General features: G+C 43.4%; 39 protein-coding genes and 1 riboswitch (2 of these 40 only partly in view). Of the genes, 14 read left to right on the top strand and 25 right to left on the bottom strand.

Going from position 1 to position 57,671, the window contains the following annotated elements; genetic code table 11:
• A protein-coding gene (locus B0I21_RS09805) for a TonB-dependent receptor (RefSeq protein WP_133640289.1) crosses the window boundary here: on the top strand, positions 1-1,608 show its 3' portion. The gene continues 1,071 nt to the left of window position 1, outside the view; only the last 1,608 of its 2,679 coding nucleotides appear in the window; its start codon lies off the left edge, out of view; the stop codon is at positions 1,606-1,608.
• On the top strand, positions 1,601-2,461 hold the full coding sequence (locus tag B0I21_RS09800; protein WP_133640288.1) for a GLPGLI family protein: 861 nt from the start codon (positions 1,601-1,603) through the stop codon (positions 2,459-2,461). Before B0I21_RS09805 ends, B0I21_RS09800 begins: the two co-directional genes overlap by 8 nt.
• Before the next feature lie 83 nt (positions 2,462-2,544).
• Here B0I21_RS09800 and B0I21_RS09795 read toward each other — a convergent pair whose 3' ends face one another.
• Entirely contained in the window at positions 2,545-2,907 is a 363-nt protein-coding gene (locus B0I21_RS09795) for an MmcQ/YjbR family DNA-binding protein (RefSeq protein ID WP_133640287.1), read from the bottom strand.
• Between the two features lie 192 nt (positions 2,908-3,099).
• On the opposite strand from B0I21_RS09795, the gene B0I21_RS09790 reads away from it, so the two are divergent.
• The 3 genes from B0I21_RS09790 (at position 3,100) to B0I21_RS09780 (ending at position 5,304) form a co-directional block, all read left to right on the top strand.
• Complete coding sequence (locus tag B0I21_RS09790; RefSeq protein WP_133640286.1) at positions 3,100-3,585, top strand: DUF4822 domain-containing protein; 486 nt, start codon at positions 3,100-3,102, stop codon at positions 3,583-3,585.
• Positions 3,586-3,667: 82 nt separating this feature from the next.
• A complete protein-coding gene (locus B0I21_RS09785; RefSeq protein ID WP_133640285.1) occupies positions 3,668-4,516 on the top strand; it encodes a helix-turn-helix domain-containing protein in 849 nt (282 codons plus the stop codon).
• A gap of 83 nt (positions 4,517-4,599) precedes the next feature.
• The gene (locus B0I21_RS09780) at positions 4,600-5,304 is read left to right on the top strand and encodes an ankyrin repeat domain-containing protein (RefSeq protein WP_243836010.1); all 705 of its coding nucleotides are present in this window, start codon (positions 4,600-4,602) and stop codon (positions 5,302-5,304) included.
• A 94-nt stretch (positions 5,305-5,398) separates the two neighbouring features.
• Here the strand turns inward: B0I21_RS09780 and B0I21_RS09775 are convergent, their stop codons facing one another.
• The gene (locus tag B0I21_RS09775) at positions 5,399-5,950 is read right to left on the bottom strand and encodes a thioredoxin family protein (RefSeq protein WP_133640284.1); all 552 of its coding nucleotides are present in this window, start codon (positions 5,948-5,950) and stop codon (positions 5,399-5,401) included.
• Positions 5,951-6,172: 222 nt separating this feature from the next.
• Here B0I21_RS09775 and dnaK point away from each other — a divergent pair, with 222 nt between their 5' ends.
• Complete coding sequence (gene dnaK, locus B0I21_RS09770) at positions 6,173-8,080, top strand: molecular chaperone DnaK (protein ID WP_133640283.1); 1,908 nt, start codon at positions 6,173-6,175, stop codon at positions 8,078-8,080.
• A gap of 65 nt (positions 8,081-8,145) precedes the next feature.
• Here the strand turns inward: dnaK and B0I21_RS09765 are convergent, their stop codons facing one another.
• From B0I21_RS09765 to B0I21_RS09755, 3 genes are all read right to left on the bottom strand, one after another.
• The gene (locus B0I21_RS09765) at positions 8,146-8,823 is read right to left on the bottom strand and encodes a TIGR02117 family protein (RefSeq protein ID WP_133640391.1); all 678 of its coding nucleotides are present in this window, start codon (positions 8,821-8,823) and stop codon (positions 8,146-8,148) included.
• Positions 8,824-8,927: 104 nt separating this feature from the next.
• Positions 8,928-9,842 (bottom strand): nucleotidyltransferase family protein, encoded by a 915-nt coding sequence (locus tag B0I21_RS09760; RefSeq protein ID WP_133640282.1) that lies wholly within the window; start codon positions 9,840-9,842, stop codon positions 8,928-8,930.
• A 58-nt stretch (positions 9,843-9,900) separates the two neighbouring features.
• A complete protein-coding gene (locus B0I21_RS09755) occupies positions 9,901-11,451 on the bottom strand; it encodes a helicase HerA-like domain-containing protein (RefSeq protein ID WP_133640281.1) in 1,551 nt (516 codons plus the stop codon).
• 142 nt (positions 11,452-11,593) lie between these two features.
• Between B0I21_RS09755 and B0I21_RS09750 the strand changes: the two genes are divergently transcribed.
• The 3 genes from B0I21_RS09750 to B0I21_RS09740 all read left to right on the top strand — a co-directional run bounded on the left by B0I21_RS09750 (position 11,594) and on the right by B0I21_RS09740 (position 14,315).
• Complete coding sequence (locus tag B0I21_RS09750) at positions 11,594-11,959, top strand: hypothetical protein (RefSeq protein ID WP_243836009.1); 366 nt, start codon at positions 11,594-11,596, stop codon at positions 11,957-11,959.
• Positions 11,960-12,063: 104 nt separating this feature from the next.
• Positions 12,064-13,599 carry a SulP family inorganic anion transporter gene (locus B0I21_RS09745; RefSeq protein WP_133640280.1) on the top strand — a complete coding sequence of 512 codons (1,536 nt, stop codon included), beginning with the start codon at positions 12,064-12,066 and terminating at the stop codon, positions 13,597-13,599.
• A gap of 68 nt (positions 13,600-13,667) precedes the next feature.
• Positions 13,668-14,315, top strand: coding sequence for a carbonic anhydrase (locus B0I21_RS09740; RefSeq protein ID WP_133640279.1), 648 nt, complete (start codon positions 13,668-13,670; stop codon positions 14,313-14,315).
• A gap of 85 nt (positions 14,316-14,400) precedes the next feature.
• Here B0I21_RS09740 and B0I21_RS09735 read toward each other — a convergent pair whose 3' ends face one another.
• Entirely contained in the window at positions 14,401-15,678 is a 1,278-nt protein-coding gene (locus B0I21_RS09735) for an FAD-dependent oxidoreductase (RefSeq protein WP_166637830.1), read from the bottom strand.
• Positions 15,679-15,907: 229 nt separating this feature from the next.
• Here B0I21_RS09735 and B0I21_RS09730 point away from each other — a divergent pair, with 229 nt between their 5' ends.
• Entirely contained in the window at positions 15,908-17,578 is a 1,671-nt protein-coding gene (locus B0I21_RS09730; protein WP_133640277.1) for a glutamine--tRNA ligase/YqeY domain fusion protein, read from the top strand.
• Positions 17,579-17,674: 96 nt separating this feature from the next.
• On the opposite strand, the gene B0I21_RS09725 is transcribed toward B0I21_RS09730, so the two are convergent.
• The 5 genes from B0I21_RS09725 to B0I21_RS09705 all read right to left on the bottom strand — a co-directional run bounded on the left by B0I21_RS09725 (position 17,675) and on the right by B0I21_RS09705 (position 26,482).
• The gene (locus B0I21_RS09725) at positions 17,675-20,686 is read right to left on the bottom strand and encodes a glycosyltransferase family 117 protein (protein ID WP_133640276.1); all 3,012 of its coding nucleotides are present in this window, start codon (positions 20,684-20,686) and stop codon (positions 17,675-17,677) included.
• A gap of 211 nt (positions 20,687-20,897) precedes the next feature.
• A complete protein-coding gene (locus tag B0I21_RS09720; protein ID WP_133640275.1) occupies positions 20,898-21,854 on the bottom strand; it encodes a methylenetetrahydrofolate reductase in 957 nt (318 codons plus the stop codon).
• A 46-nt stretch (positions 21,855-21,900) separates the two neighbouring features.
• A riboswitch (SAM riboswitch) is annotated at positions 21,901-22,004 on the bottom strand.
• Positions 22,005-22,199: 195 nt separating this feature from the next.
• Positions 22,200-22,736 carry a ribosome maturation factor RimM gene (gene rimM, locus B0I21_RS09715; protein ID WP_133640274.1) on the bottom strand — a complete coding sequence of 179 codons (537 nt, stop codon included), beginning with the start codon at positions 22,734-22,736 and terminating at the stop codon, positions 22,200-22,202.
• An 87-nt stretch (positions 22,737-22,823) separates the two neighbouring features.
• Positions 22,824-23,354 (bottom strand): 30S ribosomal protein S16, encoded by a 531-nt coding sequence (locus B0I21_RS09710; RefSeq protein ID WP_133640273.1) that lies wholly within the window; start codon positions 23,352-23,354, stop codon positions 22,824-22,826.
• Positions 23,355-23,590: 236 nt separating this feature from the next.
• Positions 23,591-26,482 carry a hypothetical protein gene (locus B0I21_RS09705; RefSeq protein ID WP_133640272.1) on the bottom strand — a complete coding sequence of 964 codons (2,892 nt, stop codon included), beginning with the start codon at positions 26,480-26,482 and terminating at the stop codon, positions 23,591-23,593.
• 152 nt (positions 26,483-26,634) lie between these two features.
• Between B0I21_RS09705 and B0I21_RS09700 the strand changes: the two genes are divergently transcribed.
• A complete protein-coding gene (locus B0I21_RS09700; RefSeq protein ID WP_133640271.1) occupies positions 26,635-30,084 on the top strand; it encodes a UvrD-helicase domain-containing protein in 3,450 nt (1,149 codons plus the stop codon).
• A gap of 69 nt (positions 30,085-30,153) precedes the next feature.
• Positions 30,154-33,042 (top strand): PD-(D/E)XK nuclease family protein, encoded by a 2,889-nt coding sequence (locus B0I21_RS09695; protein WP_133640270.1) that lies wholly within the window; start codon positions 30,154-30,156, stop codon positions 33,040-33,042.
• A gap of 234 nt (positions 33,043-33,276) precedes the next feature.
• Here B0I21_RS09695 and hpt read toward each other — a convergent pair whose 3' ends face one another.
• Both hpt and B0I21_RS09685 read right to left on the bottom strand, forming a co-directional pair.
• Positions 33,277-33,828, bottom strand: coding sequence for a hypoxanthine phosphoribosyltransferase (gene hpt, locus B0I21_RS09690; protein ID WP_133640269.1), 552 nt, complete (start codon positions 33,826-33,828; stop codon positions 33,277-33,279).
• Position 33,829: 1 nt separating this feature from the next.
• Entirely contained in the window at positions 33,830-35,908 is a 2,079-nt protein-coding gene (locus tag B0I21_RS09685) for a transglycosylase domain-containing protein (protein WP_243836008.1), read from the bottom strand.
• A gap of 276 nt (positions 35,909-36,184) precedes the next feature.
• On the opposite strand from B0I21_RS09685, the gene B0I21_RS09680 reads away from it, so the two are divergent.
• Positions 36,185-37,246 (top strand): Mrp/NBP35 family ATP-binding protein, encoded by a 1,062-nt coding sequence (locus B0I21_RS09680; RefSeq protein ID WP_133640268.1) that lies wholly within the window; start codon positions 36,185-36,187, stop codon positions 37,244-37,246.
• A gap of 1,547 nt (positions 37,247-38,793) precedes the next feature.
• On the opposite strand, the gene B0I21_RS09675 is transcribed toward B0I21_RS09680, so the two are convergent.
• On the bottom strand, positions 38,794-39,954 hold the full coding sequence (locus B0I21_RS09675) for a glycoside hydrolase family 130 protein (protein ID WP_133640267.1): 1,161 nt from the start codon (positions 39,952-39,954) through the stop codon (positions 38,794-38,796).
• A gap of 122 nt (positions 39,955-40,076) precedes the next feature.
• Here B0I21_RS09675 and B0I21_RS09670 point away from each other — a divergent pair, with 122 nt between their 5' ends.
• Complete coding sequence (locus tag B0I21_RS09670; RefSeq protein WP_133640266.1) at positions 40,077-40,271, top strand: hypothetical protein; 195 nt, start codon at positions 40,077-40,079, stop codon at positions 40,269-40,271.
• Positions 40,272-40,663: 392 nt separating this feature from the next.
• On the opposite strand, the gene B0I21_RS09665 is transcribed toward B0I21_RS09670, so the two are convergent.
• The 11 genes from B0I21_RS09665 to B0I21_RS09615 all read right to left on the bottom strand — a co-directional run.
• The gene (locus B0I21_RS09665; RefSeq protein WP_133640265.1) at positions 40,664-40,888 is read right to left on the bottom strand and encodes a PLDc N-terminal domain-containing protein; all 225 of its coding nucleotides are present in this window, start codon (positions 40,886-40,888) and stop codon (positions 40,664-40,666) included.
• A gap of 150 nt (positions 40,889-41,038) precedes the next feature.
• Positions 41,039-42,385: a DUF4302 domain-containing protein gene (locus B0I21_RS09660; RefSeq protein WP_133640264.1), complete on the bottom strand. Its 1,347-nt coding sequence runs from the start codon at positions 42,383-42,385 to the stop codon at positions 41,039-41,041.
• A gap of 6 nt (positions 42,386-42,391) precedes the next feature.
• Positions 42,392-43,807 (bottom strand): substrate import-associated zinc metallohydrolase lipoprotein, encoded by a 1,416-nt coding sequence (locus B0I21_RS09655; protein WP_166637829.1) that lies wholly within the window; start codon positions 43,805-43,807, stop codon positions 42,392-42,394.
• Positions 43,808-43,817: 10 nt separating this feature from the next.
• Positions 43,818-45,299 (bottom strand): RagB/SusD family nutrient uptake outer membrane protein, encoded by a 1,482-nt coding sequence (locus B0I21_RS09650; RefSeq protein ID WP_133640262.1) that lies wholly within the window; start codon positions 45,297-45,299, stop codon positions 43,818-43,820.
• Between the two features lie 12 nt (positions 45,300-45,311).
• On the bottom strand, positions 45,312-48,941 hold the full coding sequence (locus tag B0I21_RS09645) for a SusC/RagA family TonB-linked outer membrane protein (RefSeq protein WP_208292314.1): 3,630 nt from the start codon (positions 48,939-48,941) through the stop codon (positions 45,312-45,314).
• A 193-nt stretch (positions 48,942-49,134) separates the two neighbouring features.
• Entirely contained in the window at positions 49,135-50,280 is a 1,146-nt protein-coding gene (locus B0I21_RS09640; protein ID WP_133640261.1) for a FecR family protein, read from the bottom strand.
• Positions 50,281-50,338: 58 nt separating this feature from the next.
• Positions 50,339-50,875 carry an RNA polymerase sigma factor gene (locus tag B0I21_RS09635; protein ID WP_133640260.1) on the bottom strand — a complete coding sequence of 179 codons (537 nt, stop codon included), beginning with the start codon at positions 50,873-50,875 and terminating at the stop codon, positions 50,339-50,341.
• Between the two features lie 254 nt (positions 50,876-51,129).
• Positions 51,130-52,215, bottom strand: a complete 1,086-nt coding sequence (locus B0I21_RS09630) for a phytase (protein WP_133640259.1) — start codon at positions 52,213-52,215, stop codon at positions 51,130-51,132.
• Between the two features lie 56 nt (positions 52,216-52,271).
• On the bottom strand, positions 52,272-55,079 hold the full coding sequence (locus tag B0I21_RS09625) for a TonB-dependent receptor (protein ID WP_133640258.1): 2,808 nt from the start codon (positions 55,077-55,079) through the stop codon (positions 52,272-52,274).
• A gap of 582 nt (positions 55,080-55,661) precedes the next feature.
• Positions 55,662-57,251 carry a hypothetical protein gene (locus tag B0I21_RS09620; protein WP_133640257.1) on the bottom strand — a complete coding sequence of 530 codons (1,590 nt, stop codon included), beginning with the start codon at positions 57,249-57,251 and terminating at the stop codon, positions 55,662-55,664.
• Positions 57,252-57,382: 131 nt separating this feature from the next.
• Positions 57,383-57,671: the end of a RagB/SusD family nutrient uptake outer membrane protein gene (locus tag B0I21_RS09615; RefSeq protein WP_133640256.1), read on the bottom strand. 1,121 nt of this gene lie beyond the right edge of the window; the window shows 289 of its 1,410 coding nt (coding positions 1,122-1,410); the start codon falls outside the window, past its right edge; the stop codon is at positions 57,383-57,385.

Raw genomic sequence — 57,671 nt, 5'->3', positions numbered from 1 at the left:
CAAGTAAAATACAAATTGGATTCTGTCAGCAATCTTAATGTGCAGCTAAACGGTAATACCGGCACGACCAGTTCTGCCAACACATCAAACAGCACAACCTTCAGAAATGAAAATAGAAAAGCGAATGATTTCAGCAGAGATAACAGCAGAAGCTCCGAAAAAGATGGGATGGACTTACGCCTAGACTACCGCCGGCGCTTGAACAAATCTGGCCGTAGCATGAATATCCACCTCAACACCAATATCGACAACACAAAAGGTACCAACTTGATCGACGAGACAACGAATTACTACGATAGCTTAGGGCAATACGAACGTTCGGTTATTGTGGATCAAACCCGGATTACCGATAATAAAAACAACAGGCTCAGCGGATCGTTAAACATCAACGAACCGATTACGAAAGACCTTTATCTTACTTTTGGCTATTCTTTCAGTACCGCTAAACAATCCGCGCTAATCAATGCTTACACCAATATGCCTAACGGGCAAGAGCCAATCCGTGACACGCTTTATTCGCAGGATCAACAAAGCCTCGCCCGCAACAATGGGCTAGATATCAACCTGAACTACAACCGCGACAAAATCAACATTAATTTCTCCAACAAGACCATCTACAAATACCAGGAGCTGACCGACAGCTATAGACAAATCGCGTTGAACCGTAACTTTTGGCAAAACAATCTTCAGGCGAATGTGTCCTACCGAATAAGTAACAGCCAGCATGTAACGTTGGGTTACCAAAACAATACGAATGTACCGAGCTTTGCACAGCTGCAGCCTTTGCAACCACCAACAAATGACCTCTATAGGCAGCTGGGAAATCCTGATTTGAAAAGAGAGACGAACAACGCCATCAACGTGAATTTCAGCAAATTCAGTTTGCTAAAGGCCTCCTCATTAAACATCAACGCGAATGCCAACATCGTTAATAGTGCTATTGTGAATAAGTCTATAATTGACTCGTTAGGCCGCACTACCGCTACCTATGTGAACATCCAGGACAACAGCAACTGGAATGCCCGCGTCAATATCAATTACGGCAAGCCTATCCTGAATGGTCTTGTGCAATTTGGGCCGTTTGCATCCTTATTTTACGATAACAATTATCAGTTTATCAACGGTGACTTGAACCGAAATAACACGGCGAATGCAACTATCGGGATCAACGCCAATAAACAAAGTTCCAAACATGTTGATTTCAATGTAAACATTGGCTTAGGGCTCAATCAGGAAGCAAATTCGATACAGCCACAATTTGACAATACCGCATTCCGTTCCTCGACAAATGCCGACCTCAAATATTTCCTTCCCTATAAATTCAGCCTCACGCAGGTTATTTTCTACAGTTACACCGGTAAAACAAAAGTATTCCCGCAGCCCATTCAACAGTTCTATATGAACCTGGAACTTACCCGCAAATTGCTCAGCAGCGAATCCCTACTGCTTAGTTTGAAAGCATTTGATGTTTTCAATAGCTTTAACAACACCAATCGAACAGTTGGTAACAGCAACTTTTCCGAATCTCAACAACAGACGCTGTCGCAATATCTTATGGTCGGATTGAAGTGGGATTTCAACAAAAATTTAGGCAAGAAAAATGATTAGATTCACCCTCCTATTATTTATGTTCGTTTGCAGCCTCTTCTGTGGGCTGTATGCACAACATGCATACTTCCCAACAAAAGGGATCATCAGCTTTGAGCGGGAAGTGTACCTGCGCGCGCGGATGCGCGAAATGTCTAGCAAATCGAGCGGCCAAAATAGAGGCATGATGATGCGCTATAATAGCAACGTAGATGATATCCCCGAGAAAAATTCATCTTTTTTTACCTTGCAATTTGATCAAACTGCAACCTTGATGAGCGCCGTCGATGAGGAATCGGCCACAAGCACCTCGACGCCGTCGCGCACCCCATCCCGGGGCGGGCGCAGACCCAACAGTGGCCGACCGGAAAGAATGGGCAGATCGGCCATGCGCGGCGGTTCGCCTGATAAAATTTTTTATCAGAATCTGACACAGGGCAGTTCTCTAGTTCAGATGGAGCTTGACGAGAAATATGTATTGGAAGACTCCCTTCAGCGAATCACTTGGCGTTTTACAGATGAATATCGGCAGATAGCGGGTTATGAATGCAGGCGTGTGAATGGTGCCACACCAGATTCTCTTTACATCGTCGCATTCTATACCGATCAGATCCCGGTGTCTGGCGGGCCCGCCCTTGTACATGGATTGCCCGGTATGATTCTTGGATTGGCCATACCGGAGATGCACATCAATTATTGGGCACAAAAAGTAGACTTTGTGACAGACAATGTCCCGCAAAACTGGAAGGATAAAAAGGCAAAGGAAATGAACATGCAGGAGTTGTTTGAATCCTTAGGAAAAAATCGCTTTTTTGGAGGTGGAAATAACCGCAATCAAATGAAAAGGAATCTGCTCGAAAACTTAATCTATTAATGCCTTAGGCACGTATTCCTGCTATAATACGTCCAACGTTATTGGATCAGCCAGAATGCGCACATACCCGCGGCATGGCAACGCTATCGGGACGATATTTGATCTTTGATGGATCTGGTTAACGATTTAAACACCAGATCGTAACTATGATCAATCAATTCTTCTACAGCTGCATCCGACAGCGCTTGATTGCAATGTACAGTATTCCAATGTTTCTTATTCATATGGTAGCCCGGTAACACCGTATGGGGATAATCCGTTCGTAATTCTACTGCGCGATCCGGATCACACTTAACATTAAACGCGAGTTGACTGACCTGATCCAGACCCAGCAACAAAAATACTTTGCCGCCCACTTTAAACACAAGGGTGTCCGGACCAAAAGGCAACTCTTCGGTAACGCCATTTTTAGCTATGCAATATTCACGTAGTTGTTCGATGTTCATTTCCTGGGAATTTGCCTACTAAATTAGCTATTCTAAGCGAATCTTACGATCGGAACCTGAACTTAAAATGTGTAGAAGAAAGGCTTACGCATAAATAGCTCGTATCAATAAAATTTACAACTTTACGCCCGCTTTTCGCAAAACCGAACATACGGATAAAGATATTTTTGTAAGACACATACACTACTAATTATGAATAATTTAAAAAACTTGAGTTTCATCCTCCTATCACTGATCTTCACTACGCTAGTTTTTAGCTGTCGTAAAAACCGTGAGGAGGTCGCCCCTGCCCTCACACCGAGCGAAATATTGGCAAGTACTGCATGGAAGACTACGGGAGCAAGAAATAACGCAGGAGAAAATGTTCCCCTTACTCATCCGAACGTTGCGGGCGCAGTGGGTTATGCTTACTATACCATGAATGGTACATTTGTGATCTATGACCTGAATGATGTACTTCGGATTCAGGGAGATTGGTCTGTATCGGCAGACGGCAGAACACGTACGCTTATTGCCAAAAATCCAGAAACCCAAGATGTGCTATTTACACGGGTTGTCGATATTACCGTCTTGACAAAACAAGAATTCACCTATCGTTTATATCCGAACAATAGTGATCGTACGGTGTATTATGATATTATACATACCCCAACGACCCACACCCGGCCTAACAAGTAACTGCAGCATCAAAATGGCCGCTCTTCAATTTTTGGATCGGCCATTTTTACTGGATTAACGGAATAATTTGTAATTTCCATATATGGTAAAGAAGGAGATCTTCACAACACTGGAACTGAAAGACTTTCAACTTGATTCAAGCTCAGATTACAGCTTACTTTATCATGGTTCGCACGGCAAAAATAAAATTGAGAAAGCGCACAAGCATGACTTTTTTCTGCTCTTCCTTATCGAGAAGGGTAGCGGTGTACATAATATAGATTTTGTTGATCATCCCGTATCCGATTTTCAGATACATATCCTTTTTCCCGATCAGCTTCACAAATGGGAACTGGGAGAAGAAACCTGCGGTTACCAATTGATGATCAGTAAGCGTATATTTGAAACGTTCTCTACTTCCATGCAATTTTCGTTTTTACTGTATCAGGGGTATCCCGTCATTCAACTATCGCAACCGCTCTTTCACGATCTCCTATTTGAGTATGAAAGCTTGAAGCGCGAACTTGCTTTGCTCCCGGTATATTGGGATATCGTATACTCCAAAAGTAAACTCATCACGCAGCTGGTAAACCGTGAAGTAGAACGCAAATTTGAAGCGATTTCTTTATACCGAACGAATCCTATTTTATTACGATATCACGCCCTTATAGATTATCATTTCAAAGAGGAAAAGACGGTTACCTTCTATGCAAGTAAATTAAATATTTCTGCTAATTACTTGAATATTCTTTGCAAGAACAACCTGCAGGTAACGGCTTTGTACTTGATACAGACGCGCACCACCCTCGAAGCAAAACGCTTGTTACACAACACTTGGAAATCGATAAAAGAGATTACATTCGAGCTTGGATTCAAGGACATTGCTTATTTTTCGAACTTCTTTAAAGGCCAAACGGGCGTTTCACCACGTCAATTTCGGGAGCATTTATAATTTTCCCAAGTTCCGGGATAAATATCACATCAATTCAATTTCTTAGGTCCTTATCTTTGATAAAACAGATAACAGACATTCTTATGGATGCTCTATCCAGAAAAGACATTATACCTATGCATTCTTTCTTACTTATCTTTTCGGCAATCTTCTTCAATGCTGGCAACGCCGATAACAAAACAGACGCTTTGCAACTTCGCGAGGCTATTGTTGAGGCGGTTAAAGCAAATCGACTGACAGCCGTAAAATCTCTTTTGAAAAAAAAGGCCAATGTCAATTCCAAAGATAAAAACGGGAAATCTTTGTTATTGATTGCCACACAATCCCTACACGTCGAGATGGCTAGATTACTCGTTGAGAACGGCGCTGACGTCAATTTACAAGATGATATTTTCGATAGCCCATTTCTTTATGCCGGCGCAGCGGGATACACGACGTTAGTGGAGCTTTTTCTTCGACATGGTGCACGTTTTGATGTATACAATCGCTACCACGGCACAGCTTTAATTCCTGCCTGTGAAAGAGGGCATTTGGATGTGGTGAAATTACTCTCGGAAAATCCTAGTTTTCCCATTGACCATGTTAACAGACTTGGATGGACAGCTCTAATGGAGGCCGTTGTCCTTGGTAATGGGAGTCAGGTATATGTCGATATTGTAAATACATTGGTAATAGCGGGTTGCGACGTCAACATCACGGACAAGGATAATATATCCGCTTTGGAGCATGCGCGAGCAAGAGGGTATGCTGCGATTGTCCAGATCCTTGAGCGTGCCGGTTCGCAATAGATAACGATTTACACCTAGCTCTACCTAAAAAGCAGAAATTTTACGCAGCATTGCGAAACATTTCTGCTTTTAGCTGAAGCTATCGCAGCAACGACTAGCTCAATACGTCGATTAATTCGCGCTGAATTTCTTCCCCCTTATCCTCATTATACCACTTTTGCATCGTTTCCTTGATTTCTTCAAAAGTAGTGCCTTCTTGTTTCATGCTCGAGAAGATTGCTTGTAAGGCCTGCGGCCGCGGTCCCCATATTATTTTATCATGGCCCACATCGTTTCGGATAATCAATTTTGGAATAGATTTCCCGCCATCAGTAAGGTAGTCGTCAATCAAAAACGGAGCGGCATCGCGCAATTGAATTTCAAAATCTATATTCGGGTTGTTTTTAACCATTTGGTACAATTGAGCTACCGAGTGGGCAGCATCTCCACACCAAGGTTCGGTGATTACGATCCAATGTTGTTGCTCGGTAATGGAAGCAATGAGATTTTTCATCTCATCATTAGGTTCAAATCGTTTCAGCCAACGGTTCATACGAGACCAATTAAGTTTCGTATAATTGAAATATTCTTCATCACCGTAAGGATCGTAGTCTTGGGGAGATGCAAGAATTTGTTCGAAATAATCTAAGTATTCCTGAAAGGTCATGTCATGTGTGTTACAGCACGAATTTAACAATTAATTTTTGCTAATGAAAAAGGCAGCTAAATTCGGCGCCAGTTATGACGGACTGCTAACGAAAATGACAGTTTGGCAGAACAGCCAGTCATAAAAAACGACATAAATTACGTTTTAATGACGATTTGAAGGTTGGCATAGCTGTTGATAAGAAGATAGCGAGTTAAATTAGTAAATAATAAAAAACAAGATATGTCAAAAATTATAGGAATCGACTTAGGTACTACGAACTCCTGTGTTGCTGTGATGGAAGGTAACGAGCCCGTAGTGATTGCAAACAATGAAGGAAAACGTACAACGCCTTCTATTGTGGCTTTTGTTGAGGGAGGTGAGCGTAAAGTAGGAGATCCTGCGAAGCGTCAAGCAATAACAAACCCGCATAAAACAGTTTATTCTATCAAGCGTTTCATGGGTTTATCATACGATGAATCTGTTAAAGAATCGCAACAAGTTCCTTACAACATTGTTAAGGGAGACAATAACACGCCACGTGTAGAAATTGACGATCGTAAATATACACCGCAAGAAGTATCTGCAATGATCCTTCAGAAGATGAAGAAAACTGCTGAAGATTTCTTGGGTCAAGAAGTGACGGAAGCGGTTATTACGGTACCTGCTTATTTTAACGATGCGCAGCGCCAAGCAACAAAAGAGGCAGGTGAAATTGCCGGTTTAAATGTAAAGCGTATTATCAACGAACCTACAGCTGCTGCTTTAGCATACGGACTTGATAAAGCACACAAAGACATGAAAATCGTTGTATTTGACTGTGGTGGTGGTACGCATGACGTTTCTGTGCTGGAGTTAGGCGATGGTGTATTTGAAGTAAAATCTACGGATGGCGATACGCACTTAGGTGGTGACGACTTTGATAACGTTATCATCAACTGGTTAGCGGAAGAGTTTGCCAACGAGAATGGCGGTTTTGATTTGAAAAAAGATGCTATGGCTTTGCAACGTTTAAAAGAAGCTGCAGAGAAAGCAAAGATTGAGTTATCGAGCACGACATCGACTGAGATCAACCTTCCATATATCACGGCTGATGCCACAGGACCGAAACACTTAGTACGTTCATTGTCACGCGCTAAATTCGAATCGTTAGCGGCCGACTTAATCAAACGCACAATCGATCCTTGTAAATCTGCTTTGAAAAATGCAGGTTACTCCACTTCTGATATCGACGAGATTATATTGGTTGGTGGTTCGACACGGATCCCAGCAATTGTTGACGCCGTGAAAAGCTTCTTCGGGAAAGAGCCTTCAAAAGGTGTTAACCCAGATGAGGTTGTTGCGTTAGGAGCAGCGATCCAAGGTGGTGTATTGACTGGTGAAGTAAAAGATGTATTGTTATTAGATGTTACTCCATTATCCCTAGGTATTGAAACGATGGGTGGGGTGATGACGAAATTGATCGAATCGAATACCACGATCCCAACGAAAAAATCTGAGGTATTCTCGACTGCATCTGACAGCCAACCTTCTGTAGAAATCCACATCTTACAAGGTGAGCGTCCTATGGCCTCGCAAAACCGCACCATTGGTCGTTTTCACTTAGATGGAATTCCTGCTGCCCCTCGTGGTGTACCACAAATTGAGGTAACGTTTGATATTGATGCCAATGGTATTATCAAGGTTTCTGCCAAAGATAAAGCAACCGGCAAAGAGCAAAACATCCGTATTGAGGCATCATCAGGTTTATCTGACGAAGAAATCCAGAAGATGAAACAAGAAGCGGAAGCGAACGCTGAAGCCGATAAAAAAGTCAAAGAAGAAGCCGATAAAATCAACGCTGCTGATGCATTGGTATTCTCTACGGAAAAACAACTTAAAGAATACGGTGATAAAATATCTGCTGATAAAAAGGCGCCTATCGAAGCTGGTTTAGAAAAATTGAAAGCGGCTTACGCAGCTCGCAATTTTGCAGATATCGATACCGCATCTGCTGAGCTACAAAATGCTTGGAATGCGGCATCTGAAGAGATGTATGCTGCTTCTCAGCAAGGGGGCGCACAACAACCGCAAGGTGACGCTGGCCAACCGCAAGATGGCAAGCAAGGTGGTGACGATGTTCAGGATGTGGAATTTGAAGAAGTCAAATAAGCAAGAACATACGCTATAAGAAAAAGCCCGAAGTCGTCTGACTTCGGGCTTTTCTATTGTATCGATTATCTGCGCGGGGGATAATGCCGTAGTATACCTTTATCAAAAACTGTCCATATTCCGGCAGGCATGTTGGCATACTTCAATGCGTTGTTGGTCCAAGTATTACAGGAAAACAGCATGTTATACGCACCCATGGCTTCATAAAAAGCATCATGCTCGTTATATTGAGCTTCTGTAGTGATCAGCATGGCCCGGCCCTGCGCATCTTTTTCTAGACTTTGCATAACATAGTCGATAAGCCGTTGATATTGCGCTTCTGTGATCTTCGTTGCTCGACAATAGGTATCCTCCTCCAACGCTTTGTAATACGTAACATGCAGCGCCGATTCTCCAATCCCTAACCCCGCCACCAGAGCAGTTTTGAGCTTCAGATCTTTCCATTCAGGCGTATGCAAATAAAAGCCCTTGTCGCCCCAACCTATCGCTATCCAATTTTGGATGGTATCTCGTCCTTTGGTATTGGCGTAAGGAAAGACTTCACTCCAGTCCATACCTTTATGCTGTATAGGCAATACGATATCGGTGTGAACGCCATTTGATAGCAGAAAAACCTTTACGCCGTTGTCCGCATATGCCATAGGCGCTCGCGTTGCTGGAATACGGGACAAAAGGAAGTCGGCCGAAAAGTAGAGCACAACAAAAAGAATAATTCCCAACAAAAAATACCCCAATATGCTCATTGTCTTTTTGATTCGTATAGGCATGGTTAAGCAAATAGATGAATAAAAAAGCTGTCTCCCCTACTACGAAGGAAGACAGCTTAACCCCAATATCTTAAAAAACCTTAGAACAATTTTGTTGGATAGGCACCCTGCTCCACCAACTGCGAAATCGACTGTTGTACGTTCTCTTTATCTTCCTTATACGTCACACCAAACCATTTAGATGCTGTCGGTATGACTTTGAAATTTGCCATGCCATGTTTCACCATATAGTCAGGGACGGTAGGAATGAAAAATTCCGATTTAGGATTATCCGCGTTCTTCGCGACGAAGTCGGTAAACATGCTTTCAGCAACGTCAAAAATCTTCGGCGTAAATCCCCAAAAATTCATCGATACCCGCGTTTCAGGATCCAAATCGTGCTGTACGCCATCTTCCTCGTACACGATTTTTCTATGCCCTTCGTCGTCAGTAACATAATATATATTGGTCCGCTCTGTAACCGACTCCATGTGTCCGTCTTCATCTACCTCACAGATCCCACGTGAAACATACCCATGATCGGACATGGTATTGCCTACTTGAAAACCCATAAGCGACATTTTATCGTCAGCTACCTCATTGGTCAGAAACTTTGCCATTTTAACAAAAGAGTCAGTTCCATAAAAATCATCCGCATTGATGACGCAGAATGGCTCGTTGATCTTTTCCTTTGCACTCATCACGGCGTGTGCCGTCCCCCATGGCTTGCTCCGTTCTATGGTTTGCTCTATTCCAAACTTGCTTAAATCATAACTTTGGAAGGCATAGTCGACTTCGATTTTCCCTTGAAGCTTCTCATCAAATACACTGCGCATTTTTTCCAGAAACTCTTCACGAATGATGAACACGATTTTACCAAACCCTGCCTGAATCGCATCATAAATTGAATAATCAATGATGGTTTCACCATGAGGGCCGAAAGAATCGATTTGTTTTAGGGATCCATATCGACTTGCCATACCGGCGGCAAGAATTAACAACGTTGGTTTACTCATTATGTATTTTATTTTAGTAATGATTGCATTGTGACCTTCGCAAAGATAGACATATTATTTACTTCTTCTTAAAGATGGCGCCGAGGATGCCATTTGCGATCTTCCCAAGTAGCTTCACCCCCTCTCTGGCGAGTGTACGGGATGCTTGCGTCTGTGCAGCTTCCAACGGCGTCTGGCGCCTGCTTCTTGCTCTGCCGTTTGCCGTGCCGGATGTTTCCTTCCTGCTTTTTTCCTGCATTTTTTGCGCTTCGAAGGCGCTCATCTTTTCCTCAATAATATCGGCTGCACTGCGGCTGTCTATCGGTACTTGATATTTTGCTGCAACATCCGATTGCTTAATAACATCGGCATAATGCTGCGGTGAACAAGGGCCCATGATGGATCTCGCGGCCACTAGGTGTGTAGCGACGACCTCGGTGGGTATTCCTTTTTCATTTAAAACAGTAACCATGGCCTGTCCTGTTCCGAGCGTCGTCAAAACTTTGTCGATCTCATAAAAAGCAGATCTGGGGTAGGTCTTTACTGTCTTGCGCAGGTTTTCTGCGTCATTGGGGGTGAATGCGCGTAACGCGTGTTGTACACGGTTGCCCAATTGCCCCAAAACAGATTCCGGAATATCTGTTGCGGCTTGCGTGCAAAAGAAAATGCCAATGCCTTTGGAACGTATCAAGCGTACAATTTGCTCCACTTGCCCCAAAAATGCTTTTGATGCACCGTTAAAGAGCAGGTGCGCTTCATCAAAGAAAAATACAAGCTTAGGTTTATCTAAGTCGCCGACTTCCGGTAGCTTTTTAAATAACTGAGCTAATAGGCTAAGGAGGAAGGTAGAATACAGTAAAGGTTGATCTTGAATGTCGGCGATGTTCAAGAGACTTATAACGCCCTTGCCATCGACTTTTTGAAATAGGTCTTGGATATCAAAGGCACGTTCGCCAAATATATGGTCTACGCCTTGCTGTTCGACGGCCACTATCTTACGTAAGATCGTACCAGAGGTTGCTGCGCTAATCTTACCATAATCATCTTTTATCTCGGCAGCTCCAGGGCCTTCTGTTAAATAGGTAAGCAGCTTCTTCAGGTCGTCCAACTTAATCATGGGCCATTGCTGATCATCCGCATATTTAAATACGGCTGCCAGAACCCCTGCTTGCGTATCGTTCAAATCGAGTATACGCGCTAACATAAGGGGTCCGAATTCTCCTACGGTGATACGCATGGGGATGCCCAGCTTACCACTCAGCGAGAAAAACGCTACCGGGAAAGCTGTTGCTTCGAAAGGCACGCCTACGAGGTTTCCGCGCTCAATCAACGCATCGTTGGATACGCCGGGTTCGCTAAGTCCGGAGAGGTCACCTTTTACATCTAGCATAAAAACGGGCACAGCAGCATCAGCAAGCTGCTCGGCGATCAACTGCAGCGTACGCGTTTTACCAGTACCCGTTGCTCCGGCAATCAGGCCGTGTCTATTCATTACCTTGAGCGCTAGGTTCACCCTCGCCGGCGACAATACCTCGCCATTCCATATAGCAGAACCCAACTGTATATATGCCCCTTTCGGACTGTAAGAGGCCGTAACTTTCTTAATAAACTCTTGTTGCGTATCTTCCATCGTTCTAAACCGTAAGCATGTTATTTTTATGGCATCGCCAGCTAACAATCACAGCTAAATATAACGATATATTGATAGTTAATAAAAAAAAGTTGCATTGCCCTTAAAAAGCTATGTATTATCCAAAGAAAAAATTGTATTTTTGATAGAAACAAAAGTAACTATCGTGTTAAACAAGATTACACAAATAACTGCGGCTAAGCTGTGTTTTGCCATCTTCCTGATGAAGATGCTGATCTCGGCTACGCCTGTGTTTGTGGATGTATTGGATAGGGGAACGATATTGCAGGTCGTGCTTCAGCTTGAAATAGAAAACAACGCAAAAGGAAGTAATATCTACGAGGATCTTCACGAAGCGACCTCCAAGTTTTTTAATGCAAGTGCTTCCGACTACCTATTTTCCTTCGCTCAACAGGAAATCAGTGGAAAACAGAAGCATTATTTGAATAATGAAAAATTAATACAGGCTTTTAATCCGTCTGTACCCACACCTCCTCCTAATTGCTAAGCCCGTCCGGGCATCCATAGCCTATCCGCATGGCTGTACGCCGTTTGCGACTTCGAATATGGAACGTAAATTAATACAGGTATAAAGACTTTAAGTTTAATCTTATGTTAGGAACTCGTACGTCGGCCTTTTTGAAATTATCAAAAAGAGACTTAAAATATGATTTCCCATCTAGTGTAGTGGTGTTCCTGGTTGCGCTACCACTGTGTCTGGGAATAGCAATGGCTTCAGGAGCGCCATTGTTTGCCGGTATTATTACCGGAATAATTGGTGGTTTAGTCGTGGCATCCATTAGCAAATCTCCGCTTAGCGTTAGTGGACCCGCTGCCGGATTAACGGTTATTGTTTTAAGTGCCATCGAAAAATTAGGCGCTTATGAAACCTTTTTACTCGCGGTCGTCATCGCGGGCATCATGCAGCTCATATTGGGGATTATCAGGGCCGGTGTTATTGGAAACTACTTTCCGTCAGCCGTTATTCTGGGTATGCTTGCGGCTATTGGCATAACCATTATTTTAAAACAAATTCCGTTGGCCTTTGGCATGACGGAGACACATGCGTTTGAGGTTGAAAATGGGGGCGGTATTGCTGCTTTCAAAGACACCATACTATCCAGCATTAACTGGGGCGCTACGTTCATTTGTTTGCTCTCTTTGGCTACACTGATCTATTGGCCCAAAATAAAAGGTGCTAATAAAATACCAGCCCCTTTGGTTGTTGTGGTGTTGGGTATTGTAGCTGCTGTGCTCTTTCGAGGTGGAGCGATGCAGCTTACCGCGCAGCATTTCGTAGAAATACCCATTGTCAGTTCGTTCCAAGAGTTTTCCGGTCTATTCGTTTTTCCGGATTTTTCACAAGTAGTCAATAAACAGGTTTGGATCGTCGCGCTTACCATTGCGATCATCGCAAGTTTGGAGACACTGTTGAGTATCGAAGCGATTGACAAACTCGACCCCTTGAAGAGAAATACCCCCACGAATCGGGAATTGATTGCGCAGGGAATAGGCAATGTGACGAGCGGCTTTTTAGGCGGTCTGCCTATGACTTCCGTGATTGTGCGCTCGTCGGCAAATGTGCAAGCGGGCGGTCGTACGCGTCAATCAGCTATGCTGCACGGTCTATGGTTACTGGTCGCATTGTTGGCCATTCCTACCGCAATTAATCTTATACCCCTATCCTGTCTAGCGGCTATTCTATTGCATACCGGGTATAAATTAGCAAACCCTACCCTCTTCAAGCAAATGTTTCGGAAAGGGTTGGATCAATTCGTGCCGTTTGCAATCACCGTTGTAGCCATTGTGTTTACAGACCTGTTAATGGGTGTTGGCATCGGGATATTGGTCGCTATATTCTATATTATACGGGCCAATATGCAAAATGCGTTTAAAATGGAGATTCAAGAACAAAACGGAGGAAAAACTGTTATCATGACATTGGCAGAAGAGGTCTCTTTTTTAAATAAAGTGCCTATCCAGCAGATGCTGTACAGCCTCCCAAAGAACGTGGAAGCAATCAAAATCGATGGCCAGCACAGCAAATTTATTGATAAGGATGTGATCGAAGTTTTAAAAGATTTTGAGCTTAACGCGTCAAGCAAAGGCATAGCGATCGAATTGCAGTCAATTACATATAAAAAATAAAAAGAACAGATAAATAAACTATTAACTTGGTTGGTTTTAAAAGACCAGCTACCTTAATTACATCAAACATGGGAAATAAAGAATTAGAATTAGGTTTTCAGCGAATATTAGATGGTAACAAAGGCTGGGTAGATTTTGTAGCAAAAGATACAACCGGAAGATTCGAACAGCTAGCCAAAGGGCAGAACCCCGAAATTCTATGGATCGGTTGCGCGGATAGCCGCGTTCCGGCAAATGAAGTGACCGGTCGCAAGCCTGGTGAAGTTTTTGTGCACCGTAACATCGCAAACATGTGCGTACATTCTGACATGAGCATGTTATCTGTATTAGACTATGCGGTAAACGTGTTGAAAGTAAAGCATATCGTCGTAGCAGGTCACTACGGTTGCGGAGGCGTGGCGGCGTCTTTAAGTCGGAAGCAGTTTGGGATTATTGATAACTGGCTGTGTCACATTAAAGACGTTTATCGTTTACATGCAAAGGAGATCGATGCGCTTGAAAACGAAGAAGATAAAGTGAACCGCCTCATTGAACTGAATGTAAAAGAGCAAGTTTTTAACCTAGGCACCACCTCCATCGTGCAAAATGCATGGAAAAATGGTCAGGATCTTGCCGTACATGGTGTGGTTATCAATATCGGTACCGGCGAACTGGTTAATCTAGAAAACTCCATTACCAGCAACGAGTCATTAGGCGAGGTATTTGCTTTCGTATAAGACAAGCGGAGAGCGACGATAAACGGTGTTATACCCATATCTCAAAAAGATGGTGGGAAACATGGAAATCGTCGCTCTCTTTTCTCTAATTAACGAACGTCCCTTCTTGATTTACAGCTTTGACGTACGGACTTGCATATCGGTCCAGGATAACCGCAAATTGATAACGCGTCACCCGTTTCGTTGTATCGAACTCACCAGCAAACTTCAATTTAGTATGCCATTCCCGCTCGATTGCTTTATCCACTTCATTACCGCGCAATCCTACAAACTTAACGAGCGACAGAAAATCTCCCCAAGTAAAAAATTCGCCTTGATGATCAGCAAACCAAAGTTGACTGCGAGAAAACAGACGGTGTAATATCGGCTGAATCTCTGCATACCGCACATGCGCGTCGCCATTAAATAGGTAGGTACCATTTTCCTTATCGCCTGCTATGATGCCCGACAGACCAAAACGCTGGATAGCATAAAAATGAGGATCGCTTACGGCGATATCCGCATATGGCATGATACGCATTCCATAGTTCATCATTTCAGACTGCAACTTGCGTACATCAATTTTATCGGGGGTAGTTTTAAAGAAAGCGAGGTAAGCGGCCGTAGCGCCGACGGCTTGTCCTATTGCGGCCTTTGCGGCGGTAAAGCGCACGTCATCCCCATAAGCATGTTGCCAGTCATTCATCTGGAAAAGGCCATTTCTTTCTGAAGACAACACATCCGCCAATGTCCATGCGTACAAGGTATCGGCAATGAAGCCAGTAGCGACAGCAGTACGCATATTTGCTGTTTTCATAATCGAAACTGGCGATAATGGATTTTCTTTCGAGCGAACGTGCTGTGGCAGCAGCTTGATCAACTCTTCGCCATTGGACGCATCGACGACGAGAGGCAAATTGTACTTTTGTTTACTTGCCAACGTAATATGCCATCCCTTACTATGCGCTTTAATGTCTTCCACGTTTTGCTTACGGATCACGGTTAAATTGGCGGTTTCTGCTAGACTGCTCGCTATAGCATTCATAAATAAACGCGGATTCATATCGTTCTTCACCTGTTGAGCTAGCGAATCATTCGCGGTGGTGGATTGAGCCATATGCATCAATACATCAAGCCACAGTCCCCCATCAAGGTCAGGCTTCTTTTCCAGCGCTACGCTACGTTTGGAAAAAGCAGGCAATAGCGTATCGGTATCGGCCACCCATAACGTCGGAACGCCAGATTTGGCGGACTGCAAAGCGGCGGTGTAGGCTGAAATCCCTGTACCATATACCAGCAATTGAGGCTTTTTGCTTTTTTGAGCATAGCAGAATGGAAATGGTATAAATAATAAGCCGATAAGAGCGGTAAGCATAAACTTCATATGTATTGCCTGTTTTAGGAATTTAAATGTACATAAAACTAGTTTGTATTGCCGAAAAGATAGATTAAAACCTTGCATTACGCTGCAATGCATGCCTAAACGGGTGGCTCTGGCGCAATATGAATCAGCGGAAACGCTGATCAGCTCTTCGGATTGCCGCCCGTTTTCAGGCGCTATATTAATTTTAAGAGAGCATGCCAAATCGGGCATAAATCTTTAACTTTGTGCTATGTTAAATGAAGAAAAACCACTGAATTTTATCGAGGAGATTATCGAAGAGGATCTCCGATCAGGCAAGCACGACGGACGGGTTCTGACGCGCTTCCCTCCTGAGCCAAATGGATACCTCCATATTGGCCATGCGAAATCCATCTGCCTAAATTTTGGGCTGGGTCAAAAATACAATGGCCAAACCAATCTTCGTTTCGATGACACCAATCCGGTGACTGAAGACACGGAATATGTGGATAGCATCAAGCAGGATATACAGTGGTTGGGTTTCCAATGGGCACAAGAACTTTATACTTCCGACTATTTCGAAACATTATACAGCTACGCGGTAGCGTTGATTGAAAAGGGGCTGGCCTATGTAGACGATAGCACGGCAGAAGAAATTGCTGCTGCAAAAGGTACACCGACAGAACCCGGCATACCCACTCCGTTTCGCGATCGTTCTATAGCCGAGAATTTGCGCCTCTTTCAAGAAATGCGTGATGGCAAATACCAAGATGGGGAGAAAGTTCTTCGTGCTAAAATTGATTTGGCCAATCCGAATATGCACCTTCGCGATCCGTTACTATACCGTATAAAACATGCGCATCATCACCGTACGGGAGATAAATGGTGTATTTATCCGATGTATGATTTCGCGCATGGACAGTCTGATGCCATTGAGCAAATTACACATTCTATCTGTACGCTTGAATTTATTCCCCACCGTCCGTTATACGACTGGTGTATTGATAAGCTCGAAATATTTCCTTCGAAACAATACGAATTTGCACGCTTGAACATGACCTATACTGTAATGAGCAAACGTAAATTATTACAGTTGGTGAACGAAAAGTTTGTAGAAAGTTGGGATGATCCGCGTATGCCTACCATCTCGGGTTTGCGCAGAAGGGGCTACACGCCGGCTTCGATCCGCAATTTTTGCGAGCGTATTGGTGTACAAAAGCGCGAAAACATGATCGATGTCAGTCTTTTGGAGTTTTGCATCCGCGAAGACTTGAATCAATCTGCTTGGCGCCGCATGGCGGTGCTAGACCCAATTAAGATGGTCATCACGAACTATCCCGATGGGCAAGTCGAGGAATTAGTCGGCGAGAATAATCCGGAAGTAGAGGGCGGTGAAGGAAGTCGTATCATTCCATTCAGCAAAGAGTTGTGGATCGAGCGCGATGATTTTATGGAAGAACCCCCTAAGAAATTTTTCCGATTAGGGCCGGGCTTATCCGTGCGTCTTAAACACGCATACATCGTTGAATGCCATGATTTCGTGAAAGACGAAAGCGGAAAAGTTACAGAAATCCATTGTACATACGTGCCCAATTCCAAATCAGGCGAAGATACATCGGGTTTAAAGGTAAAGGGCACGATCCATTGGGTATCCGTACCCCACGCCAAAGAAGCGCAAGTGCGTCTTTACGACCGTTTGTTCAACGATGAAAACCCTGCTGCCGCAGAAGATTTCAAGCAATCGATCAACCCCAATAGTTTGTCCATTATTGAAAAGGCATATATTGAAGCTGATCTGATTCACGCTACACCACAACGGGGCTATCAATTTATACGTTTGGGCTACTTCACGCTGGATAGCAAATCCACGGCAGAGAAGCTGGTGTTCAACCGGACGGTCACCTTGAAAGACTCTTGGGCAAAAGAGGTTAAAAAAGGCTAAAATAGCGTACAGCGGTAGCTATCTACGACAAATGCCCTTCCAGTTTGTGCTAAACAAAACTGGAAGGGCATATTTTTATCTGACGATGCACGCTACTTAATCTTCGAAAAAGCTTTTCCGGTATTGCACTTCAAGCTGAGTGGCTCGTGCCAAAAGCGCCTTATCGCCCAAGGGTTCAAGGATAGCACGGTAGCGCTCCAAGGCAGCAAGGCTGTATTGTATTCCGCGAATATCAACAGCTGCTTGTTGGTCTCTTGCGAGCGTCACTTGATAAGGCAGGTTGTCTTGCAAAAAATTTAAATGCCGATTTACGATACGATTCGCTAACTTGTTTTCTTTGACTTTGTATAGCGTATCCACAATATCGCCATAATGATAGGTTTCTTCTACGTCATAGACACGTTGCGGTAGAATGGAAGCGGCCACGATCGCCACTTCTTTTGCCTTCGCCCACTCTCCTTCTGCCTTCAGCAGCTGCGTGGCGCGTTCGTAGATCTGCGGTACGACAAAATTGGACATATAGTTCCGCGAATCCACATCGACAAAGCGTTGATGGCCGTAGTTGCCCCAGTCAAAGTTATACCTGGCGTTTTTGTAAAGTTTCTCCACATTCACCAGCCCATCTTTAGCTTCCTGTGTACTTCTGGAAACGGGCATGAGTTTCTTTACTAATCCTTCATCAACCAAATACTTACCCAAACCTGCCATTTTATCTTCGGGGGTATAGTTTGTAAAATAAATGGGTCGCTTCCAATTATTGGCTTTAACAATACCGAGCAGTGCAATCTCTGCCCTCGTTATATAGTTCCCATTGTAGGTCCAGTCCATCTCGTCGAGCACCCTGCCTTCCCAGCCCTTGGGTACGACCTTATTGGCCAATACCGACTGCCGGTCAACGGCCATCTTGATGTTCTTGGCAGGCAAGAAATTCATTAAGCTCCCATCTTGCATGGGCAACTTATTCGTAGGGTTGTCAGATAACAGGAAGGTCAAGAGCATATCCAAATCCACAGCTTCCGTAATTCCTTGATCGACAAAAGGCAGGTAGTCGCGCACACCTTGCGCAAGTTTTTCCGACGCAATGGATGTATCGACGGGAGCGGCATCGTTAACTTTGTTCTTCAGTTGGTTGACATACCAATGCGAGGCTAAATAGCTCACGTTAACGATGCGAACATCTTGACGAATGCCTTCCACTTCCTGTGCATACCACAAGGGGAAGGTATCATTATCTGCATAGGAAAACAAAATGGCATTTGGCTCGCACGATTTCAAGTAGTTATGGGCGACCTGTCTAGCAAAGTCGCGTTCAGAGCGATCATGGTCGTCGAAGTTTTCGCAAAACAACAGAACAGGCGCCGCAGCAGCACATACTATTCCTGCTGCGAGCGAGGAGGTGGGTAACGTTAGTTTTCTGCGCAGCACATCCGCCGCGCCCAATGTCCCAAACCCTATCCAAATGGAAAAGGCATAGAAGGATCCAGCATAGGCGTAGTCGCGCTCCCGCGGCTGCATGGGCGTTTGGTTAAGGTAGAGCACAATCGCAATGCCGGTAAAGAAAAACAGAAATCCAACAATAGCCGCTTGCCTTCGGTCTCGCCGCATGTGCCAAAGCATCCCCAAAATACCGATTAGTAACGGAAGATAGTAGTAACTGTTCCGTGCGGGGTTTACACGCATATCGGCAGAGAGGCTAGCTTCGCCAGCTAGCCGGCCACGGTCTATGCTATTGATTCCGGAGAGCCAATTTCCATTTGATCCATTTCCATATTGTGGCTTGTCATTTTCCCGCCCGACGAAGTTCCACATAAAATACCGCCCATACATATCGCTTAGTTGGTAAGCGAATAGAAAGCGTAAGTTATCGACGAAACTTGGCGACTCATTGGCTTGAAGACCGAGGTACGCACGATAGTAATCTTGATGCTTCTCGCTGTATAAACGTGGCAGGAGCATTTCTTTGTCATAGGTGTAGTCGGGCGCAGCGCTCATCTTCTCGTAGGTGGAATTCCCCTTTTTATAGGTGCTGTTATATTGTACATCAACAATTTTAGCATCGAATGATGGTCCCTTTATCAGCGGCTCTGTGCCGTACTGCTCACGGCTTAGATAGCCTAGGAACGAGTACACATTGTCAGGCGCATTATTATTTAGCGAGGGGTCTGCATGGGCACGTATGACGATCATAGCGAAGGAGGAATAGCCAAATAGCAAAAGACAAACCCCCAATAGCACCACGTTCAATAGTGGGCGCTGCCTTTTTACGCTGTAATGCATGCCGTAAATGAGTGCGGATACCAATAAAAGTGCAAAGAATAGGACGCCTGTGCCAAATCCAAGACCTAGTTTATTGACAAAGAAAAGGTCGAACTGTGCGGCGAATCGTATCAAATATTGGATAACACCCCATAGAATAAAGGCCAATATGCCCATACCAAGAAAAAGCGCGACAACCATGCCTTTCATCGTAACTTTTTCGCTCTTTCGGAAATACACAACCAGTGCGATAGCCGGAATGGTTAACAGGTTCAGCAGATGCACACCGATGGAGAGTCCCATAATATACATGATGACTAATAACCAGCGATCGGCGCCTTTTTCATCAGCGCGTCTGTCCCATTTCAACACTAGCCAAAATACTAACGCCGTGCAGAGGGAAGACATGGCATACACTTCCGATTCTACCGCAGAATACCAAAAGGAATCGGTAAACGCATAGGCGCCAGCACCGACTATCCCGCCAATCATAATTTGCAACGTTTGTCCATACACCACGTTGCCATCCTTTTTGACAAGCGTCTTCCGCGCCAGCGCGGTTATCGTCCAGAACAAGAACAAGACGGTTAATCCGCTGCACACGGCAGAACCGACATTCATAAAAAAGGCTATACGTGTGACATCGCCAAAGGCGAGGTTGGAAAATATATTCTGAATCATGAGGAAAAGTGGAGCACCAGGTTGATGCACAATCTGTAGCTTATAGGCTGATGCGATAAATTCGCCAGTATCCCACCAACTGTTAAACCGATCGGCCGTAGCGATGTAAACTGCTGTAGCGAATGCGGCAACCATCCACCCAACTAGCGTGTTGACCTTTTCATATTTCATATGTATAGAATTTATTTTTCGATTGTCATCCGCCAGCTGGCGATCCTCCGTTTATTCACCAATGTTCGGGTTTGCAAACATGGACAGCTCATAATTAATGCGTTAAGGCTATATTGAACATTAAATTACGAACTATAAAAAAAAGCGCGGGATCGTTAACATTATTTAACAATCCCACGTATGGCTCAGAACCTAGAATGGCTTGTCTTGCTTATGCTAGCCGCTCCACGATTTTCTTTGTGGGCCCGGGGTTACTCATGGTGTAAAAATGCAATACCGGAGCTCCAAACTTGATCAGCTCTTTACATTGGTTAACCAACCACTCCTCGCCCACTTGTCTAACATCAGCATTTGTTTTGCAACTATCTACGGCATCGCTTAGCTCCTCTGGAATATCCAGATGAAATATTTTTGGCAGGGTGATCAGTTGCTTTTTGGTGGTTAAAGGCTTCAGCCCGGGTATAATAGGAACATGAATATCGTTCTCCCGACATTTGGTTACAAACTCCTTGTATTTCTCAACGTTAAAAAACATCTGCGTCACGATAAATTCAGCGCCCATCTCTACCTTCTTCTTCAGCCATTTAAAGTCGGTATTGAAATTTGGCGCTTCAAAATGTTTCTCCGGATAGCCGGCGACACCAATGCAAAAGTTAGTCTTCGCTGAGCTTTCTATATCTTCATGCAAATACTGCCCTTGGTTCATATCGACGACCTGTTGCAATAAATCTGTCGCAAAGGCATGACCTCCTGGTGTTGGGATAAAATCGGGATCTCCTTTTCGAGCATCACCACGTAAAACCAATACATTATCGATGCCTAAGAAGTTAAGATCAATCAGTGCATTTTCTGTCTCCTCTTTGGTGAATCCACCGCAGATCAAATGCGGCACAGCATCTACCTTATATTTACTCATGATAGCGGCGCAAATCGCTACGGTTCCGGGGCGCTTCCGATAAGCTACACGCTCCAAGAGCCCATTATCGTGCTGTTTGTAAAGGTAATCCTCCCGGTGATACGTAACATCAATAAATGGCGGCTTAAACTCCATGAGCTCGTCCATCGTGCTGAAGATACTTTTAATACCCTGCCCTTTAGCTGGTGGCAACAATTCAAACGAAAACAACGGATTTCCCTTTGCGTTTTTTATATGATCTACAATTTTCATGTTTGTCTTTTTAGGCTTACAGAAAACGCACGGGTATGGTGTTTTCAGCTTATCTTTCTCGACATGGGCGAGTAGAATGCAGCACCTTGATACGGTATCAGGTTGCTAAGGCTTCAGCGGGTCTATTCCCTCTGCCTTTCTCTATAAGCGAGGGCTAATATCGGGATTAAAAAGTAAAAAGTAAAAATTTAAAATTCAAAAGTGAGAAGTTAAAATTGAAAAGTCAAAAGTAAGAAGTCAAAAGTTATAATTCAAAAGCGAGAAGTTAAGTCATAAGGCAGAACTACAAAAGAAAAGGGCGTTCATACCGCCCTTGATTTGTTTTTGCATTTCCAATAAGATACACTAAGACTCTTCTGTTCCCCTGTAAAGGTCTACTAAACCTTCGGGCAGATCAACCTCCAGAACATGTTCTTCGGCGTCAATGGCCAAGATCAGGTCTTCGTTAAGTGGAAACAACAGCTCGTGCCCATTAAAATTTACTGTCGCAATAAACTGCTGCGGAAGTTCTTGTACATGCGTAATCTCCCCTATTTCGCCTTCCTCCTCATCGACAACCAGATAACCTATCAAATCGGAGTATCGGAAATCGTCGGGATCGCGCTCAGGCATTTTGTCGTTCGGTAGATACACTTTTTTCCGAATCAATAATTGCGCTTTATCAATATGATCGACATCCTCCAGGTTAAGATAGGCGGTACTATTTTTCTGCAATTTAATGGTATCTACAAAATAAGGGACAAGCTTTTTATTCATTTCAAGAAATAACACGTCGAATTCAAGATCCATGTAGTCTTCGAATTCAAAAAAAAGCTGTAACTCTCCTTTAAGTCCGCGTGTTTTGGTGATGTATCCAATATAAAAAGCGTCGTTTAATTCCATGGTAGAAGTAAAAATTAAGTTCAAAAGTAAGCAGTAAAAAAGCCGAATCCAGAGGGTTCGGCTTTCTTGAATCTGTATGAATAGTGATTATCCTTCAGTTTCTTCTGATGCAGGTGCTTCAGTTTCTGCTTCTTCAGCAGCTGGAGCCTCTTCAGCAACAGGTGCATTTTTAGCAGCTACCGCAGCAGCTTTGTCTGCATTTTTCTTAGCTTCAGCAGTAAGAGCAGCTTTCTTAGCTTCATCTTTCGTTTGCGCTAAGCCTGATTTCTTACCTTCGATTTGTGCATCTTTGCCTTCTACCCACTTCGTGAATAGTTCTTCAGCTTTAGCATCATCGAATGCACCTTTTTTCACACCACCTTGTAAGTGTTTTTTGTAAAGTACACCTTTGTAAGAAAGGATGGCACGAGCAGTGTCCGTAGGTTGTGCACCTTTGTTCATCCAATCCAAAGCCTTGTCAAAATCTAAGATGATTGTTGCAGGGTTTGTGTTAGGGTTGTAAGAACCGATACGCTCGATAAATTTACCATCACGTGGAGCACGTGAATCTGCTACTACTACGTGGTAAAAAGGTTTCCCTTTTTTACCGTGTCTTTGCAATCTGATTTTAGTTGCCATGTTTTCTTTTTGTTATGTATTCAACATATCCCCCGTGCTTCGTGCAAGAGGGGATGCAAAGATAATAATTAAAAAGGAAAAATTAAAAAGTAAAAACAGCGAAGCTACGATACAGAAGAGACTAAAACCTTGAGCGATGGGTCCAATGGAACAAATCGGAGCAGACAACGCGGCCCATGCCCTCCAATTGGATAATCATCAAGATTCGGATAAAGCGCCTGTTCTCTACTATCGCGTTATTTCATTCGATTGGCGACCATACCTGATGTCATATCGCCAATGACAGAGGCTTGCTTTTTGTCCAGCGGAGCAGTAGATAGCCACTCCAATACGAGATCGTAGCCCCAAAGATTACTGATTTGCCGCTTAAACACATCGGGAGAAAAGTGGCCAGGTTTCCCCGAAACGATGTCATTAATAGCGCAAAGATAATGAAAGATCGGCTGGAGATTATCCTCCGTTAAGCTACTTTCAATCGCTTGGGCATAAGCTGCCGCCCTCTCGAATTGATTGCAGACGATATAAAGCTCAAGGATACAAAGCATTGACAATTCTTTTTGATCCTTTCGCACATCCTGACCATTGACTTGACGTTCATAATAATCAACCGCTTTTTGTAATGCCTCTTGTGCATCATCTACCTGTGAAGTTTGTCCGTAAAGCATTGCAACCTGTGTCCAAAAAGTTTCGTCAAAACGATTGGCTAGCGCTAAATAATCCGCTAGCGCCTTGCTGGTATCTTTCCGTGCCAAGTAGCTTTTTGCCCGATACTTAAATTCAGGAACGACGAAGTTCATAATTCGAACCGGCCCTACCGTATCTCGCTGAATAGCCCGTGTTAAGTAATCAATGGCTGCTGTGTAATTATGTATATAGTAGTTCGCCTCCCCTATATATTGAGCATTGCAACGCGCAAACACCAAAGTGGAATCGGTAGCGAGAGCTCTCGAATGCATTTCGAGGCTGGATTTATAATCTTTTTCATAATAATAGCGGGAACTTTTTTCCATCAACGCCAGGGCCATGTCTTTATTTTTCGGCAGATCGTCTTCATCAATCAGCCCTGCCTGTTCAAAGTACAGCAATACATCGTTTCTTTTTCCAGCATAGGTATTCTGATTTTTCGGTCGTTCAGGTAAGCGGTTCCTTCGCAAATCTAACACAGATAACTGTGGTGCTTCAGCGATTTTCTCTGGCAGCTCACCAATGTCATTATTAAGGAGGTCAAGTTTTCTACCGCGAAAATTACGCCATCCACTGACCGGCAACGTTTTTAGGCGAGAATCACTTAAATTAAGCTCAAAATCTTTTGTAGGAATCGTGAAAACAGATTGCAGAATATCGAACGATGAAAAGTCGTTATAGGAAAGGTCGATTTCTTTAATGTTGCGCCATGCGCTTAGGTCTTTCGGAAAAGTATGCAGTCGGCTAACGGCCATCTGTCTTTCTCTTTTTCGATCATCCTCTCCAAACGAATCGAGCAGCGGATCACGCGTTGGAACGTTATTTTGTGCATAGAAATACTCCAGATTTGAAAGCGTTCCAATTTCTTCTGGTATAGTTGTCAATACATTTTGGCTTAGATTCAACGTCTTTAATCTTTTAAGACGACCCATAGAGATGGGTAAGGTTTTTAAATGGTTGAGGCTGAGATTAAGCTGTTCCAACTGCTCCAGCGAGCCAATATCGTCCATCAGTTCCGATAACAGGTTTCCCGCTAACAGCAGTTCGCTCAACAGCATCAATTGCGTCATGCTGGACGGAAGCCTTTCTATAAAATTATCTCCGACAGAAAGGTACCGCAAGCTTTGCAACGCGCCGATATCTGTAGGCAATGTTGTGAGTCTGCAGCCTGAAAGATTAAGCGAATCAAGGCTCGTCAAATTGCTTAGGGAAGGAATCTGTGTCAGCAAATTGCCCTGCACGTCCAATGTTGTTAACCCATGAAGCTTATTTATACTATTTGGAAGCTTCACTAAACGATTGCCTTGCAATTTTAAATAACGAAGATTGGCCAGTAAACCGATATCTTCTGTTAAGCTCGCTAGCCCAATGTACGATAAGTCAAGTTGCTGCAGGCTTTTAAGCTTGTACAGATCCTTTGGGATGTCCGCCCTTCCATTAGCGGATAAATCCAAACGCGCAAGGTGTCTTAATTTAGCAATCCCATCAGGGATTGTCAAGCCACCACGTGTGTTATAGATCTTTAATTTTCGAAGGTTGCGGAAGTCATAGATCGCGCTGGAGATCATGGCTATTTTTCCACGCTCCACGACAAGGCTGCGCAGATGCCTGCTCGCATTAAAGTTGGAAAGGAAAGCACCGAGATCTTGAAACTCGTTGGCATACAGATAAATACTATCGAGTGCAGGGAATTTGACGGAGCTTTTGAAGTCCTTTCCGAGTCGAAAGTATGAAATGGCCAGCTGCTTTACTTTTTTGGGGTTAGTAACCATCCCGAAGGCGTCCGCTAGACTAGCGCTATCTCTCAGTGCGACTATATCGATCTCTTCCAAATTAGCAGGTAACTTGATGCCTTTTAATGTTGCATCATACGTAAAGGAAATTCCCCGCAGCTTTTTCAAAGCTGCGATATTTCGCGGGAAATCATCCGGATTAAATGCGGTGCATATAAGATAACGGAAATTGGGCAATTTGGATATCCGTGCGAGTTCCTGTTCTACATTAATTTTTGACTGTCCTCTAAATTCTATCGCCACCAGCTTGTGAAGCGTATAACACGCCTCAGGCAAGACCAATGCCATTTGTTTGTGCGCGTTGTCTCGATAAAACCATTCATCAAATGATATCGCTTTGAGATTCGGAAATAAAGGTAAAAAACTGCAGAGGCTATCGAGTTCCTTCTGTGTTTTGAATTTCAGCCTTAAGTATTCAATCTTTGGTAAACTATCTTTAACGTCCAAAATATGGGGTATGTCATGAATCGCTAACTCCGTTTTGCGAAGAACATCGTTAGGGTGGTGGTTTTTAATAACCTGAATTGAACCGGAAAAATTTTCCAGTGTATTTCGATAATCCAACAGGCTTTGCGCATTGACCACAAAACTTAGTAAGGACGATAGTACAATACCGATAAATAGAAAAGGAGAAGCTTTTGGAAAATTCATAATTGCAGTTTGTCACGCTAAAAATAGTTCTTTCCCTCTAAAACGGAAAGAACTATTTCAGTTTATTACCTATGCGCCAAAACTACTTTCCCCCTTGGAGGATTATCCTTCCAAGGCCTCGCGCGTCATTCTATCGCGGCGAATGTTGACAAATGTTGAATAACTTTGAGGGCTACCCGTTTCCCATTCCCCTGTTTACTTCTTACCTTCATAGCATGAATGCTGTTGCTCCACTAAAAATATTAAAGGCTTCTGCCGGATCCGGTAAGACTTTCAGCTTAACGCTGCATTACATCACCCTGCTGCTGACGAATGAAAACAGCTATCGCGAAATTTTGGCGGTAACGTTTACCAACAAAGCGACAGCAGAAATGAAGGAGCGCATCCTGACGGTATTGCACGGATTAGCCCTTGGGAATTCCAATCCTAAGATCGACGATTTCCGGCAATTGCTGATCGCGCAGTCTTCATCGTGGACAGCAGCGCAGATCCAAGAAAAGGCGTATCGCATTTACCGCAAAATTTTGCATAACTACGGACATTTCACCATCAGCACTATTGATGGTTTCTCCCAGAAGGTTATCCGTGCCTTTACCTATGAGCTTAATCTCGATGCGGCCTACAAAATTGAAATGAACACCAATAAGGTGAAGCAAGACCTTTCTATCATGCTCAACCAACTGTTGGATGAGCGGCCAGATCTTCTGACCTGGATCATGGACTATGCGGATAAAAAAATCGCGAACAATGAAAATTGGAATTATCGCCAACAGCTCTTAAGCTTGGCTGGCTTGATATTCACCGAAAATTTTCAAGAATTTAATGCGCACCTGACTGTTGCCAAACCCAACGAGCTTTTTCATCTGCTTAACAAAGACATCCAAGGAAAAACCAGCATTTTCTTAGACACATTAAGCCACAGCATAGCGGCTTTTGCGCAAATTTTTCACGGCTTCCAGCTAACGGCAGACGAGCTGAAAGGCAAATCGCGAAACAAGCTGTTTGCGGCAAGCAAGATACACCCAAAAATACACAAAAAATCATCTAGCGATCTGCAAAAGATCTTTGATAAGTACCTGCAACTGCCCGAGGATGATGATGCTTTTACGCTGACCGACAAATCCGTTCGCGAAGATATCCGGCAAGCACTCGCACCCATATTGCAACAGATTAGCGAGCTATATACCTTCTTTCCTACTTTTATCGCTTACCAAGCTGTTCAAAATAATCTGTATTACCTCCGGTTATTGAAGGAAATGAGCGACCTGTTAAGTTTGTGGCGAAAGGAAAATGGCGCCCAACTCATTTCTGATTCGCAAATCTTGCTAAACCGCTTAGGGCTGGATGAACAGCAAGATCCCACTTTTATATGGGAAAAAATCGGAAATCGTTATACGTATTTCCTTTTTGATGAGTTTCAAGATACGTCGCGGATACAGTGGAAAAACTACAGCCCGCTCCTGATCAACGCCCTGGGACAGGCACAACAAAAAATAAGTGAACACCTGATTGTAGGCGATGTCAAACAAAGCATTTACCGCTGGCGAAATGGTGACTGGCGTATTCTCTTGCAACAGGTGGAAGAGCAGGTGGGGCAAGCCTTTCATCTTTCTCCTGAGGAGCGCCCTAACTTTATAGAAAATGGCTCGTTAGATGTGAACTTTCGGAGTTATCCGAACATCATCACCCTAAACAATTATCTATTTAGCAGCATCCCCAAGATGTTGCAAGAGGTGCTAAACGACAAAGTGATGGACAACTTGCAAGCGGAGGCGCAACAATGGTGGATAGCTTCAGGCAACAGCGAGATGTTGGTCAAGGCTTACGCCAATAGTGAACAGCAGATCCCGAGCCATCGTCTTGAGAATAAAGGCAGGCAAGGTGCTGTAGAAATACAATACTTACCTGTGACGGATGGGCGCTGGCGACGGAATCAAGTTACAGATACTGCGCTAGATTTACTTTGCGAAAAAATAGGTGCATGGCTGTCAACAGGCCGCTATAAGGCCCGACAGATCGGTATCCTGGTGCGAAGCAACGCTCAGGCAAAGCTCGTTATCCAGCAATTGATGATCTATAAAAACATGAGCGGCGTCAATTTTGAAGTCATCTCTGGCGATGCACTCTCTCTTGCGTCCAACGACGCTATCCTTTTGCTCTTGGAAACGCTAAAAGCCCTTGTTTATAGTTCTGATAAACATATGATCCACCGGGCAAAAATGGCTTACCTATTCCAACTGATCAGAAATGAGGGGCATTTTGATAGCAGCTATTGGCTAGATTTTAAAAGCAATGATCTGCAGGCCATTCGTGCCATCCTGCCTTCGGCACTTATCGACCAATGGGCTAGCTTACAGCAGTCGCCCCTGGTCCATCTGCTGGAGCAGCTTATCGAAATTTTTGAGCTCCATAAAGAAGACAATGTACACCTGCCTTACATCTTAGCCTTTAAGGATATGATATCCAATTTCTCTACGGCCGGCGAACGTGGAATTACCCAATTTTTGCAATATTGGGAAGAAGATGGCCATACCGCTTCTCTTCCATTCAATGGGAAAGTAGATGCCATTGAAGTCACCACGATCCATAAATCCAAGGGCTTGGCCTATGATGTTGTTATGATTCCTTTTTGTTCGTGGGATGTAGACGGAAAACTAAATGGCGATTTTTGGGTTGATACCCAAGAAACGCCGTTTCAAACCTTGGGGAAAATTCCGATTAAGTATAACAGCAGCGTAGGCACCTCTATTTTTTACAAACAATATTACGAGGAGATGCTGTTTAACTATATGGATGCTTTAAATACGTTTTATGTAGCCACGACACGTGCCATCCAACATCTATACATCCTCGCCCCTGCATTTAAGGATAATGTAGACAAAAAAACCGGCGAAATCATCGGTGAGGATATGAAAAGCGAATACATCAGTGATTTGTTGTTTCAGGCCTTATCAACAAGCACCGCTCCCTTTCCCCTGGAAAACAAACAGCTCATTATCGATCCCCCCATTACAGAAGCTGAAACCCTATTGGCTGAAAAACCGGGGGAAAGCGTTTCAGCAAAAACGAAAGAAGAACGTATTGCTTTATCCGCCTATCCGGTCTCACACGAATTACAAAAGGCTTTCGAAAAATCTGCTAAGCGCTCCGTAAACAACATATTAATGCTGGAAAAAGCTACGCAATACGGCATTTTCGCGCACGAAATTTTATCCGAAATTTCCAAAGAAGAAGAGGTCGTTCCGATGATTGATCGCTATATTGAAGAGGGAATATTAACACCAGATGATCGGCCGTTTCTTTTGGAGGAGATTCAACGGATTTGGCATCATCCGCAGATAAACCAATGGCTGACGGGTGCATTCAAAACGTGGAACGAGGCGAGCATTATCTTGGAAAGCGGAGAGACTATCCGGCCGGATAAAGTTTTCACCAGTGCTACAGAAACCATTGTCCTTGATTTTAAATTTACCAAGGGAGACTACGCAGACCATCAATGGCAGGTCGATAGTTACAAAAAAGCATTAATCAATCTGGGCTATCAAAACGTGCGAGGTTACCTCTATTATGCGAAGTTTAATGAACTCGTCGAAGTAACTTAACAAGCTCCACCCGGTACGGAAAAACATTATTCATCATTCACAAGCCCTATACTTATATATATACACGACATGATTGCTCCTTTCTTACGTCTGGTTGCCGAAGATATCCAAAAACGATTTGGCCGAGATCTATCCGATGTGGCGATTGTTTTTAATAACAAACGACCTATTGCCTATCTCAAAAAGCATCTCGCAGAAGTGTACGGCCATGCGATTTGGTCGCCGCAATTTTATACAATTCAAGAATTCCTAAAGCAAGCGACAACCGAAATGGAAGCCGGACAGCTGAAACAGTTTTTTTATCTCTTTGAATTGCATAATGAGCTGCTACAACAGGAAGGATCGGAGCCGGAAACGTTGGAAGAATTTTACCCGATCGCTGAAATCATTTTAGCTGACTTTGGTCAACTGGATTATGAATTGGTTGATATTGATCATATTTATATGGAGCTTTATGACAGTACGCAAATCGAGATTGCTTTTCAACATTTCACAGTGGAGCAACAAGAATTCATACGGCAGTTTTGGCAATCTTTTAGTACGGCTGGGCATACCGGCACACAGCAACGATTTCTGAAGCTGTGGAAACGCCTTCCTGTACTTTACCGACGATTTAAGGAAAAGCTTAAAAAGGAGAAGCAGCTCAATTATCCCACCCTATACCGTAATCTTGTGGATGGAAATATAGCAGAACCTGATTTCATAACGCGCTATAGAAAAGTACTTTTTGTAGGTTTCAATGCCCTTAGCAAAGCCGAAGTACATCTTTTTAAAAAGTGGCAAGCGGAAAATGAAGCTTTGTTCTATTTCGATGCAGACGCCTATTATCTAGACGATAATCAACAGGAGGCGGGTCTTTTCATCCGTCGTAATATTTTTGTCCATGGCCTTATCAATGCCTTGGGCGAATCACCAAATGTCATGGGTAACAGAACCTCCACTGTTCATCTTTTCGCCGCTTCGGGGAAAAATAGCCAAACCAAGCTGCTCCACGATATCATCCAGGAACAAGCTGACCGGCAAACAAGCGCCGCTATTTTATTGGCCGATGAAAGTTTACTCGTACCGCTATTGCAAAGTCTTCCCGACGTAAAAGCAAATATCACGACTGGCTATCCGCTGGTGCAGTCGCCGCTTTTTGGTTTGCTCGATCTATGGATGCAGGTGCAACAAGAAATCACGCACTTTAAAAAGCGAAAGATCGCCTTTCAACATATAGAAACATTTGTCAATCATCCACTGACCAAGTTGTCCGCTGAGGAGCGCGGGCAGCTTTTAAACAGCATTGCGGACAAACAATTGTTTGAAGTGGATATACAGGATATTTCGGTGAGCAGCAGTATACTGCCCGACTTTTTTACGCCCATTAGCAGCAAAAGCAACCTCATCGCGATTCTTGTTGGTATCCTAGACCGCTTACTTATGGCCAGCGATCAACAAGACCGCATCAACCAAATTGACAACAACCTCTTTGTCGAAACGAAGAAAGTGTTAAACCAACTCCAGCTGGGAATGGAAAATATGGGCGACACATCGATCCTCTTCCAAATCGGGCTTATCCGAAAAGCCATACAACCTGTAAGCGCTGCCATTGAAGGCGATCCGCTAAACGGTCTACAAATTATGGGTTTGCTGGAAAGCCGATGTCTCAACTTTGACAGCGTATATATTGTTGGAGCGAATGAGGGTATCTTGCCAAAAACTTCAAACTCGCCGACGTTCCTCCCCAATAGCCTGCGCTTAGCCTACGGTTTGCCAGTTCTGGAAAGCCAAGATGCACTTTCTGCCTACTTATTTTATCGGCATTTTCAATATAGTGATGGACTGTACGTATTCTATAATAGCCTGGTTAGCGAAAGCAGTACCGGCGAGGAAACGCGCTTTATCAAACAGTTACAGTTTGAGAGCCAGTTTCAATTTATTGTACACAAGCAGCAGCAGCCTATTCGTTTCCAACCTCCACATGCGGAATTAATTATCGAAAAAGATGGAGCCGTATGGGATAAAATGTGGCAGTTCTATATCAAACAGCGTAGAAGGATATCTGCAACCGCGTTGACAACATATTTACAATCGCCGCTCCAATTTTTTCTGAAGCATGTGGCCGAAATCAAAGAACCGCCAACCCTATCGTATGAATTTGAGATGAATAGATTGGGAACGGTTATACACAACGTGATGGAAGAACTGTTGAAACCCTACAAGGGACTGGAAAACTGGACAAGCAGCAGCGTACTCCGCGATAAGAAAGACGGCATCAGTGGACAGGTTTTGCTGGAAATTGGCAAACAATACCACACGGAATATGCATCTCAGGACGCATTGAACAGCATGCAGCGCATTATGCACAAAATAGCCTGCGCGTATGTCAAGATGTACCTAGACTACGATATGGAAAATTACAAAGCATTCCGAATCATTGAATTGGAAAATGATGAAGACTATCTGCTCGATTTTCCCATCACTATAGATGGCAAAGAGGAGCATGTGCGACTTTTCGGCATTATTGACCGTGTAGACGAGGTGCTGACGCAGGATGATGTTGTCAAAACAAGAATTGTAGATTATAAAACTGGCGGTGACAGCGTTACTTTCAGAAACCTGGATAAGGTATTCTGCGCAAATACGGAAAACAAAGCGTTGTTACAGACGCTGTTTTATGCCTATGTATTTGAGCAGGTAACTAAGCGCGGACAGCTGGAACCACATCTATATGTGGCTCGTAAAATGCGCGAAGAGGGCACATTATTCAACGACGGAAAGGAGCTATTAACGGGCGAATCACTCCAAGAGGTAAAACACGCATTTATCCAGTTTCTCCGCAGTACCTTGGAAGAGATCTTTGATAAGAACATCCCCTTTAAGCACAATCCTGATACGACGGTTTATCCGTCTGACCCCTATACACTATTCTATCGAAATGCGGCGGCACTGGATGAGGAAGCAACGGAACCGTGAGGAGCTGTCTTCAACGTTTAGAAAACAAGCAAAGACACATTTTGCGTGGCATGAAGCAATCTGTAGTCTTACAAAGGGAAGATCGCATCGTCGTCGTTCCTCCTTCTCGTGGTGACGTTCACATGGCAAGAGAAAGCATATTCACCGCCGAAGAGAAGCAATCTGTACTTTTACAAAGGGAAGATCGCATGGCGGTCGTCCCCGCTTCTCGCGATGCAGTTCGATTCCTGCTGGCTAGGCAGTTTCACTATGTGCAACATTTTTATAGATGTCGGGCAGGTTTCGGCATTGGCCGTTGTAATCTAATCCATAACCCACCACAAATTCCCTGTCGATCTCAAAACCCACATAGGTGATGTTATCAAATTCATGCTGCAAGCAATCGGGCTTCATCAATAGGGCACAAACGGCGATGCTGGCCACGTTTAACTTTTCGAGCGCAGCGATGGTATGCTGAAGCGAATTGCCAGAGTCGATGATATCTTCTACAATGATAATTTCCCGACCTGATAAATCCATCCCTACACCCAACAGCTCTTTTATATGGTCTTGTTGTGTTCCCTGGTACGAAGATAATTTGACAAAAGACACCTCGCAGGGCACATGTACCTGCTTCATCAGGTCAGCCATAAACATAAAACAGCCATTCAACACTCCCACAAAAACGGGGTTCTTATCGGCATACTTCACACTGATATCAATACCCATTAAGCGAATACGCTTTTTAATTTGCTCGTAGTCGATAAACAGTTCGAAATCGAGATTATCTATTTGGATATGCTTCATCTTACTTTTCCTCTTCTTTTTTATCCTTGCCAAACAGCTTTTCTAGCAGGCTTTTGCGCGTGCTCTCATCAGCTTCCATCTCTTTCATGATGGCCTCTTGCTCTGGGTCTACTTCCATAAACGTAGTATCGATGATTCCCTTTGGCCGTGGAGGGCGCAGGTTGGGCTGCAAGGTAACTTCATAAAAACCGTACGCCGCCGGAACGGACTCATCATTAAGCTGCTGCAACTTATTCATGATATACCCGTACGTATTAAAATGCCGCTGCACCCAAGGTTTTAGATGCCCCGTATAATCAAAAGATGCTAGACCCTTCTTAGGCCGCGGGATGATGCTGGAAAGATATAAGCTCTCTCCGATAGTCAACTCCGCAGGGGTCTTGCCAAAATAGTACGCAGAAGCTTCGTTTATGCCGTATACATTTTTCCCCCATTCGATAACGTTCAGGTATACTTCAAACATTCGATCCTTGCTTACCTCCTTGGAAGATTCCATTAGCCATACTAACAGTATTTCCTCAAATTTTCGCATCATGGTTTTGTTGCGGTTCAAAAAAATGTTTTTTACAAGCTGCATGGAGATGGTACTTGCCCCACGTTTGAAGGCCTTTTCTTTAATGTTCGTTGCAATAGACAATTTAAACGCCTCTTCTTCAAAGCCGTTATGTTTATAAAAATAGGGGTCTTCCGTATTTAAAACTGTCTTTTTTAAAATAGACGACACCTGATTCAGGGGTGTAAACTTTGGATTCGCGGGCCCCACAACGATCTCGCGCATCAGCAGCGTATCTTCAAACGCTTTGTAAACAAAAGAACCGTTCATCCCACTGACATCGGCTTTGCCCCATTTAAGCACCTTCAGCTGTCGGTCATCCATCTTGGAGACAAAGGTAATATGGTCTGGATCATGAAAATTGACGGAGAAGTCTAGGTCATAGGCTATTTTCCCGGACACCTCTATGCCATCGAGTGTGGGGAAAAGGCCTTGCGGGATGGCGTCAAACAACTTCTGCGCTTCAAACTGTCCGGTGTGTATGGAAAGACTAATCACCTTATCGGGCTTAGGCAGGAACTTGATATGCGGGCTAAATGCAAATTCTTTGACGCGTATACTGCTGGAGGGATCAACCTCTAATGCCGTTTTGCCGATATTGATCTGCCCTTCCCCTACGGCTTCCGGCAAGACAATAGGGTCTTCCGATAGGCGCCGATGCTGCACGTTCAGATTTTCAAACGCCCACTTCCCGGCCAAAGTAAGTGAATCTTGGCTTTCCCGGCGCACTCTATCGAGCTCAAACATGATCTTATCAAAACTCACGCGCAAGCCAAACTTACCCAACAAAAACGGCAGCGCTGTATCTTTCTTTTCCGAGGACACTTCGATGCGAAGCTGTTGCCTATCGGGGTTCACCCGCCCCGCAAGATTCCACTGCGCATCGTGGTCATTCAGAAAAAGGCTGGCTTCAAAATCTCCACCATCGATAATTGCTTTGGGAAGCCGTACGCGTTGCTGTAGGCTATCATCGCGGTAAGAGAGTTCGAAGTTCTCCAAATCCATATCGCGCGGAATCTTGAAGAATACTTGCTTGACCAGTCCGTCAAGGAGCGCCGCATAATTTTGTTCCCGATCTTCTTTATCGACGGGAGGCTCGTTCTCCTTTTTCTTAAACAAGAAATCGTAATTGCTGATGGAGTCGTGTTTTACCAGCGTGACATCGGAGTTTTGCAACGAAAGATTTCCTATTTTAACGTCGCCAAACAAGAGCGGCCATAACCGCACGGAGACTGCCATTGACTCTATTCGCGCAAGGGTATCTCTATTTTTAGGCAGAAGCTCAATATCATTGAACGTCACGGTCGTTAAGCCTGTAAAGCGATAATCACTTACCTTAAAGTCGATTTCATACTGCGTGAGCAAGGTGCGCTGCACTTTTTTTACAGCACGATCAAGCATATCTCCGCGAACGGAAAGCGCAACAGCCAGCCCTATCACGACAAGAAGCAATAAGGACCCGCCACTAAGCAACGCTATTTTCTTCTGCTTTTTGGAGAGCGTGCGTATTTTTTGGAGTATGTTCATACCGTTTATTTCAATCTAAACATAGACAAATTGCTGCTGTAAAGCAAAAAAATGTGGACGTAAATTAGAGACTAGCTTCCATACCGACATGACATAAAGAGCATAGTCATTGTAGGGGTTGAAATTAGATGTTTTTTTTGAGATGAAACGCTAAAATATGTTATTGCGCATCAGGGATTAGCCATTGCCCCAAAAGCTCTCCCTCGGAAAACTATAAACATCCATATGACATGATTTTACCCTCCAATATCTATCTTTGTGCGAGATAATGTTATTATGATTACAAAGGAACAAGTACTGCACGCGCTGGGCCATGTTGAAGAGCCGGATCTTAAAAAAGATTTGGTGACCTTAAACATGATTCAAAATATTGAAATTTTACCGGGTAAATTAAAGTTTGATGTAGTTTTGACTACGCCAGCATGTCCTTTAAAAGGACATATTGAGCACGCCTGCCGCAATGCAATCAGTTTGTTCGTAAGCAAAGATATCGAAGTCGACATTAATATGACCTCTCGGGTCATCAGTACGGAAGCTGCACAGCTTGATGGCATCAAAAACATTATTTTAGTTTCTTCAGGTAAGGGTGGCGTAGGGAAATCGACAGTGGCCAGCAATCTGGCTTTGGCTTTGGCCGAAACGGGTGCGAAGACAGGCTTACTCGATGCGGATATCTACGGCCCATCGCTCCCCATCATGTTTGGTGTGGAAGGTGCACGCCCAGCCTCTGTCCAGACTCCACAGGGAAAGAACAAAATAGTGCCGATTGAAAAGTTCGGATTAAAACTTCTTTCTATTGGCTTCTTTACGGATCCCAATCAACCCATTCCTTGGCGCGGCCCTATGGCTACATCGGCCATCAAACAGCTTTTTGGCGATACCGACTGGGGTGAATTGGATTACCTCGTTGTGGATATGCCGCCCGGCACAGGCGACATTCACATTACTGTTGCACAGTCTTACCCCATTTCAGGCGCCGTGATTGTGACCACACCGCAGCATGTAGCACTGGCGGATGCGATCAAAGGTATCGGCATGTACCAAATGGAAGGTATTAACGTACCTATTTTGGGTGTGGTGGAAAACATGGCTTATTTTACCCCGGCAGAATTACCTGACAGCAAATACTACATTTTTGGTAAAGATGGTGGCAAACGCCTTTCTGAAAGCAATAATGTTCCTTTTCTCGGCGAAATTCCATTAGTAAAATCCATTGCCGATGCCGGTGATAATGGCTTCCCTATTTTATTGGATGCGGACGAGGCCGTTTCTCAGGCCTATAAGGATATTGCGGGGCGCGTAGCGCAAGAGCTTAGTATTTTAGCCAATAGGGTTTAGGTAGTCTAAGCTTTAAAATTCGTATCCCAACCCATATCCCTTCCGCCGCATGCCGCGGCAAGGCAAATACTTTTGTAGGGCAAAAGTATTCAAAACCCCGTCGCTTGAAACCTCTGCAGGGATGGTTCGTGCTGTGGCAAACTTCTACATACAGCAAAGCTTTCGATGCGACATTGTTGTTAATATATGGTCCCTGCAATCACTTATTTACCAAAGCCTTTCTATATACTAAGTACTACATACTACAATCTATTTTCACTACGCACTATTAATCAAGCGAACGATAGGCCTGATCTACAAAGACAGATCAACGCCACTTTTAACGTTTCATCAAGCGATGATATCAGCGGAGCGCTGCCGTGGCCTTGCGGGTGTGGACAGGCATTAGATTATTTACCAAAATCCATTTTTAAAGGGATTTTGGGATGTCATCTAGCCTGATAGGCAGCCTCCCGCTGCGGGTTGATTTGTGGGCAAGATCGCCTCGATGAAACAAAGATTTTTTGCGTACTTTTTCATCTGAAAAAGTACGGCCCCGTCCCGGCTAGGGACGAGCGTTCCGCCGCATGCCGCGGCAAGGCAAATACTTTTGTAGGGCAAAAGTATTCAAAACCCCGTCGCTTGAAACCTTTGCAGGGATGGTTGGTGCTGTGGCAAACTTCTACATACAGCAAAGCTTTCGATGCGACATTGTTGTTAATATATGGTCCCTGAAATCACTTATTTACCAAAGCCTTTATATATACCTAAATACTACATACTACACTCTATTTTCACTACGCACTATTAATCAAGCGAACGATAGGCCTGATCTACAAAGACAGATCAACGCCACTTTTAACGTTTCATCAAGCGATGATATCAGCGGAGCGCTGCCGTGGCCTTGCGGGTGTGGACAGGCATTAGATTATCTACCAAAATCCATTTTTAAAGGGATTTTGGGATGTCATCTAGCCTGATAGGCAGCCTCCCGCTGCGGGTTGGGTTGTGGGCAAGATCGCCTCGATGAAACAAAGATTTTTTGCGTACTTTTTCATCTGAAAAAGTACGGCCCCGTCCCGGCTAGGGACGAGCGTTCCGCCGCATGCCGCGGCAAGGCAAATACTTTTGTCGGGCAAAAGTATTCAAAACCCCGTCGCTTGAAACCTTTGCAGGGATGGTTCGTGCTGTGGCAAATTTCTACATACAGCAAAGCTTTCGATGCGACATATGCTGTTAACAGAGTTAAGTGAAAAGTAATAAATCAAAAGTTATAAAGCCCTGAACGCGGCAATCACTAATCCAAACACCTTCTGCATATCAAATACTACAATCCACACACTAATATCTCAATTCGCATAACTTAATACACAAAGATTGCCGCGTCGTCGTACCTCCTCCTCGCAACAACGTGCAATGGTATCAAACATACTATCTCACTACGCTATACACATTACCCAATACTACATACTAAGTACTAAAATCTACATACTAACATCTCAATACCCAATACTCCATTCTACATACTAAGTACTAAAATCTAAATACTAATATCGCATTACGCACTACTACAAAGAAGGTAACGGATCCGCCGGTCCTGGATGGGATGGATCGTATATCGCTACAGCTACTTTGGAATCTGCACAGCCATAATATAAAAACCATTTGTTCTGGAAATATACCAGTCCCTCGATGAATACTGTACCATCAACATATTGCCCACTTTTCTCAAAATCTTCCATAGGCCGTAGGAAGGGAACGTCCAATCGGCCGATGACTTTCGTGGGATCGTTAGCATCGAATAGGACTTGACCAGCGCTGTACGTTCCTCGGTTAAAGCGCTTGTCGCCATGGCTCGGATTATTTTTACCATTATACAGCAGTAATATGCCGTGCTTGGTTAATACTGCCGGGGGGCCACATTCAGTAAGATCACTATCGAAAAATCCTTTTCGAGGCGAGATAAATGCCTTCAGTTCGCGCTTGTTATCGACCACCGGTTCCCAGTCTATCAAATTATCGGATGTCGCCCCATATACGCCATATTCCCCCCAATACATCCAGTATTTACCGTTTACTTTGGCAATCTGCTGCTTTCCATTTTTCACTTCCGTAACGATAGATGCTGATTTATGAAATTTATCGACGATAATATCGGCATTTTTTGCCTTCCTAAAAATGGGGCCATGCTTCTCCCAATGGAGAAGATCTTTTGAAGTCGCGACGCCTAAGCGAGCCGTCTCTCGATTCCATTGGGTGTAGAACATTACGTACAATCCATCCGCTGTCACCGCAACACGGGGGTCTTCCGTACCACCTGGCCATTCAAAATCTTTTTGTCCATCATCTCCCGGGTAAAAGACTGGTGTTTTGTTGCGTGTGAACGAGAGGCCATCCTTGCTTTCCGCATACCCTATCCGCGAAGTACGATGACCGATCTTAACCCCTGTCTTATCTTCTGCCCGATATAGGACAACGATTTTCCCGTCCTTTAGCGTTGCTGCCGGATTGAAGGTATCATTGGACTCCCAAGCGATATCCTCGCCACTCATCGGATCCTTAAACAGCGTGTGGTCTAAGGGTGAGATCACTGGATTGACACCGGCTGGGCGTACAAAACCGCCAAATGCCCACGCTGGTAATGTATTGGTAATCCCCTCTTGAGGCGTTTGAGCCATACTGGCTGCGGCCAGAAAAAGGCAAAGTATATTCAGAATGTACTTGTTCATAGGTTTATAAGTAGATCTAAATATAAAGAACTTTGATCTAATAATCAAAACACATGAATCTACATATCAACGCTAGCTAATTCGTATATTTAGGGTGAAACGTTCTAAACTGCTATTGAATTATGAAGAGGAATTTATATGTAGTGACTATCGTCATCGTTTTTATCGTCGCAATTATGCTCATTTATTGGGGTTTAAACGAACGATTTGCATCTGAAAATCAAAACGAATTCTATACAGGTTCCGGCGTCGGCGCTATTATTGGAGCCGTAACGGTGATTTTTATAAATGGACGTAAAAACAGAACGAAAAGCTAATAAATAGGATTATCATAAACCAGATAAGCTTTATACACCTTTTTTCTACTGCCAAGTTAGAATATTCAGCAATGCGGAGACAAATGAAATCGCCGTGATTGCAAAAACCGGAAGAGTAAATCGCCTCCTGATTAGTTTGAAGAAACCAAAAAGAAGTGCAGCAATTATAAAAGTGATCCCTGGATAGGTCAACATTTGTGTAATCGTACTACCGATCACTTCTAAGAGGTGAGGACGTTCCATCCAATATGCGTAAAATTTGCATCAGCAGGAAGACATGGTTGCTGGAGAGAATGGTTCCGAATAGAATCAATTATTTTTTCATCTTCTTTTTTCACAAGATATGTTTTCTGCGATGAATTAGTCGACGATCAGAAGTAGAAAACCTAATCTTATTTATTCTCGGTTGCATTATTGGCAACGGTCCAGTAGAGCGCGCAACCTATAAAAGGTAATCCGAACATCGCAGCAGCCCATGCCAAACGATAGGGCAGTTCCAATTTCTTGTTGGTCAATGCATGAAAAATGCAATACAGGTAGGCTAATATTACCGGCACAAAAAAAACAAGTATAAAAATTTCTTGCCTACCGATGTTCACAAATAAGGATGTCATCATATTTTTCTAAATCTATTTAAATATACAAATAAAGCCGAAAAGAAACAAGATTACCATCTTGATTTACAACCTAATATAATAAAAGAATATTGCAACACAAAAGAAAGGGACGCCGTATTGGCATCCCTTTCCATCTTTTTATTGACCTATTTATCGCAATTGAAAAGACATCTGAACGTTAGGTGAATCTATTCCAATTATTTTACCATACAGGTTAGCACCTTCAACATGGTAATCTAATTTAAACCTACTTGTGGTTAGGAAAGTATTGAGCTGATCCATAATTGCAGCCGAATAGCCTCCAGATGCCGCTGTTCGTAGCGTAAACTTATATTCCCCTGTGCTTTCATCCACTGTATAATCGTATACAATTGTAGTCGTCCATGTAGCTAAGCCTGATGTTTGGTACTGTCCGGCCACGCCGATCAATGTTACACGTTTATTAGCGGTGTTCCAAGCTAGGTCCATATAGCCGTATCCGAATACCGCTACGCCGTTTGCATTACGATTTGGAAGACCATCAAAATATCTTCGCAGAATGGTTAGCCCAGTTCCGGCTGTTCCAGGAAAATAAGTTACTGATGAACTCGTATTCGTAAGCGTAGGGCTTCTTAGGCCGGCATATTTCACACCCATCAACATATGTAGGGGCAATATCGGCGACACAGAGTTTTTAACCTCGTACTCTTTACCCTCCTTATCCACGGCATGGAGCATGTCTCCTTTGAAGGTTAGCGACTTAATATCCACCCCGCTAAAACTTATGCCCTCACGAAAATTTATACCGCTTAGTGTGTAGTAGAATTTGCTACTAGCTGATTTTGCAGCTCCGTCAACAATACCTGTTAGACTGGCTGTTTTAGCTGTTCTGTTAATTTCTACAGACGTTCGCACACCTGCCACCTCAATGTAAGGGTTGGCATTCACTGTAAAAAAGTTGTTGATCTTATTAATACTGGTTTGATATTCTCCGTTATTATATTTATCAGATTCATCAACGGAAGCTTTTACCAACACCAATTCATTTTGGTACTTCTTACCTCGCAAGATAATACTGTCTGCCGTGGCACGCAGATATTCGAACTCGATGTCACTTCTTACGCCTGAACCCTGGGCGCCGCCGGGCACTGTGCCGGCGGTAGGATCCTGTAATAAAGAGATATAATTATACGTATCGAAGATCAGGGAAGCATTCATTACCCACTTAACACGGTAAGTAGAGTTTGAGATAACTCGAGCGGTAGTCGCATTAATATCAGATACCATGGCCACCGTTTGGTCTTCTTTAAAATTAAAGTAAAAACCGTAACCACCACTTGCATTGGTTGTCAACGAAGCTTTCCATCCAGAAGGCGATTCTAAAAGCTTATTCTGTAGCTCCGTTAGCCTGACGTTAATGCGTTCTTCCGGCAGGCTATCAAATATAAGATCCACATCGCTTTTGGTACATCCAAAAAAGGAAGCGGCTGCAATAAGCAATATATATATTCTTTTCATAATGTGCTATTTTAAAACTATTGGTCCGTAGATATAATTCGATGGTGTATCTTTGACGTAAAATCCGCCAAATGTCCTGTACAAATTAGAGGTCGATCCAATGGTGCTAGGCAGCCAATCTGCGATAAACACCCTGTTCGTTAGATAGGGCAGTAGATGCCTTTCAAAACCATTCAACAAAAATGCGGCATTTCCGTTGTAATGGAGACCGCCAGATGTACTCTTGGTAAATTGGACCTCTCCGGTAACATTAGATACTTGCATACCAAAATAGTAATCTGCCAAATACACGACACTATTGGAAGCTGTTTTAAAAGCCACACTAAATACCATATTCTGTGCATCCGTGAATCGGAATTCAAAGTATTCTATTGTGCCTGTTGTCCATGTTGAATTTTGTTCCCTAAGCGCAATTTGCATATTATTGAAAATCGTTCTGATTGCTCCAGGGTTTCCATAGGTAGCATAATGTGCTGCACTAGGTTGGTAGCGAATCGTACTAACCAGATTCCTATTTAACCAAATCGGAAGCGTCCGTGTGATATCCGTAGGATCTTTGGCATTGTAATTTTCTTTAAGCACCCGTTGCACCGCTCCTTGTAACTCATTAAAATCAATATCAAAAAACGTTTTGAAGTAGTCCCTTACGATTCTTTCTTTGGCCAAAAGCTTAGGCTGGGCACTTGGCGATGCCGTGGCGACGTAATTGTTGAACCAAACCTGCCCCTCGACCAACAAGTGCGATGTCATTTCCGCGAAATCTTCGCCTGGAGCGCTTCGCGCATACGGAGAAATAAATCCAAGTCCTTTTGCGACGGCAGCCGTATTGGAGGCGTTCGTCCAGTCTGCGAAATAATCTGCAGCTGTAATAGGCTCAAATGTCGTGGGAATATTAATTATTTGATTAACAATATGGGTAAACTCGTGATGTATTGTGCGGAGTCTACGTCTGGCATTCTCCGGATTCGTTAGATCAATGCCATTGGTGTCATATAGCACCACCCGACGCCCGCCATCAGCGGTTCCCAAATTATAGGAATTGTTGGAATTATACGAGCCAGACCCGTAAAGCACAAACTGTTTTGGCGTATACGTCTTAATAAATGCGCTTCCTGCAACGTCTTTATATACGTTGATAAATCCGTTAAGTACTAGTTCCATCGTCGGTTGCACAGTCTCCAATTTTGACGGTGATATATCACGCGATACGTCAGTCAAGTTTCGCTCAAAACGGTATACTACCTGAATGTTAAAAGGCGTGGTTAAATTGGCAGTTATCCAGTCGTCCACTGCCGTTTTTACGTAGGTATCACTATTGTATTTACTTAAGTCCACATCTAGATTTTCATCAGATTTGGAACATGCTAATAGTGATAGCGCCGTAAATAAGCCTATATATCGAATTATGTTTATTGTTTTCATAACCATGTTTTTATCTTGGATTTAATTCAATACCTGCAATTGTCGCTTCTTGAGGAATCTGAAACATCCTTCTATTATCCTCTGCGCTTAACGTTTGGAAGGTTTCTACTCCCGCGGCATCGATGTGGTTGTGGATGACGGGGATGCGCTTACGTAATATATCAAACCACCGCAACCCTTCGCCCATAAATCCAATTTGCTTAAATTGCAGTACGGTTTTGATTAAAGCCTCCTTATCATTTGCTTCATTAAAAAAAGTACGAGCTTTCTCTAGCGTAACAGCATGTGTCTGGGGATTGTAATTGGTGATACGCACACTAGCAAATAGATTAAGGTCACGGATGGCGGCAGCGTAGTCTCCAATCTCTATGGCGGCTTCTGCTCTATTCATCAAGGCTTCATCAGCGATAAATAGCGGCTGCATGATATAGGGAAAACCAATCTGCGCTTGAACATTTGTATAATGAAAATACTCCTTGAAGATGTACACCGTGTAGTTATTGTCAGACCAGCGCACGCCTTTATTGTAAAAAGGAGCTCCTGCCACTGTTGTGGCGTTATATACACCTGAGTACTTATCAGTACCAAAACCATAGCGAGCGGTCCCTGAAGAATTACTCCGTTGATAAACCGAATACGTCTCACAAAGCAACAGATTGTAGTTTTTGTTTGCCATGGTCAGCTCTTGGTTAAATTCAGCGAGTGTATACGTCCGGAAAGTGGTATTAGCCGGTCGGAGATTGCCATTGAAATCTCCGCCTTGAAATATGGCATTTGTGTGCTGGATCACTTTATCGAATTCGCCTTTAAAAAGGTAAAAACGGGAAGCGAAGGCGCTGGCGGCACTATGTGTAAAATGATACTTAGGTACTTTCCACTCACCACCACGAAGCAAAGCCAGCCCCTCTTCTAGATCTTTCTCAATTTGTGCATAAACAGACGCAACCGTTCCTCTTTCATATTGCGCTAACGCTACTTTTTCAGGCATCTTTACATAGGGTATTCCTGGGGAATCATTCGCCGCTCCGGGCACATAAGCTTTTGCAAAAAAGGTAACCAACATAAAATGTCCGTATGCTCTTGCTACAAGTGCCTCACCTTTATAGGGCAATACATCCGAACCAAAATCCCCTGTTTCAATGGCCTCTAATGCCTGGTTTGCTGCGGCGATACCCTCATACACACCGTTCCAATATTGCGTGGGGGTGTTGTTGCCGTCATCTTCCAGATCATCCCAAAAATAAAGGCTAACAAACGGGTCGTTATTGTGTCCAACAGTAGGACCCTTATCGTTGACATTATCCGAATAGGTTTCTGCCATTGCCAAGTAGTTGTATCTGGGATACGCAGAGGTCACTAATTGAGCAACTTTGTCTACGCTGTTAATCTCCGTCCGCATATCCGGATTTTGATCCAGATATTTCTCGCAAGAATTAAGCGTACCAAGTGTTACTATTGCGCTAAAAAAGTATATTATCTTATTTAATTTCATTGCTATAATTCTTTAAAATCCAACTTTTAATGATAAAGTGTATTGTCTTGGTATTGGCATAGCTACCCCGCCATTGTTAAAGAACTCTGGGTCTGCCCCGTTTAACTTTTTATCTGAGTAAAGCAGGGCAATATTATTCCCTACAACAGAAATCTGGGCGGATGATAGTTGAAGTCTATCCGTCACCTTTTTTGGTAGTTGGTAGGCTAAGGAAACATTTTTCAGACGGATAAAATCACCTTTTGCCACGCGTTGATCCGAATAGTTGTAGGCGTTATAAGGATATACTGCTGAAACAGTCGACCCATTAGCCTGATAAACTCTGTTATCAATAGTGAAAGCATCAAGTAATGCCGGAATTGTCGTGTAATTTTCGTCGCCTGGAATTAACCAGCGATTTACCATGTCTTTAGAGAGCGCTATCTGGTCATTATAGGATGCTGCGTAAGTCGGTTGCAATCGCACGTAGTTACCTGCCGCAAAGGTGAATAATGTAGATAATGTGAAGTTCTTATATGAAAAGTTATTGTAAAAACCACCTGTAAAAGTCGGGTCAACTGGTCCATGATAGGTGAGGTAGTCCACATCGTCACTTTGCAAATAGATGTATGTATCCTTCACTCCTGCAGTTCCCACATATGTAGGGTAACCATAGTTCGGATCTAATCCATCAAATTTGACAGAGAACAAGCCACGTTGTGAATATCCTTCTCGTGCTGCGCCCTCTGCCCGTACCATGGTCCAGATATTGGAATTTACTTCCAACTCAGTCACTTCATTTTTATTATAGCCGAAGTTAAACTGTGTACGCCACCTGAATCCAGCGCTTGAGCTGATTGGTGTTCCGGCAACGGTAAACTCAAGACCATGGGCTTTCATTTTTCCGTAATTTGCAGTTTTTATAAATTGCCCTCCAATGCCGGATGTACGGATCGATCCAATTAGATCAAAAATATCACGCTTATACCAATCCACCGTCAGGTCAACCTTGTTAAACAATTGAAGGTCTGTGCCTATGTTTAATTCATACAGTTTCTCCCAAGTCAATTCGGAGTTTTCCAAACTCGAAAGACGTATGGCTGTTTCTTTCTCGTCTTCATACGGACGGTAGGTTATTTGGTTGTAAAATACCGCAGCAGAATTATTCGCATTGCCCAGACTTGCCACTAAGCCGTATGTACCACGAATACTGGCGGCCGTCAAAATGCTATTGTCGCTATTAAAGAACTCCTCTTGATCTATATTCCATTTACCAGATAAATTCCAAGTAGGTAACCAGCGCGCCACTTTTGATTTACCCATTAGGTTAGAGCCATCCCAACGGACTGTTCCGTTTACACTATATTTTTCCTTAAATGCATATGCTGCGCGCGCCATCGTTGCCACGAACCTGTCATAGGAATAGCCCATTCCAAAGTAGGGATCTGCTCCCTCAGTCATTTTCTTGAAAAAGCGGTAGTTGGGGTTGACTAAGCCTCCATTTTCATACTGATAGGAAATTCCTTCGTAATCGGAAAATTGTCTATCTGTGTAACGGACTTCCATCGATCCAAACACATTTAAACGGTGATTTTCGGCAAATGTTTCATCATACTCAAGGTTATGACGGAAGTAATAATTTTTGATACTGTTCAAATTGGTATTGTAAAAACCACCCTCCGGCAAGATAACAACAGGCTCCGCATTGGGGTTGTCTGGATCCTTGTATAAATATTCGTTTCCATTTATTATTGTAGCATCTCCAGCAGCTCTAAAGGCTTCGGCCATATTGGAACCTTCGCGAATATAGTGTTGTCTTTCCGTAGTAGCGTATCGATAGGCGCCATCTACAGAATAGGTTAATTGCGGTAAAACTTTATACCGTATACCCCCTTGAACTTTAAGATCTAACATCTGCAACCTTAAGTAATTATTATCCAGTTCGTTTAGAATGTTAAATGGCGCGAAATTTCTCGTAAAATATTCCCGATCACCATTTTCATCATACGGCGTGATAAGTCTGCTCGTATTCAATGCGTAGGAATATGGGTTTATATCAAATTCGCGGGAGTATCGTCCATATACAGGGTCAGAAGCGCGATTAAGGGCTCCAGGAGTACGTTGATCACGGATTGACCCGTTCACAAGTACCTCGGCACTGAACTTATCATTCAATTTAAAGTTGTTACGAAAATTCGCCGTATACCGTCGGACTTTATCCGCAATCGTTTGACCGTTATCATTCATAAAACTGGAAGAAAAATAAGTTTGATTTCTTGCGGTTCCACTGCTCACATTAATCGAATGCTCTTGGAGCAGCGAGTTTTTAAATAATACATCAAACCAGTCCGTATTGGATTTAGCGTAACGTGTTAAAAAGTTTAACCGTGCTTCTCGCGTATTATTTAACGCATAAGTGTCCGTCGCTTCATCATAGTCGTACATTTGGTTATACATTTTGTAGAAGATACCACCGTTAGGAGACCGAGAAACGACACTATGGTTGAAGTAGCCCTTATTTTCGAGCTCTAACATCACTGACATCTGCTCCGCAGAATTCATAATATCAAACTGATTATAATTTGGTTTGAGATAGGTAGTGAAATTCCCCGTGTAGTTTACGACAGGCTTTCCTTCTGTATTTCGACCTTTCTTTGTGTTAACAACAATAACACCGTTCATAGCTCTCGCGCCATACATTGCTGTTGCGGCCGCATCCTTCAAAATAGTGAATGACTCAATATCGTCGGGGTTCAATCCCGCTACAGATGATCCGATCAGGGTATTGGCATCTCCTGTAGAAAGTGCCTCATTGGAAACGTTAACTACATCTTCCAGAATGATGCCATCAACTACCCACAATGGCTTATTATCTCCGGAAAGCGATGTAGCACCGCGAACACGTATCTTTGGTGCCGCACCAAATGTACCGGAAACGTTTTGTACTGATACACCGGCGGCTTGTCCTTCTAACATCCGCGAAATATCCGGAACACCACTACGTTCGGCATCTTTAGCGCTGACACGAGTCGTCGCACCTGTGAATAATTTCCTGTCCAGATTTTGATAACCAGTCGCCACAATATCGACAGCTTCCAACGTACGCTCATCCGAATCAAGAGTGATTGCGATAGTCGTCCGATTGTTTACTGAAATTTCCTTCTGTTGATAACCTACGTAGCGCACTACTAATACTGCATCTTTAGATGCAGTGATAGAAAATTCTCCGTTAGGACCAGTGGTTGCACCAACCGAACTTCCTTTGACCATAATGGAGGCGCCTACCAATGGCGCACCGTCTGAACTTTTAACGGTTCCTGAAATCCGGTCTTGCAGTGATTCCAACACAGGTAATGGCGCAGTTCCTTCACCTTTATAAACGACTGAAATCGTTTCGGAAATAATCCGAAAAGAAAAGTTACTTTCTGGCAGAACTGTCTTTAATACATCAGCTAGATTGGCTTGTCGCACATTGACATTTACACGCGATGCCTGTTTGATAACATCATCGCTATACAAAAATTTGTAATTGGTCTGTCTGGAGATTTGGGTAAAAACTTCATCTAGACGGGCATTTTTTAGAGACAGTGATACCTTTTGCGCATTACCGTCCGCATAGGCACACGTCATAAAAACCAACAATAAGCATATTGTAATTTTCATAATCCGGTAAATTAAGACGAAAGGCGGCTTATGAGCTTTCGCGCACCTTTTGTCAAATGAGAAGTTATTCATACATTTGAGTAATTGAGTTAATAGTTAAGGGTTAGTATTCTTTAATTTAACTTGGTGATTCACAGGGGTGCTGCAACACCTCTGTTTTTTTTTGATGGTTTGGTACTGTTTACGTCATATCCTATTTTTTTGTGATTAGTAACTTGTTTTTGTGGAGCTGAAAATCGAGATCACTCACAAATTCCAGCATATTTAAAACTTCGGACAATCGGACGTCTCTGGAGATTTCACCGGTATATGTTTCGCTGAGCGAAACATCTTTAGAAAAGGAAACATCAATGTCATACCACAACTTCAGCTGCTGCGCTATGCTGACGATGTTATCCTCTTTGAAATAAAACTCATTGTTTTTCCAAGCCAGATCTTTTTGCAGGTTTGTCGGATGTACGCGAAGCTCGTCATGCTGCCATTGCACACTTTGTCCTGGGAAAACCATGGTTGTTTTATTATTGCTCGACACTTCGACTCGGCCCTCCTCCAGACTTGTTTTGCTGTATCGGCCATTTGTATTGACGTTGAAATGCGTGCCCAACACTTTTACTTCTGCGTCTTCCGTTACCACATAAAAGGGCTTCAATGCATCTTTACGCACTTCAAAATAGGCTTCTCCCACTAAATAAACCCGCCTTTCCGAACTGGCAAATGTTGTAGGAAAACGAAGTTCGCTTTTTGAATTAACCCACACCTGTGAACCATCTGGAAGTGTCAATTTAAAGAAATTGGCGGCAGGAACAACCAAGGTATGATAAACCAATGCACTACGCTCCGGAACAATGTGTTCGGCGCTTAATTTGTTCATGAACGTATGATTAGAGGCCACGTTCAACGTATCCTCCACGTTTAATTCATCGCCATTCGCTAAAATAATCCTAGCCCCGAGATTTGCGGGCAACACGTCATGCTTATTCTGACCATTAACAATTTCTACAATATGTCGGTCTGACGGCTTCGGGGGCTGCGCCAGGAACCAATAGCTTCCAAAAGAAAGCAAAACGACAATGGACGCGGCTGCAAAGACTGTTCTAAAGCGACTTTGCTTTGGAAGACTTTTTTGTTGTATGGCTTTCCATGCTTCATCCTCATTAATCTTATCCACCCAATGCGCATTGATATTCGCTCCTTCCTGCATGAGTTGCTTGTAAAGGGCTTTATTTTTATCACTTTTATCCAACCAGCGTTCCAAGACACCTTTCTCCTCCTCGGAAATGGGAATCATTTTAAACTGCTTAGCAATAATAGCCGCAATATCCAGTGGGTTCGTATCCATAATTTAAGTTAAGAACCCTAAACATGGATTTGGGGTGACAAGAATTTTGCTTTTTTTCCTAGGTAGCGATGAAAAAAGCAAAAATTACCGAAAAGTAGTCAGGTCTTAGCTTTGATCGTAATACATGGAGGCCTCTTTTCTTCTGCGTTTTGATGGTGTTAAGGCTAATCTGCAGCTCTTGTGCTATTTCGTCATTGGAAAAGCCATCAACATAACTCATCGTCATAATTTTCTGACAACCTGCTGGTAACGTCGCCAGCGTGGCCTGAATAGCAGCCATAAACTCAGCACGGATAATTTGATGTTCATAATCTATGTCATCACATTCCTGATAACCTGATCGTTGCCAAAATTTTGCTACGGTCTTACTTTTTCTATTGAGGTTGTAAACAGCGTATTTGACGGTAGCGTACAAAAATGACTTTATTGCTTTCTCATCATCAGATACCTCATTACGCTGCTGGAAATAGGTCACAAAGGCATCCTGTGCTAAATCTTCAGCCACATTTTCATCATGCACCATCTGCATTGCGAAATAACACAACGATCGATAGTACTTAGCAAATAATACTTTATCGGAATCTACAGCATTCATTCTTCGACAGTTAACAATAATATGTCAGTTAGTTAGGCATGCCATCTTAAGAATCTGGCATAATTTAAATCCAAGGTAGAAAAAAATATCAGGTTTATTGCTCGAAAAATATTTTTTTCCCAAAAGCAGACCTTTTATCTCTCTTTTTTATAAGCATCAAATGGTTATCGCCTGAGAAATCGAAAATGCAGGCAATAAAAAAAACGCAGGATGTGTGATTTCCTGCGTTTCTTTACCTATTTATTTGGAGATAACTACTTTCCTTCGCCCTTATCAATACGTTCTTGAATAAGATTCCAATCGTAATAATGGAAGACCTTACCATTGCTCATCGCGATCAACATACCTTTCGGAAATTTACCGCCCAAATTTAGGCTTGTTGCTTCTGCTCCGTCGCATTCGATTGCTGATACAGGAATATCTGCCAGCTTGGTGTAGCTGTTTGCATCGCCATTGCTCCCCTCCCGCGGGTAGATTACAAATGAATTGTTCTGTTGATTGGACAGCAAAATATAGCCCGTAGTGTCGCCCGTTTTGTAAATTGCAATGCCTTCATGATCCGATGTGACGTCGTTCTGCGCAAAGAATGCGAGTTCTTTATTATCATTTTTATCCGGATCAGCGTAGTATTTACGCACGCCTGCGGTCTCGTCGGAGTAGTACACATAGCCCAACTCGTTATCTACCGCGATAGCTTCAATTTCTTTCTTACCGCTGTATGCACCAAACTTACGGACGACTGTACCTTTAACGATGCCATCAGCACTGGCAGTAATCCTATATTGCCACAAGTAACTGCCGGAGTGCCCTGCTTTACGACCAACAATTGCGTAGATCGCATTGGATCCCGTAGAATCCTTCTTGGTGTAGATCGAAATACCCATAGCATCCTGCTCGCCGTCTCCTCTTTCTCCTTCAAAAACTGGTATTCCTCCGTCATCAATCGGTGTCAGGTCAGGCAGGCTGTATACCCTGATTTTATGCGCCTTACGTTCGGTCGTTATCGCAATATCTACCTTTTTACCACGAATGTCCAATCCATAGGCGATATCTACGTTGTTGGGGCGCTCCAGTCCGGTTACTTTTCGTACAATTTTTCCATCGAGGTCGTACAAATAAAGTCCACCACCGACCTCTTTATCCGTTCCTATAATCAAACTTTGGGTAGGATCGGTAGGATGAATCCAAATGGCCGGATCATCGGTATCAAATTCCGTCTGCTCGGTGACGACCGTAGGTACAACCGCATCTTTGGACACAGGTGCCAAGCCTGAGGAGCAGGAAGCAAGCAGACCAGCATATACCAGCGCCGCAACAGTAGCAATTTTTGTGTTCGTCATACAAGTTAATTTTATCTTTGTTTGTTATGGATATTTATTTTTATCTGCCGTTTATTCTACAAATCAAATTTCACCCCTAAGTTAAACCGCGCTTGGTAATATTCCATTTGCTGTGTCCGGGAAGATATGCCCTGATAATACCGCAACGGTTGGTTGGTCAAATTGTTTGCTTCCACAAACACGCGAAACTTCGGCGTAATTTTGTAAGCGGCATTTGCATCCAAAAACAGCTGCTGATCGTAATAGTTGTCCTCAAATGAATTTCCACCCAACTCATCGATATAAGATGATGTATAATTTAAGGAGACGCGCGAAGTAAATCTATTGTTCTCCCAAGACAGGGAACCATTAAACATATGCGGAGCAGTTCCAGGAAGTTTCACATCGCTGCGTTCCTCCCCTTCCGAACTGGTAATTCCCTTTGCATTCGAATTCGTATTGGTGTAGTTCAGATAAATCCCAAAGCCTTTTAAGAAACGGCCTGGCAGGAAATCTAACTGACGTTGAAAAGCGACTTCGAAGCCATACACGTCGACATTATCACCATTACGTTGCTGCACAAACCTGAAATTCTCCCCAGCAGGAACAGGATTTTGTTGATTTGGAAAATCGTTTGCAAAATCAGTTGTGGTATATTGGTTATTACGGTAGGTATAGATGAAATCTTTCAAATTTTTATAGAATACGCCTCCAGAAAAAATTCCTACAGAGCGGAAATAATGCTCCACCATGAAGTCTGCATTATACGCGTAGGTAGCATTCAAATTTGGATTACCCGCCTGTACTTCGGTATCGCCGGGAATGGCATTTACATAGGGGGCAAGTGCATAGTAATTCGGGCGAGCTAACGCGGTGGTTAAGGCTGCTCGGAATATCGTTGCTTCACCGGCTTTATATTTAAAGGAGACACTTGGTAATACATTGGTATAGTTATTTTTCGTGTTTACCACACCGGCCAATTCGTCTTCATCTAATACGTAATTTCCCGTGTAATTAATCCGTGTATGTTCGACGCGTGCACCCAAAATCATGGATAAACGCTCACTAAAATCCTGATCCCAGCGCACATATCCAGCCATAATTTGTTCTTTGGCGGTGTAGTTCTGGGTTAAGAACTCGGTTGGATCAGCTTCTTCTTCGTAAAGCGCTGGATTTTGCAAATCCAGATTTCCGAGATACGTACGATCGATAAAATATCCCGGTACATACTGCTCGCCCGCTTGGTATCCTTGGCCTCCAAAGAATACGTTAGGCATATCCGCCAACGTACCTAGCTCTGTTAATGGCGTGTATTCGTAAAAAATGTTGTTTCTCGATTTGTCCTTTAGGCGCAAACGCGCTCCTGTCCGTACCCGGCCCTTTTGGCCATCAATCACCGAGAATGGAAACCGGATGTTCACTTTAGCGCCAAACTCTTTTTCGTCGGTGAAGTTATCGTTTTCCGTGATTTTACGGAGGGAGAAATTAGCAGGGTCTTCATCAGCGGTGACTAAAGGTTTCCGGGTGTCGCCAAGCTGCTGTCTCATCACGACATCTGTTTGTTCAAAGTCGATGTAGCGTTCATTAGGTCTATCTTCACTTGCCGTCGCGTAGTTGGCTGCCCAGTCCAAATCGAGCTTTGCGCCTAAAAGGTGTTCACCGCCAATGGCGTAGTTTTGTACCGTTTGGCGTTCCAAACGCGTGTTCCTATTTTTCGAATTATCAATCCCCCCTTTGGTTTCACGGCGGATCTCGCCTGTATATCCTGTAATAGCATTGCTTGCATCGTACACGGGTTCAATATCGCGGTAGCGCACGCGGTATCTGTTTTCCAGATCATCGCGCCAGTTATACATCGCATTGGCGTACAACATATGCTTTTCATTGATCTTGTAATCAAAGGCAAGCGCTGTACTTCTACGGATACGCTGTACATCATATTTACGAATATCCATCTCCTGCATGAACACATTGCCGTTATCGTCTTGATCCCACACCCCTTCTACGTTGTCCGACCCAAAACGGTTATTATTGAATGAACCACTGAACACGACGCCGATTTTGTTGTTTGCAAAACGGTTTCCATACACAAGACCTGCCGTATAGTTCGCTTTATCGCGTATAGGTCCATAGCCACCAGCGAGCGTTGCAGAGATCCGTTGTCCATTTGGGGATGCACGGGTGATCAAATTCACCGATCCGCCGATCGCATCGGCATCCATATCCGGTGTTAACGTTTTATTGACTTCAATGGTCGAGATCATGTCGGCCGGGATGAGGTCCATTTGCACATTTCGGTTGTCACCTTCGGCCGATGGAATGCGGTCGCCGTTTAAAGTAACGGAGTTTAGGTTGGGTGCTAAACCACGGATAATAATGTTACGTGCCTCCCCTTGGTCATTCTGCATCGTGATACCCGGAACACGCTTTAAGGCGTCTCCAATATTGGCATCCGGAAAACGGCCCACCTGATCCGAAGAAATGATGTTGGAAATATTCTGATTGTTTTTTTGTTGGTTTAATGCGCGGGCCTGCCCTTTCAGCATATCTCCCATGACCACAACTTCCGAAAGCGTGTTGGCGGAAGCTATAAGGCTGAGGTTAACCGTATTGTTTTGTCCGCGCCTAACGTCAACTTTGGTATCTAAGTACTGGTATCCTAAATAAACAACGGAGACGCTGTACGTGCCTTCTGGCAGGTCCAAGAACTCAAAGTTTCCGTTTTGTCCAGACACGGTGTATCGGTTGTTTTCGGCGATGCGAATCGTTGCGCCCGGCAGCGAAAAATGATCCATCGCGTCAATAACCTTTCCCGTCAGGACGGTATTTTGTCCATAACTGAAGGCTACAATTAAAGATAATAATACGGTGGTAAAGAATCTCATGGTTTGTTGTTTGAAATTGCGACAAACCTAACAAGTTAAGGTGAACAGTAAGTGAAGCGTATGTTAACAAACTATTAATTGATGTTGGTTTAATGTCAGAGCGACTGATGCAAATCAATTCCATTTCAAACGCTAACAGAAATCTCTTTCGATGCTTGATGTATTAATGGGATACTTTTATAACGTGATTTTCCGCGCGGATTTTTGATGGACTCGCTTTGTCCAGCACACATCCGTTCCGTCCTTAGGCAGGACAGGGCCATACTTTTGTAGGGCAAAAGTATGCAAAACCCCGTCGCTTATTTTTGTTGCATCCCTTTTGGATAGTGGAGAGGCAAATGATTACAGACGCAACAAAAATGATGCGACATCTTGGTTAATAATGGAATGTGCATTGTAGTATCTTTTCGAATTTCTCACTACGCACTACGCAATACACGGTACTAATCGCTTTCGATGCGACATGTTGGTTAAGGATAAGAGGTGCAATGGAAAGCAAAAAGCGATAAGTAAAAAGTTAAAATTCAAAAGTTATAATTTTTTATCCGTTACGTGTGTCTACATGCTAAGTACGATCTACTATTACCATGGTTCTGGTGAAGCGTCATCGTCTACGTAGAAAGTCTGTTGCCCCCGATCCACTATATCACACAAAAAAGTCTTAACAATTTTTGTTGGCCGCGATCCTGAACGCGGACGAACTTCTATTGTCATCCTAACACCTATCAAATCTCTACCATAACTTGCTGTCGTACTATTATTAAAAGGATTGAAGCGCAGATTAGCATTGTTGCTAATTTTTCTGACATTTCCACTACCCACACCTTCATCGACAACACTGTTTGCGCCGGCGTTTAATTGTATAGCAGCGGGATTTAAAATAAGAAGCTCTGTATTTGCCACAGTAATCTCGGCATCCGCTGACAATGACGTGTTAGGCAAAAGATCGTATGAATTCTGATCTAGTGTAATTAAATAGTTCGTGTATTGATCATCAGCGACTGCCATACCATTAATCATCTTTATATAATGTTGACGAGCTATATTAACTTTTGGTTTCCCAGAGATATAAAATACTCCTAAAGGTTTGTTGTATAAGGGAATTACGTCAGGTCTAACATTCATCATATTTGCACCGGGTATTGCATACGAAAGCGCCGCAATCTGTCTAGGACTAGCTGTGATCGTACCATTCATATTGATGTCCATATTGATTTTTAGATCAACCGTAGATTCATTAGTCCCCTTAGTTCCGAGAATCCCATTTAAAAAATTTCCCACAATACCCGCACCGGCCTTATCTGTTGCATTAACAACATTCTCTCTAACCGTTTCATTTGCAATTATGTTCGCCACGCTTGACAGGCCAAGGGTTTTTACATTTAGGAAGGCATTCACGCCTGCTCCAACTATCCGCGTGAACAGATTTTCTTTTGTTTCCGGTTGCGTGATTATTCCATCAATAGTTCCTGCCGCACTTCCTCCCAGTGTAACAGTAGAAAAATCTCTACTACTTAACTGCCATCGCATACGATTTAATTGACCACTAATGTTAATTATAGTGGGATCGTAAGCTACTTCGAATTCGGCTCCATACCAAGTAGGCTGCTGATTTGCTTTGAAAGGTATTATTTGAGAGAGATCTAGTGGCGCCACCCCGCTTACATCTATTACACCAGCGCTATGATAGGCATACATGCTACTTTGCGGAACTCCTTCGTACCCTAAAGAAAAGACCATGTACTCCGATGGTATCGCACTGCTTTGCGATGCGTACACAAATAAGCGAACTACTCCCCGATATTTGTTATACAAAACGAAATATGGATTTTGCGGCATCTCTGTTTCGCTAAATGTATTGACGAGCAGCGTCCAGCCATCTGCGCTCGCGTAGTCATCATTAAAACTGTTCTCGAACATTCGTTCCGCTGTTGAATGCCAAGGTAAATGAATACGTGCTGTACCGGGCGGCGTTGGCACATAAGTTTCGCTCTCCCAATCGAATGTGGGAAAACTCATTACTTGAACATCAGCCCTCGGCTCTATCGTTAAGTCCTCTCTAGGAGATACGTCTAAACCCAACTTTTGACATCCCGTAAGAAGGATAGCACCGACAAATAGCACTGTTTTGCTGATTTTGATAAATTGTCCTTTTATTGAATTTGATTCCATACGCTCTAATCTTAAAAATTTGTTATTGGATAATTTCTTTTCGCTGATAAGATTATGCTGCTGCTGCTAAATTTCAACCAACGTTAAATGAGTGGTAAATCCAGAATATCATTCCGAAACCCTAAGCCATCCTAATTTGACCACCCTTCATTCTGCACCAGGTTACTATTGCGATCCAGTTCTGTCAAAGGAATTGGCGCCACGCGGCGAAAATCGGAATAAGGAATAGTCACCGCCTGACTGGGCGTACGGCCGGTAATATCGCGCTGTAGCCTATTAAGCGTATGATACCGATCGCCTTCGAAAGCAAGTTCTTTTCTGCGCTCGGTAATAATCCTCTCGAAAAGTTCAGCCCCTGTTTCCGTGACCTCGGCGGCCGGATCACGCTGCGAAATAAGACTCATTAAATACGTCACGGCC

Source organism: Sphingobacterium paludis, from assembly GCF_004364125.1.
Taxonomy (GTDB): domain Bacteria; phylum Bacteroidota; class Bacteroidia; order Sphingobacteriales; family Sphingobacteriaceae; genus Sphingobacterium; species Sphingobacterium paludis.
The sequence above is the reverse complement of the archived record's forward strand: the minus strand, read 5'-3'. Positions and strand labels throughout refer to the sequence as shown.

What these genes read in the sequence shown, in the direction of transcription:
- B0I21_RS09800 (WP_133640288.1), top strand. Translation starts at nt 1,601, where the DNA reads ATGATTAGATTCACCCTCCTATTATTTATGTTCGTTTGCAGCCTCTTC.
- B0I21_RS09795 (WP_133640287.1), bottom strand. Translation starts at nt 2,907, where the DNA reads ATGAACATCGAACAACTACGTGAATATTGCATAGCTAAAAATGGCGTT.
- B0I21_RS09790 (WP_133640286.1), top strand. Translation starts at nt 3,100, where the DNA reads ATGAATAATTTAAAAAACTTGAGTTTCATCCTCCTATCACTGATCTTC.
- B0I21_RS09785 (WP_133640285.1), top strand. Translation starts at nt 3,668, where the DNA reads ATGGTAAAGAAGGAGATCTTCACAACACTGGAACTGAAAGACTTTCAA.
- B0I21_RS09780 (WP_243836010.1), top strand. Translation starts at nt 4,600, where the DNA reads ATGGATGCTCTATCCAGAAAAGACATTATACCTATGCATTCTTTCTTA.
- B0I21_RS09775 (WP_133640284.1), bottom strand. Translation starts at nt 5,950, where the DNA reads ATGACCTTTCAGGAATACTTAGATTATTTCGAACAAATTCTTGCATCT.
- dnaK (WP_133640283.1), top strand. Translation starts at nt 6,173, where the DNA reads ATGTCAAAAATTATAGGAATCGACTTAGGTACTACGAACTCCTGTGTT.
- B0I21_RS09765 (WP_133640391.1), bottom strand. Translation starts at nt 8,823, where the DNA reads ATGAGCATATTGGGGTATTTTTTGTTGGGAATTATTCTTTTTGTTGTG.
- B0I21_RS09760 (WP_133640282.1), bottom strand. Translation starts at nt 9,842, where the DNA reads ATGAGTAAACCAACGTTGTTAATTCTTGCCGCCGGTATGGCAAGTCGA.
- B0I21_RS09755 (WP_133640281.1), bottom strand. Translation starts at nt 11,451, where the DNA reads ATGGAAGATACGCAACAAGAGTTTATTAAGAAAGTTACGGCCTCTTAC.
- B0I21_RS09745 (WP_133640280.1), top strand. Translation starts at nt 12,064, where the DNA reads ATGTTAGGAACTCGTACGTCGGCCTTTTTGAAATTATCAAAAAGAGAC.
- B0I21_RS09740 (WP_133640279.1), top strand. Translation starts at nt 13,668, where the DNA reads ATGGGAAATAAAGAATTAGAATTAGGTTTTCAGCGAATATTAGATGGT.
- B0I21_RS09735 (WP_166637830.1), bottom strand. Translation starts at nt 15,678, where the DNA reads ATGAAGTTTATGCTTACCGCTCTTATCGGCTTATTATTTATACCATTT.
- B0I21_RS09730 (WP_133640277.1), top strand. Translation starts at nt 15,908, where the DNA reads ATGTTAAATGAAGAAAAACCACTGAATTTTATCGAGGAGATTATCGAA.
- B0I21_RS09725 (WP_133640276.1), bottom strand. Translation starts at nt 20,686, where the DNA reads ATGAAATATGAAAAGGTCAACACGCTAGTTGGGTGGATGGTTGCCGCA.
- B0I21_RS09720 (WP_133640275.1), bottom strand. Translation starts at nt 21,854, where the DNA reads ATGAAAATTGTAGATCATATAAAAAACGCAAAGGGAAATCCGTTGTTT.
- rimM (WP_133640274.1), bottom strand. Translation starts at nt 22,736, where the DNA reads ATGGAATTAAACGACGCTTTTTATATTGGATACATCACCAAAACACGC.
- B0I21_RS09710 (WP_133640273.1), bottom strand. Translation starts at nt 23,354, where the DNA reads ATGGCAACTAAAATCAGATTGCAAAGACACGGTAAAAAAGGGAAACCT.
- B0I21_RS09705 (WP_133640272.1), bottom strand. Translation starts at nt 26,482, where the DNA reads ATGAATTTTCCAAAAGCTTCTCCTTTTCTATTTATCGGTATTGTACTA.
- B0I21_RS09700 (WP_133640271.1), top strand. Translation starts at nt 26,635, where the DNA reads ATGTTGAATAACTTTGAGGGCTACCCGTTTCCCATTCCCCTGTTTACT.
- B0I21_RS09695 (WP_133640270.1), top strand. Translation starts at nt 30,154, where the DNA reads ATGATTGCTCCTTTCTTACGTCTGGTTGCCGAAGATATCCAAAAACGA.
- hpt (WP_133640269.1), bottom strand. Translation starts at nt 33,828, where the DNA reads ATGAAGCATATCCAAATAGATAATCTCGATTTCGAACTGTTTATCGAC.
- B0I21_RS09685 (WP_243836008.1), bottom strand. Translation starts at nt 35,908, where the DNA reads ATGAACATACTCCAAAAAATACGCACGCTCTCCAAAAAGCAGAAGAAA.
- B0I21_RS09680 (WP_133640268.1), top strand. Translation starts at nt 36,185, where the DNA reads ATGATTACAAAGGAACAAGTACTGCACGCGCTGGGCCATGTTGAAGAG.
- B0I21_RS09675 (WP_133640267.1), bottom strand. Translation starts at nt 39,954, where the DNA reads ATGAACAAGTACATTCTGAATATACTTTGCCTTTTTCTGGCCGCAGCC.
- B0I21_RS09670 (WP_133640266.1), top strand. Translation starts at nt 40,077, where the DNA reads ATGAAGAGGAATTTATATGTAGTGACTATCGTCATCGTTTTTATCGTC.
- B0I21_RS09665 (WP_133640265.1), bottom strand. Translation starts at nt 40,888, where the DNA reads ATGATGACATCCTTATTTGTGAACATCGGTAGGCAAGAAATTTTTATA.
- B0I21_RS09660 (WP_133640264.1), bottom strand. Translation starts at nt 42,385, where the DNA reads ATGAAAAGAATATATATATTGCTTATTGCAGCCGCTTCCTTTTTTGGA.
- B0I21_RS09655 (WP_166637829.1), bottom strand. Translation starts at nt 43,807, where the DNA reads ATGAAAACAATAAACATAATTCGATATATAGGCTTATTTACGGCGCTA.
- B0I21_RS09650 (WP_133640262.1), bottom strand. Translation starts at nt 45,299, where the DNA reads ATGAAATTAAATAAGATAATATACTTTTTTAGCGCAATAGTAACACTT.
- B0I21_RS09645 (WP_208292314.1), bottom strand. Translation starts at nt 48,941, where the DNA reads ATGAAAATTACAATATGCTTATTGTTGGTTTTTATGACGTGTGCCTAT.
- B0I21_RS09640 (WP_133640261.1), bottom strand. Translation starts at nt 50,280, where the DNA reads ATGGATACGAACCCACTGGATATTGCGGCTATTATTGCTAAGCAGTTT.
- B0I21_RS09635 (WP_133640260.1), bottom strand. Translation starts at nt 50,875, where the DNA reads ATGAATGCTGTAGATTCCGATAAAGTATTATTTGCTAAGTACTATCGA.
- B0I21_RS09630 (WP_133640259.1), bottom strand. Translation starts at nt 52,215, where the DNA reads ATGACGAACACAAAAATTGCTACTGTTGCGGCGCTGGTATATGCTGGT.
- B0I21_RS09625 (WP_133640258.1), bottom strand. Translation starts at nt 55,079, where the DNA reads ATGAGATTCTTTACCACCGTATTATTATCTTTAATTGTAGCCTTCAGT.
- B0I21_RS09620 (WP_133640257.1), bottom strand. Translation starts at nt 57,251, where the DNA reads ATGGAATCAAATTCAATAAAAGGACAATTTATCAAAATCAGCAAAACA.